General features: G+C 71.8%; 44 protein-coding genes and 4 tRNA genes (1 of these 48 only partly in view). 26 read left to right on the top strand and 22 right to left on the bottom strand.

Annotation, left to right across the window (positions count from 1 at the left end):
- Window positions 1-444, bottom strand: the 5' portion of a protein-coding gene (locus AC3YNX_RS02315; RefSeq protein ID WP_489994480.1) for a hypothetical protein. 159 nt of this gene lie to the left of the window's left edge; 444 of the gene's 603 nt are visible here — the first part of the coding sequence; it begins with the start codon at window positions 442-444; its stop codon lies off the left edge, out of view.
- A gap of 159 nt (window positions 445-603) precedes the next feature.
- Between AC3YNX_RS02315 and AC3YNX_RS02310 the strand changes: the two genes are divergently transcribed.
- On the top strand, window positions 604-2,250 hold the full coding sequence (locus tag AC3YNX_RS02310) for a zinc metalloprotease HtpX (RefSeq protein ID WP_489994479.1): 1,647 nt from the start codon (window positions 604-606) through the stop codon (window positions 2,248-2,250).
- A 27-nt stretch (window positions 2,251-2,277) separates the two neighbouring features.
- Here the strand turns inward: AC3YNX_RS02310 and AC3YNX_RS02305 are convergent, their stop codons facing one another.
- From AC3YNX_RS02305 to AC3YNX_RS02295, 3 genes are all read right to left on the bottom strand, one after another.
- Complete coding sequence (locus AC3YNX_RS02305) at window positions 2,278-4,401, bottom strand: oxidoreductase (RefSeq protein WP_489994478.1); 2,124 nt, start codon at window positions 4,399-4,401, stop codon at window positions 2,278-2,280.
- Between the two features lie 71 nt (window positions 4,402-4,472).
- Window positions 4,473-5,117, bottom strand: coding sequence for a response regulator (locus AC3YNX_RS02300; RefSeq protein ID WP_127784137.1), 645 nt, complete (start codon window positions 5,115-5,117; stop codon window positions 4,473-4,475).
- Window positions 5,069-6,418, bottom strand: a complete 1,350-nt coding sequence (locus AC3YNX_RS02295) for a sensor histidine kinase (protein ID WP_489994477.1) — start codon at window positions 6,416-6,418, stop codon at window positions 5,069-5,071. Before AC3YNX_RS02295 ends, AC3YNX_RS02300 begins: the two co-directional genes overlap by 49 nt.
- A 167-nt stretch (window positions 6,419-6,585) precedes the next feature.
- On the opposite strand from AC3YNX_RS02295, the gene AC3YNX_RS02290 reads away from it, so the two are divergent.
- Window positions 6,586-8,787, top strand: coding sequence for an MMPL family transporter (locus tag AC3YNX_RS02290; RefSeq protein ID WP_489994476.1), 2,202 nt, complete (start codon window positions 6,586-6,588; stop codon window positions 8,785-8,787).
- Window positions 8,788-8,803: 16 nt separating this feature from the next.
- Here AC3YNX_RS02290 and AC3YNX_RS02285 read toward each other — a convergent pair whose 3' ends face one another.
- The 4 genes from AC3YNX_RS02285 to AC3YNX_RS02270 are packed head-to-tail and all read right to left on the bottom strand — an operon-like array spanning window position 8,804 to window position 13,975.
- Window positions 8,804-10,222 carry an amidase gene (locus tag AC3YNX_RS02285; RefSeq protein ID WP_127784134.1) on the bottom strand — a complete coding sequence of 473 codons (1,419 nt, stop codon included), beginning with the start codon at window positions 10,220-10,222 and terminating at the stop codon, window positions 8,804-8,806.
- Window positions 10,223-10,281: 59 nt separating this feature from the next.
- The gene (locus AC3YNX_RS02280; RefSeq protein ID WP_489994475.1) at window positions 10,282-11,673 is read right to left on the bottom strand and encodes a YlbE family protein; all 1,392 of its coding nucleotides are present in this window, start codon (window positions 11,671-11,673) and stop codon (window positions 10,282-10,284) included.
- The gene (locus AC3YNX_RS02275; protein ID WP_489981985.1) at window positions 11,673-13,139 is read right to left on the bottom strand and encodes an AllF/FdrA family protein; all 1,467 of its coding nucleotides are present in this window, start codon (window positions 13,137-13,139) and stop codon (window positions 11,673-11,675) included. The genes AC3YNX_RS02280 and AC3YNX_RS02275 overlap by 1 nt, the downstream gene beginning before the upstream one ends.
- A complete protein-coding gene (locus AC3YNX_RS02270) occupies window positions 13,136-13,975 on the bottom strand; it encodes an oxamate carbamoyltransferase subunit AllH family protein (RefSeq protein WP_489994474.1) in 840 nt (279 codons plus the stop codon). Before AC3YNX_RS02270 ends, AC3YNX_RS02275 begins: the two co-directional genes overlap by 4 nt.
- A 38-nt stretch (window positions 13,976-14,013) precedes the next feature.
- Between AC3YNX_RS02270 and AC3YNX_RS02265 the strand changes: the two genes are divergently transcribed.
- From AC3YNX_RS02265 to AC3YNX_RS02235, 7 genes are all read left to right on the top strand, one after another.
- Window positions 14,014-15,732 (top strand): PucR family transcriptional regulator, encoded by a 1,719-nt coding sequence (locus AC3YNX_RS02265; protein ID WP_489994473.1) that lies wholly within the window; start codon window positions 14,014-14,016, stop codon window positions 15,730-15,732.
- Window positions 15,733-15,991: 259 nt separating this feature from the next.
- Window positions 15,992-17,455: a uracil-xanthine permease family protein gene (locus tag AC3YNX_RS02260; protein WP_489994472.1), complete on the top strand. Its 1,464-nt coding sequence runs from the start codon at window positions 15,992-15,994 to the stop codon at window positions 17,453-17,455.
- A complete protein-coding gene (locus AC3YNX_RS02255; protein WP_489981982.1) occupies window positions 17,452-18,315 on the top strand; it encodes an FAD binding domain-containing protein in 864 nt (287 codons plus the stop codon). Before AC3YNX_RS02260 ends, AC3YNX_RS02255 begins: the two co-directional genes overlap by 4 nt.
- The gene (locus tag AC3YNX_RS02250; RefSeq protein ID WP_489994471.1) at window positions 18,312-18,806 is read left to right on the top strand and encodes a (2Fe-2S)-binding protein; all 495 of its coding nucleotides are present in this window, start codon (window positions 18,312-18,314) and stop codon (window positions 18,804-18,806) included. Before AC3YNX_RS02255 ends, AC3YNX_RS02250 begins: the two co-directional genes overlap by 4 nt.
- 8 nt (window positions 18,807-18,814) lie before the next feature.
- A complete protein-coding gene (gene cutA / locus AC3YNX_RS02245) occupies window positions 18,815-21,190 on the top strand; it encodes an aerobic carbon-monoxide dehydrogenase large subunit (RefSeq protein WP_489994966.1) in 2,376 nt (791 codons plus the stop codon).
- On the top strand, window positions 21,187-21,858 hold the full coding sequence (locus AC3YNX_RS02240) for an SRPBCC family protein (protein WP_489994470.1): 672 nt from the start codon (window positions 21,187-21,189) through the stop codon (window positions 21,856-21,858). The genes cutA and AC3YNX_RS02240 overlap by 4 nt, the downstream gene beginning before the upstream one ends.
- Before the next feature lie 32 nt (window positions 21,859-21,890).
- Window positions 21,891-22,742, top strand: coding sequence for an SDR family oxidoreductase (locus AC3YNX_RS02235; protein WP_489994469.1), 852 nt, complete (start codon window positions 21,891-21,893; stop codon window positions 22,740-22,742).
- A 40-nt stretch (window positions 22,743-22,782) separates the two neighbouring features.
- Here the strand turns inward: AC3YNX_RS02235 and AC3YNX_RS02230 are convergent, their stop codons facing one another.
- The 5 genes from AC3YNX_RS02230 to AC3YNX_RS02210 form a co-directional block, all read right to left on the bottom strand.
- Window positions 22,783-23,247, bottom strand: coding sequence for a nucleoside deaminase (locus tag AC3YNX_RS02230; protein ID WP_489981979.1), 465 nt, complete (start codon window positions 23,245-23,247; stop codon window positions 22,783-22,785).
- A 68-nt stretch (window positions 23,248-23,315) separates the two neighbouring features.
- Window positions 23,316-24,215 (bottom strand): ABC transporter permease, encoded by a 900-nt coding sequence (locus AC3YNX_RS02225; protein ID WP_489981978.1) that lies wholly within the window; start codon window positions 24,213-24,215, stop codon window positions 23,316-23,318.
- Entirely contained in the window at window positions 24,212-25,309 is a 1,098-nt protein-coding gene (locus AC3YNX_RS02220; RefSeq protein WP_489994468.1) for an ABC transporter permease, read from the bottom strand. The genes AC3YNX_RS02225 and AC3YNX_RS02220 overlap by 4 nt, the downstream gene beginning before the upstream one ends.
- On the bottom strand, window positions 25,306-26,964 hold the full coding sequence (locus AC3YNX_RS02215) for an ABC transporter ATP-binding protein (protein ID WP_489994467.1): 1,659 nt from the start codon (window positions 26,962-26,964) through the stop codon (window positions 25,306-25,308). Before AC3YNX_RS02215 ends, AC3YNX_RS02220 begins: the two co-directional genes overlap by 4 nt.
- The gene (locus AC3YNX_RS02210; protein ID WP_489994466.1) at window positions 26,961-28,049 is read right to left on the bottom strand and encodes a BMP family protein; all 1,089 of its coding nucleotides are present in this window, start codon (window positions 28,047-28,049) and stop codon (window positions 26,961-26,963) included. The genes AC3YNX_RS02215 and AC3YNX_RS02210 overlap by 4 nt, the downstream gene beginning before the upstream one ends.
- Before the next feature lie 336 nt (window positions 28,050-28,385).
- Between AC3YNX_RS02210 and AC3YNX_RS02205 the strand changes: the two genes are divergently transcribed.
- The 6 genes from AC3YNX_RS02205 to bar all read left to right on the top strand — a co-directional run bounded on the left by AC3YNX_RS02205 (window position 28,386) and on the right by bar (window position 37,266).
- Window positions 28,386-30,482, top strand: coding sequence for a hydantoinase/oxoprolinase family protein (locus AC3YNX_RS02205; protein ID WP_127784120.1), 2,097 nt, complete (start codon window positions 28,386-28,388; stop codon window positions 30,480-30,482).
- The gene (locus tag AC3YNX_RS02200) at window positions 30,479-32,392 is read left to right on the top strand and encodes a hydantoinase B/oxoprolinase family protein (RefSeq protein ID WP_489994465.1); all 1,914 of its coding nucleotides are present in this window, start codon (window positions 30,479-30,481) and stop codon (window positions 32,390-32,392) included. The genes AC3YNX_RS02205 and AC3YNX_RS02200 overlap by 4 nt, the downstream gene beginning before the upstream one ends.
- Complete coding sequence (locus AC3YNX_RS02195; RefSeq protein ID WP_489994464.1) at window positions 32,392-33,588, top strand: CaiB/BaiF CoA transferase family protein; 1,197 nt, start codon at window positions 32,392-32,394, stop codon at window positions 33,586-33,588. Before AC3YNX_RS02200 ends, AC3YNX_RS02195 begins: the two co-directional genes overlap by 1 nt.
- On the top strand, window positions 33,585-35,087 hold the full coding sequence (locus AC3YNX_RS02190) for a carboxyl transferase domain-containing protein (protein ID WP_489981972.1): 1,503 nt from the start codon (window positions 33,585-33,587) through the stop codon (window positions 35,085-35,087). The genes AC3YNX_RS02195 and AC3YNX_RS02190 overlap by 4 nt, the downstream gene beginning before the upstream one ends.
- A 71-nt stretch (window positions 35,088-35,158) precedes the next feature.
- A complete protein-coding gene (locus AC3YNX_RS02185; RefSeq protein WP_489994463.1) occupies window positions 35,159-36,088 on the top strand; it encodes a carbamate kinase in 930 nt (309 codons plus the stop codon).
- Between the two features lie 68 nt (window positions 36,089-36,156).
- On the top strand, window positions 36,157-37,266 hold the full coding sequence (gene bar / locus AC3YNX_RS02180) for a barbiturase (protein ID WP_489994462.1): 1,110 nt from the start codon (window positions 36,157-36,159) through the stop codon (window positions 37,264-37,266).
- A 140-nt stretch (window positions 37,267-37,406) separates the two neighbouring features.
- Here bar and AC3YNX_RS02175 read toward each other — a convergent pair whose 3' ends face one another.
- Complete coding sequence (locus AC3YNX_RS02175; RefSeq protein ID WP_489994461.1) at window positions 37,407-38,000, bottom strand: DJ-1/PfpI family protein; 594 nt, start codon at window positions 37,998-38,000, stop codon at window positions 37,407-37,409.
- 97 nt (window positions 38,001-38,097) lie between these two features.
- On the opposite strand from AC3YNX_RS02175, the gene AC3YNX_RS02170 reads away from it, so the two are divergent.
- On the top strand, window positions 38,098-39,117 hold the full coding sequence (locus tag AC3YNX_RS02170; protein WP_489994460.1) for a zinc-dependent alcohol dehydrogenase family protein: 1,020 nt from the start codon (window positions 38,098-38,100) through the stop codon (window positions 39,115-39,117).
- 117 nt (window positions 39,118-39,234) lie between these two features.
- Here AC3YNX_RS02170 and AC3YNX_RS02165 read toward each other — a convergent pair whose 3' ends face one another.
- From AC3YNX_RS02165 to pcaDC, 5 genes are all read right to left on the bottom strand, one after another.
- The gene (locus tag AC3YNX_RS02165) at window positions 39,235-42,543 is read right to left on the bottom strand and encodes a DEAD/DEAH box helicase (RefSeq protein WP_489994459.1); all 3,309 of its coding nucleotides are present in this window, start codon (window positions 42,541-42,543) and stop codon (window positions 39,235-39,237) included.
- On the bottom strand, window positions 42,540-43,346 hold the full coding sequence (locus AC3YNX_RS02160) for a hypothetical protein (protein WP_489994458.1): 807 nt from the start codon (window positions 43,344-43,346) through the stop codon (window positions 42,540-42,542). The genes AC3YNX_RS02165 and AC3YNX_RS02160 overlap by 4 nt, the downstream gene beginning before the upstream one ends.
- Window positions 43,347-43,542: 196 nt before the next feature.
- Window positions 43,543-43,615 (bottom strand) — tRNA-Lys (locus AC3YNX_RS02155).
- A gap of 92 nt (window positions 43,616-43,707) precedes the next feature.
- Window positions 43,708-45,057: an NlpC/P60 family protein gene (locus tag AC3YNX_RS02150; RefSeq protein WP_489994457.1), complete on the bottom strand. Its 1,350-nt coding sequence runs from the start codon at window positions 45,055-45,057 to the stop codon at window positions 43,708-43,710.
- A gap of 102 nt (window positions 45,058-45,159) precedes the next feature.
- The gene (gene pcaDC, locus AC3YNX_RS02145) at window positions 45,160-46,308 is read right to left on the bottom strand and encodes a bifunctional 3-oxoadipate enol-lactonase/4-carboxymuconolactone decarboxylase PcaDC (RefSeq protein WP_489981965.1); all 1,149 of its coding nucleotides are present in this window, start codon (window positions 46,306-46,308) and stop codon (window positions 45,160-45,162) included.
- Between the two features lie 209 nt (window positions 46,309-46,517).
- Between pcaDC and AC3YNX_RS02140 the strand changes: the two genes are divergently transcribed.
- Together AC3YNX_RS02140 and AC3YNX_RS02135 are read left to right on the top strand one after the other, a co-directional pair.
- On the top strand, window positions 46,518-46,946 hold the full coding sequence (locus AC3YNX_RS02140) for an Hsp20/alpha crystallin family protein (RefSeq protein WP_489994456.1): 429 nt from the start codon (window positions 46,518-46,520) through the stop codon (window positions 46,944-46,946).
- Window positions 46,947-47,441: 495 nt separating this feature from the next.
- Window positions 47,442-48,236 carry an SIR2 family NAD-dependent protein deacylase gene (locus AC3YNX_RS02135; protein WP_489994455.1) on the top strand — a complete coding sequence of 265 codons (795 nt, stop codon included), beginning with the start codon at window positions 47,442-47,444 and terminating at the stop codon, window positions 48,234-48,236.
- Between the two features lie 68 nt (window positions 48,237-48,304).
- On the opposite strand, the gene AC3YNX_RS02130 is transcribed toward AC3YNX_RS02135, so the two are convergent.
- The gene (locus tag AC3YNX_RS02130; RefSeq protein ID WP_489994454.1) at window positions 48,305-49,696 is read right to left on the bottom strand and encodes a dihydrolipoyl dehydrogenase family protein; all 1,392 of its coding nucleotides are present in this window, start codon (window positions 49,694-49,696) and stop codon (window positions 48,305-48,307) included.
- Window positions 49,697-49,887: 191 nt separating this feature from the next.
- On the opposite strand from AC3YNX_RS02130, the gene AC3YNX_RS02125 reads away from it, so the two are divergent.
- The 4 genes from AC3YNX_RS02125 (at window position 49,888) to AC3YNX_RS02110 (ending at window position 51,012) form a co-directional block, all read left to right on the top strand.
- Window positions 49,888-49,960 (top strand) — tRNA-Glu (locus tag AC3YNX_RS02125).
- Window positions 49,961-50,011: 51 nt separating this feature from the next.
- Window positions 50,012-50,088: transfer RNA gene (locus tag AC3YNX_RS02120), tRNA-Asp, on the top strand.
- 27 nt (window positions 50,089-50,115) lie between these two features.
- Window positions 50,116-50,192: transfer RNA gene (locus AC3YNX_RS02115), tRNA-Phe, on the top strand.
- A 274-nt stretch (window positions 50,193-50,466) separates the two neighbouring features.
- The gene (locus AC3YNX_RS02110) at window positions 50,467-51,012 is read left to right on the top strand and encodes a PASTA domain-containing protein (protein ID WP_489994453.1); all 546 of its coding nucleotides are present in this window, start codon (window positions 50,467-50,469) and stop codon (window positions 51,010-51,012) included.
- A gap of 67 nt (window positions 51,013-51,079) precedes the next feature.
- On the opposite strand, the gene AC3YNX_RS02105 is transcribed toward AC3YNX_RS02110, so the two are convergent.
- Window positions 51,080-52,219, bottom strand: coding sequence for a serine hydrolase domain-containing protein (locus tag AC3YNX_RS02105; protein WP_489994452.1), 1,140 nt, complete (start codon window positions 52,217-52,219; stop codon window positions 51,080-51,082).
- Window positions 52,220-52,407: 188 nt separating this feature from the next.
- On the opposite strand from AC3YNX_RS02105, the gene AC3YNX_RS02100 reads away from it, so the two are divergent.
- Window positions 52,408-53,286, top strand: coding sequence for a DUF4190 domain-containing protein (locus AC3YNX_RS02100; protein WP_127784108.1), 879 nt, complete (start codon window positions 52,408-52,410; stop codon window positions 53,284-53,286).
- A 39-nt stretch (window positions 53,287-53,325) separates the two neighbouring features.
- Here the strand turns inward: AC3YNX_RS02100 and AC3YNX_RS02095 are convergent, their stop codons facing one another.
- Window positions 53,326-53,805 (bottom strand): universal stress protein, encoded by a 480-nt coding sequence (locus AC3YNX_RS02095; RefSeq protein WP_127784107.1) that lies wholly within the window; start codon window positions 53,803-53,805, stop codon window positions 53,326-53,328.
- 119 nt (window positions 53,806-53,924) lie between these two features.
- Between AC3YNX_RS02095 and AC3YNX_RS02090 the strand changes: the two genes are divergently transcribed.
- The 3 genes from AC3YNX_RS02090 to AC3YNX_RS02080 all read left to right on the top strand — a co-directional run bounded on the left by AC3YNX_RS02090 (window position 53,925) and on the right by AC3YNX_RS02080 (window position 57,603).
- Entirely contained in the window at window positions 53,925-55,991 is a 2,067-nt protein-coding gene (locus AC3YNX_RS02090) for an ABC transporter ATP-binding protein (RefSeq protein WP_489994451.1), read from the top strand.
- Window positions 55,988-56,770 (top strand): energy-coupling factor transporter transmembrane component T family protein, encoded by a 783-nt coding sequence (locus tag AC3YNX_RS02085; protein WP_489994450.1) that lies wholly within the window; start codon window positions 55,988-55,990, stop codon window positions 56,768-56,770. The genes AC3YNX_RS02090 and AC3YNX_RS02085 overlap by 4 nt, the downstream gene beginning before the upstream one ends.
- 170 nt (window positions 56,771-56,940) lie before the next feature.
- A complete protein-coding gene (locus tag AC3YNX_RS02080; RefSeq protein ID WP_241249950.1) occupies window positions 56,941-57,603 on the top strand; it encodes a VIT1/CCC1 transporter family protein in 663 nt (220 codons plus the stop codon).
- The last annotated feature ends 68 nt before the right edge of the window (window positions 57,604-57,671 follow it).

Genomic DNA, 57,671 nt, shown 5'->3' with positions numbered 1-57,671 from the left:
GGTGCTGTGCACCCGGACTCGTCCGGAGCGGTCGGTGCCGGTTGCGGCGTCCGCCGGCGCGCTGGTGCTGGCTCCGTCGAGCTCGGCGCGGGCCGCGGACAGCGTCTGCTCCAGCGTGTCCGCCAGCGACTGGGTGGGCGCTGCCCGGTCAGCGGGCGGGTCTGCCGTGCCGGCCTGCTCGAGCGAGCGGGTCAGCATGGCCAGCTGGGCGCCGGCGGTGAGCGCACCGGCGAGCTCCTCGGCCGGGATGCGCTGCTCCCAGCTGCGCGAGATCTGCGCCGACTGGGGCAGGCCGTCGGTGGCCAGGGAGATCGTCACCTCAGCCTCGCCCTGGGCGGCACGCAGGCCGTCGGCGGTCTCGGCGAGTGACGCCTGCAGTGCGGTGAGCGACGTCTGGAGCTCGGACTGGGTGGCGCGCAGGCGCTCCAGCAAGTCGTGCGGCATGGGCTCTCCCGAGGGGGCGGGGTCTGTGTGTCACCGTCTGTGACGGGCTGCGCGCGCAGACGGTTCCCGCTTCTCGTTGACCCGCTTGGCCTTTCGCGCCGATGGCGCAGCGGATAGCGTCGCCGTGACGGCCCGTGGGGGCCACGACGGGGGATCGTGATGACGGGAGTCGTGCTGCGCCGATCGCTGGGGGCGCTCAGCCTGCTCGGGCTGCTGCTGGTGACCGGCGGCACCGTGCTGGTGCTGCTGGGGGTTCCGGTGTGGGTGCCGCTGGTCCTGGCGGCGGTGCTCGTTGCCGGCCAGTGGGCGCTCTCGCCGTTCCTGGTGCAGTGGCTGGTGCAGGCCAACGAGGTGCACCACGACGCCGACGGCTACCACACCGACCACGTGCTGGGGGAGATCGTGGCGCGCCGCTGCGCCGAGGCGGGAGTGCGGCCGGTGCGGCTGGGCATCGTCGAGGACGGCACCCCCAACGCGTTCACCTTCGGCCACACCCGCCGCAACGCCCGCATCTGGGTCACCCGCGGACTGCTGGAGCGCCTGGACGAGCGCGAGCTGGACGCGGTGGTCAGCCACGAGGTGGGCCACGTCAAGCACAACGACGTGGTGGTGATGGCGATCGCCTCGGCCGTGCCGGTGCTGCTCTACTACGTGCACCTGGCACTGCGCGAGAGCCGCGACCAGAACGCCGCCCTGCCGGCCGTCGCCGCCTACGTGGGCTACCTGCTGTCGCAGCTGGCGGTGCTCGGGCTCTCCCGGGCCCGCGAGCTCAGCGCCGACCACTGGAGCTGCCAGGTCACCGGGGACGGCGACGCCCTGTGCAGCGCGCTGGTCAAGATCGCCTACGGCATGGGGCAGGCGGACCGCGAGCGACAGGTGTGGGCGCGCCGGCTGCTCGACAACGGCGACCGGGCGGACAAGAAGGAGGCCCGCGCCGACCTGGCCAAGCAGCGCCGGGTGCGGTCGGTGGGGATGCTCGGCATCGCCGACCCCGAGCAGGGTGCCTCGGCGCTGGCGGCCACGGAACAGGGCCTGGACCCGACCGAGGTCGTCGGGGCGATGCGCTGGGAGACTTGCAACCCGTGGGGGCGGTTCAACCAGGTGCTGTCCACCCACCCGCTGGTGGTGCGCCGCATCGCCGCGCTGGAGACCAGCGGCCTGCCCGGGGCACCGACGCGGTGGGGCGCCAGCGACGTGGAGGCCTCCTGCGCGACGGGCGAGCTGACCCGGGCCCGGCGGCGCTTCGCCGTGGAGCTGGTGGTGCGGTTCGCGCCGTGGCTCGCCGGCCTGGGGCTGCTGCTGGGCTGGGTGCAGGAGAGCGCGCCGCTGCTGGCTCAGTCGGCCACCGCACTGGGGCTGACGCTGCTGCTGCAGACGGCGCTCGCGCACCCGGTGTCCGGGACGGAGCCGGTGGACCGGGTGGCGTCGCTGCTGGGGCGGCTGGACGCGAGCCCGGTGGCCGGGATGGCCGTGAGCATCCGTGGCCGGGTGATCGGCCGGGGCGCGCCAGGCTACGTGCTCTCCCCCGACCTGGTGGTGCAGGACGACAGCGGCTTCGTGGCGGTGCGCTACCGGCAGCCGTGGCCGTTCGCTCGCAGCCTGTTCGGGGTGCTGCGGGCGGAGACCTTCCTCGGCCAGGAGGTGCTGGTGCGCGGCTGGTACCGCCGCACCCCCGCGCCCGTGCTGGAGCTGCGCGACCTGGTGCCGGCGCACGGCAGCACCGTGCGCAGCGTCCGGTGGGTGGCGCTGTACGTGGGCAGCGTGCTGCTCACGGTGGCCGGCGCCTGGGCGTGGCTGTTGACCTGAGCCGCGGCCGCTCGGGAGCGGGCTGGCTCAGATCTTGCCGGCGGTCGCCCAGGCGGAGTGGATGGCGCCCTGGATGTAGCCGACGGAACCGGCGTCACCCACCACGTGCACCTCGATGCCGCGGGCGGTGAGCTCGGCCTCCAGGGGCGCGCCGGCGGAGACGTTCGAGGCCACGACCACCAGGTCGGCCGGCGCCGAGGCGGTCTGGTCGCCGACGCGGTAGCGGACCTGGTCGCTGGTGATCTCGGTGACCTCCGCCTCGCGCACGATCGTCACGCCGTGCTCGCCCGCCCGGCGCACCGCGGTCCAGCGCCGCGGCATGGCCATCGGCAGACCGATGTGCTTGCCGGCCTCGAGCACGGTGACGTTGCGGCCGCGCTCGGCGAGGAACTCCGCCAGCTCGATGCCCACCAGCGAGCCGCCGATGACCGTGACGTTTCTGCCCATCGGCAGGAACCGCTTGGTCACCTCGCGGATGAGGTCGGGGTTGCGGGTGATGCGGCTGGCCCGGCCGAGGAAGCCGAAGGCCTTGAGCAGCGGACCGGTCTTCCCGGCGTCGCCGTTGCCCGTCATCAGCGCTCGGAGGGTGTCGCCGGTGTGCACGTGCGGCAGGGTGGAGCCCGGCACCGCGGGCACGCCGCGGTGGGCACCGGTGGCCAGCACCACCACGCTGGGCTTGAGCTCGGCGATGGAGCTGGCGGTGGCCTTGTGGTTGAGCTGCACCACCACGCCGAGCCGCTCCAGCTCGTGGCGCTGCCAGTCCAGCAGCGGGCCGTTGGCCGGGGTGGTCAGCTGGGAGAACCACGCGGAGCCGCCCAGCCGGTCGCCGGCGTCGAGCAGGGTGACGCGGTGGCCGCGCTCGCGGGCCACCCGCGCGCTCTCCATGCCGCCGGGTCCACCCCCGACCACGACGACGTGCCGGGGAGAGGGGATGGACAAGAAGGTGGACGCCGACTCGTTGCTCAGGGCGGGGTTGACCGCGCACACCGGGGTGCCGTCCCAGAAGTTCTGCTCCACGCACACGTAGCAGTTGATGCACGGGCGCACCGACTTGCGGTTGCCCGCCCGCAGCTTGTTCACCAGGTCGGGGTCGGCCAGCAGCTGACGGCCCATGGCCACGAAGTCGGTCTCCCCGGCGGCGATCATCTCCTCGCCGACCTCGGGCAGCACCCGTCCGACGGCGATGACCGGGATGGACACCGCGGCCTTCACCTGGCGGGCGAAGTCGCGGTAGGCACCGACCTTGTCCGGCAGGGGGCCCTCGGTGAAGTCGCGGAAGGAGTTGCGGGCCCAGCCGGTGACGTGGATGGCGTGCGCGCCGGCCTGCTCGAACAGCTGGGCGGCCTGCACGGCCTCGGCGGTGGTGAGCGAGCCCTCCTCGCCGAACTCCTTGCCGGCCACGCGCACCAGCACGGCGAGGCGCTCACCGACCATGTCCACCACGGCCTCGATCACCTTGCAGGCGAGCTTGGCGCGGTTCTGCAGCGAGCCGCCCCACTCGTCGGTGCGGCGGTTGTCGGCGCGGGAGAGGAACCCGCCCAGCAGGTAGCCGTGCGCCACGTGGATCTCCACGGCGTCGCCACCGGCCTCCATCACCCGGCGGGCGGCCTGCGCGAACTGGTCGATCACCCAGACGATGTCTTCCTCGGTTGCCTCCTTGTACGTGGGCTGGTTGCCCCCGGCCACGGCGGCCATCATGGTCAGCTCCTCGCGGGTGTTGTCCCGCAGCGCGGACATGTCCCGGGGCTCCTGCGGCGTGGACGCCACCAGCATCGGCCGGCCGTCGAGGGTGTCGATGCGGGCGATGCGGCTGTGGTGGGTCATCTGCACGCACAGCAGCGAGCCGGCCGCGTGCACCCCGTCGGCCAGCATCTTCAGGCCGGGGATGAACCGGTCCTCCGAGAGCCCGGGCTCCTTGCGGCTGGTGGCGCCCTGGGGGTAGGCCACGGCGGAGGCGCCGGTGATGATCATGGCGGTGCCCCCGGCGGCGCGGGCGGCGAAGTGCTCCACGTCGTGGGCGACGATGGCGCCGTCGTCGCAGAGGTTCATGTCCATCGCGGGCAGGATCACCCGGTTGGCCAGCTCCACCGGACCGATCCGGCCTGCGGAGAGGAGGTGGGTGAAGTCAGGCTCGGTACGGCGCACAGGCATTGCTAGAGGCTAACGAGCGCGAACTTCGTGGTGCGACCGGTCCCGTCCACCGGGACTGGACCAGACCGCGGTCATCCCTGCAGGTAGGCGAGCACCGCGAGCACCCGGCGGTTGTCGTCGCCGCTCAGGTACAGCTCGAGCTTGTCGAAGATGTTGGCGCTGTGCTTGCCGACGGCCTTCTCGGTGATGAACAGCCGCCCGGCGATGGCCGCGTTGGACCGGCCCTCGGCGATCAGGGCGAGCACCTCCCGCTCCCGCGCGGTGAGCCGGCCCAGCGGGTGGCTGTCCCGAGCCCGCGACAGCAGCGCGGCCACCACCTCCGGGTCGAGCACGGTGCCGCCGCCGGCCACGGTGCGCACGGCCTCGACGAAGGCGCTCACGTCGGCCACCCGGTCCTTGAGCAGGTAGCCCACCGCCCCTTCGCCAGTGGCCAGCAGCTCGCGGGCGTAGAGCTGCTCGACGTACTGCGAGAGCACCAGCACGGGCAGGCCGGGGCGGGCCTTGCGGGCCTCGATCGCCACCCGCAGGCCGTCGTCGGTGAACGTGGGTGGCATGCGGACGTCGACCACTGCCACGTCCGCCGCACCCTCGGCCAGCGCCGCCGCCAGCGCGGGAGCACTGTCCACCGCAGCCACCACGTCGAACCCGGAGGCCACCAGCAGCCGTGTCAGTCCGTCCCGGAGGAGGGCGTGGTCCTCGGCGATGACAACGCGCACGGCAGCTCCATGGTCACGGCGGTCGGGCCGCCTGCGGGACTCTGCACGTCCATCGTGCCGTCGAAGGCAGACAGACGCCGAGCGACTCCCGCCAGGCCGCCGCCGGCAGCGACCCGCGCCCCGCCGCGCCCGTCGTCGACCACCACCGCCCGCAGCCGGGCGCCGTCGTGGCTGAGCGTCACCGAGGCACGGGTGGCGCCGCTGTGCTTGCCCAGGTTGGCCAGGCACTCGGCCACGCCGAAGTACACCGCCGACTCCACCGGGGCCGGCGGGCGCGCGGGCAGCGCCACGAACACCGAGACCGGGGTGGCCATGTCCAGGGCGAGGGCCTCCACGGCACCGGCCAGGCCCCGGTCGGCCAGCACCGGCGGGTGGATGCCGCGCACCACCGAGCGCAGGTCGCCGAGCGCCGAGACGGTGGCGCCGCGGGCCTCGGCGACGAGCCGCGCGGCGGCGGCCGGGTCGGTGTCCCACAGCTGCTCGGCGATGCCCAGGTTCATCCCCAGCGAGACCAGCCGGGCCTGGGCGCCGTCGTGCAGGTCGCGCTCGATGCGGCGCAGCTCGGAGGCGGAGTGGTCGATGCTCTCGGCGCGCGTCTGCGACACCTGGGCCACCCGCCGCTGCAGCTGGGCCCGGGAGGGCGAGAGCAGGGCGTCGTCCAGCTGGGCGCGCCAGCGCACCAGCACCGGCAGCAGGTACCACCACGCCGGCCCGGCCACCAGCAGGAAGCTCCACTCCAGGAAGGCCTTGACCTGCGAGTCGATGCGCACCACGCCGTAGTTGGTCTCGAAGACACCGTCGGGGGTGACGGCGTAGAGGAACGGGGCGACCAGGTAGAACACCACGGCCAGCGGCAGCGCCAGGGCGATCCAGGCGAGCGCCCAGCCCAGGGTGGTGCTCACCCAGGTCCACAGGTAGTCGCGCCAGCGTGCCGGGTCGCGCGCCCAGGTGCGCAGCAGCGCCCACGGGTGTGACCTCGGTGCGGTGAGGTAGTCGGGGGTCTCCACGGGCCGCCCCAGCACGGCGCCGGCGAGGCGGCGGTGCAGCTGGGCCAGCTGCCGGTTCTGCGGCACGAACACCAGCAGCAGCACGAGGCCGACGCCCACCACCGCGAGCCCGAGCGCCGTGCTGAGCACCACCAGCAGCACCAGGGCCGGCACGGCCAGGAGCACGTAGGCCAGCGCCAGCAGGCTCAGTCGCAGCCGCCAGGTGACGCCGCCGCCCGGAGTCGGCCGGCCGCCGGTGCCCCGGGCGGGCGCACGCGCCGCGTCGGGGGTCGGCGGGGGATCGAGGTCGGTCACCGGTTCATCGTCACCCGGCTGGCCCACCGGGAACAGGGGCCTGGGCCCCCCTTCGCCTCGGGGTCTGGCCCCCGTGTCAGCGCACCCCGCACGCCGCAGGCTTTGACACCACGGAAGCACAAGTCAGGCAGAGCAAGAACAGGGCCAGGACAGGGGAGGCAGGAACCATGAGGGGCAACGCCAGCAGAGACAGGTCAGCCAGGCGCCCGTCGGTCACCGCGATCACTCGGTGGTGCATCAGCCACCCCTGGCGGACGATCGCCGGCTGGCTCGTCGTGGTGCTGGCCGCGATCACCACCGCCGCGCTGGTGCCCACCCAGACCGCCACCGACGCCGCCACCGTGGTCGGCGAGTCGGGTCGGGCCGCGGAGCTCGTCCGAGACGCCGGGCTGCAGCAGCCGGAGGTCGAGACGCTGCTGCTCACCGCACGCGCGGGCACCCTGGACCCCGCCCAGGCGCAGGAGGCCGCGGCGGAGCTGCGACAGGCCCTGGTGGGCGGGACCGGCATCGCGACGGTGGGCGAGGCGGAGTGGTCGGCGGACCGCGGTGCGCTGCTGCTGCCGGTCACCCTGCTCGGTGACGAGGCCGGGGCGGACGACCACGTCCAGACGGTGCTGACCGCCGGTGAGCAGGCCCAGGCCCGCCACCCAGCGCTCACGATCGAGCAGGTCGGCTCGGCGTCGCTCGACGCCGCGGTCAACGAGCGCGTGGGGGAGGACCTGGGCTCGGGCGAGGCGCTGGGGCTGCCCATCACCTTCGGCATCCTGCTGGTGGCCTTCGGCGCGGTGGTCGCCGCCGGCATCCCGGTGCTGCTGGCCTTCAGCGCGGTGCTGCTCACGCTGGGCCTGTACGCGCCGCTGTCCCACCTGGTCCCGGACGCCGGCAGCGTCGCCAACGTGGTGCTGCTGATCGGGATGGCGGTGGGGGTGGACTACGCGCTGTTCTTCCTCAAGCGCCAGCGGGACGAGCGACGCCGGGGGCGCACCAGCACGGAGGCGATCGAGGTCGCCGCAGCCACCGCAGGACAGGCCATCGTCGTCTCCGGCGCCGCGGTGGTGGTGGCGATGTCGGGCTTGTTGGTCACCCGGGACGCGGTGTTCACCGGGCTGGGAGTCGGCACGATCCTGGTGGTGGTGGTGTCGGTGCTGACCTCGGTCACCGTGCTGCCGGCGCTGCTGGTCAAGCTCGGTGGCGCGGTGGACCGGCCGCGGGTGCCGCTGCTGTGGCGGCTCACCGACCGGATGGGCTCCGGCGCGCTGAGCGGGCGGATGCTGCGACCGGTGCTGGCCCGCCCCCGCACTGCGGCTGCCGCTGCGTTCCTCGTGCTGCTGGCGCTGGCCGCACCAGTGCTGGGGATGCGGGTGCACGAAGCCACGCTGCAGACGCTGCCCCAGGACCTGCCCGCCGTGCAGGCGGCTCAGCACCTGCAGCAGCGGTTCCCCGTCGAGGGGCCGCGCATCGAGGTGGTGCTGCACGGCGAGGACGCCAGCGCGCTGCGGGGGACGCTGGCCGAGGTGGCCGCAGCCGCGGCGCAGGACGGGCTGGGGACACCCACCGAGGACGTCCGCACGAGCGGGGACGGGCGCACGGGCGTGCTCACGCTGACCGCGCCGGGCGCCGCGGGCGCAGCAGGGAACGAGGCCGCGGTCCGGACGCTGCGCACAGACGTGCTGCCGCACGCGGTGGGCACGGACTGGGCCGTGGGCGGGGACTGGGCCGTGGGCGGAGACGTGGCCGAGGGCATCGACCGTCGCGACGCCATGTCCGGCAGCCTGCCGTGGGTGGTCGCGTTCGTGCTGGTGCTCACCATGGCGATGGTCGGGGTGACGTTCCGCAGCCGCACGCTGGCGGCGCTGACGACCGTGCTCAACCTGCTGTCGGTGGGGGCGGCGTTCGGGGTGCTGACGCTGGTGTTCACCCACTCGTGGGCAGACGGGCTGCTGGGCTACACCTCCACCGGAGCCATCGTGGACTGGGTGCCGCTGTTCTGCTTCGTGGTGCTGGTGGGCCTGTCGATGGACTACCACGTGTTCGTGCTGAGCCGCCTGCGCGAGGCGCTGCGGGCGGGCGTGCCCTACCGGGCCGCGGTGGCCGACAGCGTGCGAGGCACGGCCTCGGTGGTGACCAGCGCGGCGCTGGTGATGGTGTCGATCTTCGCGGTGTTCGCCACGCTCAGCATGGTGGAGATGAAGCAGATGGGGGTGGGGCTCGCGGTGGCGATCCTGGTGGACGCGACGGTCGTGCGCCTGGTGCTGCTGCCCGCGCTGCTGCTGCTCCTGCAGCCGCGGCTGCAGGGTCTGGGCGGGGTTCGCCCGGACGCCGGTGCGGCGTCGGCGGAGCCGTCGGTGGTGGCTCAGCCCGCAGGCTGAGCCACCACCGCAGGGCTCACGGGGTGAGCGTCGGCCGCCGCCGGCCCACCCCGGTGGCCTGCTCGAAGGCGTGGCCGACCTCGAGCACCCGACGGTCCGCCCGGGGTGCACCGATGACCTGCAGCCCCACCGGCAGCCCGTCGTCGGTGAACCCGGCCGGCACGGACAGCGCGGGGACGCCGGCCGCGCTGATCATGGAGCACGACCGCATCCACCCCAGGTAGCTGTCCTGCTGCACCCCGTCGACCTGCGCCGGATACTCGGTGTCCACGTCGAAGGGCACCACCTGGGTGGTGGGGGCCAGCAGCACGTCGTAGCTGTCGAAGAACTCCACCATGCGGTGGTGCAGCCGGGTGTGCAGCGTCTCCGCACGGGCCACGTCCTGGCCGGTGAGCTTGCGGCCCTGCTCCACGTTCCAGGCGATGGCCGCCTTGACCTGGTCCGGGTGGCGCGTGACGACGTCGCCGAAGGACGCGACGAACAGCCACGCCCGCAGCACGGAGAACACCTCGTCGGCGTCGTCGAGGTCCGGGCAGGCCTCGTCCACGTGGGCGCCGAGGCTCTCGAACACCTGCGGGACCGGGGCCAGCGCCGCGCGCACCTCGGGGTCGACCGGCATGCGGCCGCCGAAGTCGGGGGCCCACGCCACGCGCAGGCCGGTGAGCTCCGTGGGCATCGGGGCGGCGAAGCCCGCACCGGCCTCGGTGAGCGAGATGGGCACCCGCGGGTCCGGACCGGCCAGGGCGGACAGGCCCAGCGCCACGTCGCCCACGGTGCGGCCCATCGGGCCCTGCACGCTGAGCGTGGACCACCCCATCTGGGTGGGGTGGCTGGGCACACGCCCCGGGGTGGGGCGCAGACCGACCACGTTGCAGAACGCGGCCGGGTTGCGCAGCGACCCGCCCATGTCGCTGCCCTCGGCCAGGGCGACCATGCCCGAGGCCAGCGCGGCGGCGGCGCCACCGCTGGAGCCGCCGGCGCTCACGTCCAGGCGGTAGGGGTTGCGGGTGGCCCCGAACACCGTGTTGTAGGTGTGCGAGCCGGCCGCGAACTCCGGCACGTTGGTCTTGCCCACCCGGACCGCGCCCGCCTCGCGCAGCCGCGCCACCACCAGCTCGTCCTGCTCCGGCACGAAGTCACGGTGCAGGGGCGAGCCCCAGGTGGTGCGCATCCCGCCGGTGACGTGGGTGTCCTTGTGCGCCACCGGCAGGCCGTGCAGCGGACCGGTGGACTCGCCGCGGGCCGTGGCGGCGTCGGCGGCGTCGGCCTGCGCCCGCGCCCCCTCCACGTCGAGGGTGACGATGGCGTTGACCTGCGGGTTGGTCCGGTCGATGCGGTCGAGGTGGGCGTCCAGCAGCTCCCGAGCCGAGAGGTCCCGGCGACGAAGCATCGCCGCCAGCTCGGTGGCGGGGGTGAAGCACAGGTCGTCGGACATGGGTGGTCCTCCAGGTCGGGGTGAGGGTGGCGGGCGGGCGAGGCGCAGGGCCGCCCGCGTCAGGCCGTGCGGCGGGCGAGCTCGGCCAGCGCGGCGGGGAAGATCTCCGCCGGTGGGGTGACCAGGCCGGCGCCCACCTGGCCGGTGCCGGCGACCTTGCCGGCCATGCCGGTGTTGATCTGCGGCAGGATGCCGGTGCGCACCACCTTGGTGACGTCGATGCCGGCCGGGGTGCCCCGGAAGTCCAGCACCGGCACCGAGTACATGTTGTGCTCGGCCAGGGTGATCTCGTACATCCGACGGGTGTTGGCCAGCGCGTCGGACACCGTGCCGCCGACGAAGCGGACGATGGCCGGTGCCGCCGCCATCGCGAAGCCACCGAGGCCGGCGGTCTCGGTGATGGCGGAGTCACCGATGTCGGGGTTGGCGTCCTCCGGGCCGTAGTCGCCGAGGAAGAGGCCCTCGGGCACCTGCGCGGGGCCGGTGAACCACTGGTCGCCGGTGCCGGAGACCTGGATGCCGAAGTCGGTGCCGTTGCGCGCCATGGCCACCACCATGGTGGAGCCGGGGATGTCCCGGGCGGCGTCCAGCGCCAGCTTGCAGGCGGGCATGGCCAGGTTGAGGAAGAAGTGGTCGTTGCCGGCGACAAAGCGGGCGGCCTCGGCCAGGTCGGCGGAGGGGAAGCCGGACTCGATGATCGCCGGCATCAGCTCGCGCAGCAGCATCAGCGTGCCGGCCCGGTTGCGGTTGTGGGCCTCGTCGCCCATCTGCACCATCTGCGCCAGGATCGAGGTCACGTCGATGGGGCCGTGCGCCCGGATCGCGGTCTGCAGCACCGGCCCGAGCACGGCGGACATCCAGCGCAGCCGGGTGATGACCTCCTCGGAGTAGGCGCCGTAGCGCAGCACCTTGCCCAGCCCCTCGTTCAGCGAGCAGTAGGTGCGGCGCCCGGTGGCGGGGTCCTCGATGACGAAGACCCACATGGAGGCCGACACCACGCCGGCCATCGGGCCCACCGCGTCGTGGTGGTGGCAGGGGTCCAGGGTGATCTCGCCGCGCTGGAGCAGCCCCGCCGCGTCCTCGGGGTCGGTGACCAGGTTCTCGAACAGGGCCGCACCCATCAGCGCACCCCGCATCGGACCGGAGGCGCGCCCCCAGTCGATCGGGGGGCCGGCGTGCAGCAGGTCGTGGGGGCCGAGGCCGAGCGCCTCGGCGGCGGGAACCACGTCGACCACCATGGCGCGGACGGCCAGCATGCGCTGCACCGCCAGGGCGTTGGCCTCCACGCGCCGGGCGTCAGCGAGCACGGCGTCCAGGTCGTCGGTGGTCGCGGCCATCGGCGGCGCCCAGTCGACGCGCGTGACGCGCGCGGCCTGGCTCTGGGCGGCATCAGCGAACAGGTCGACCCCGGCGGTGATCAGCTGGGGGTCTCGGCGCAGGAGCTCGGTCATCATCGGCTCGCAATCAGGTCGCACGCGAACCGGGCGGCTTGCGCGTTGGAGGTGAACACGTGCGCCCCGGCATCGTTGAGGGCACGGGCTTGGGCGGTGAGGTTCTGCGGGTCACCCTTGGCGCCGACCAGCGAGAGCACGACGGAGACGTCGCCGCTCTCCCGGGCCGCGGCGATCGCCGGGGCCAGCTCGGCGGCCGGGTCGGGGTGGGCGCCGTGGCCGAGCACCACGTCCATCAGGATGACGGCGGTGTCCGGGTCGAGGGCTTCCTTGGCCAGGCGCTCCAGGCGCAGCGACGGGTCGATCATCGGGTGCGGGCGCCCGGCGGTCAGCTCGTCGTCGCCGAAGTCGATCATCGCGTGCCCGGTGGCCGGGGTGCGGGGATCGAGTCGCCACTCCGGGCGCAGCGGGATGTTCGAGGCGATCTCGCCGAAGCGCTCGCTGGCGATGACCATGGCCTCGTCGCAGAGCGTGCCGCCGGCGAAGAGCCCACGCAGGGCGCCAGTGCGCGGCTGCGCCTGCGGGCCCGCCCAGTGCTGCCACTCCGGCACCGCGGCGCCGACCGCCCGCAGGGCATCCTCGGTGGCCGCGGTCAGGTCGGGGCGGCCGGCCCCGAGCAGCGCCAGCTGCACCGGCGTGGAGAGCGTGGCGGCGAAGGCGGCCAGCTCCTCGGCGACCTCGGGGGCGGGCGGCTTGGAGACCAGCACGATGAGCTCGGTGGCGGGGTCCTCGTCCAGGGCCACCAGCGCGGCGCGGGTGGAGCGCCCACCGACTGCGGTGGACAGGTCGCGACCCCCGACCCCGAGCGCGGCGGTCACGCCGGTGCCCGCGGCGTCGAGCAGGCACAGGATCTGCTGGGCGCCGGTGCCGGAGGCGGCGACGAGGCCGACCGGTCCGGGCTCCACGGTGTGGGCGAAGCCGAGGCCGATCCCGCCGACCACGGCGGTGCCGCAGTCGGGGCCGAGCACCAGCAGGCCCCGGGCGGCCGCAGCCTCCTTGAGCTGGACCTCCTGCTCCACGCTGACGTTGTCGGAGAAGATCATCACGTCGCAGCCGGCGTCCAGGGCGTCCATCGCCTCCACGAAGGCGTGCTGGCCGGGCAGCGAGATGAGCACCAGCGCCGGGCCGGTGCTGCGCGCGGCGGCGGACACCGTGCGCGGGGGCATCTCGGCGAAGGAGCCACCCGAGGCGGTCGGGCGGGCGGCCAGGGCCTCGGTGACCACCGAGAGCACCTGCGCCAGCGCGGCGTCGTCACGGGCGCGCACGGCGACGAACAGGTCGTTCGGGCCGATGCCGTCGGGCTCCTCGAAGCCCATGCCGCGCAGCAGGTCGAGGTTGAGCTCGGTGGCCATCGCCACCAGCACCCCCTCGGCGCCGTCGGTGTCGCCGGCTTTTCGGCTGACTTGCATCAGCGTGACCGAGTCCGCGTACGCGCCTGGTCGTGCCTCGACGTGGTGCACAGTCACCGGTGGCCTCCATGGGGGATAGACAGAACAGGGTGGTGCCGGCCGGCACGCTCGCCGGCGAGCAGGACGCCCCAGGCCAGGGCCGCACCGGAGGTGTGGCCGACCTGGAGCAGTCGGGTGAGGACAGGGGTCAGCTCGGCAGGGGAGTGGGTGAGCGCGGCGACCAGCTCGACCAGCTCGGCCACGGCCTCGTGCTGTGCGGCGTGCCGCAGCAGCTGGGCCGACAGGGCGCTGGTGGCCTGGCCCGAGCGCGCGGCCACCGAGCGCCGCAGCTCCTCGACCGGCAGGCCGAACGCGCCGGCGCCCACCAGGTACCCGGCGAGCACGTCGTCACCGCTGGGGGTCAGTCCCGGCCCGCGGCCGAGCAGCCCGGCCACGGCCGCGGCGGTGGCGCCCTTCGTGAGCTCCGCCAGCCGGTGGGGCTCCAGGCCGATCTCGCGGCCGGCGAGCAGGGCCCGCAGCTCGGTCAGCGCACCCGGTCGGGGTGCACCTGGGCGGACCCGCAGCGGCGACCACTGCCGTGCGGCCACCACCGTCACCGCGCCGTCCGGGCCGAGCCACTCGATGCAGCCCTCGCCCACCACCACGCCCTGGTGCTCGCGCAGCGCGCGGGCCGGAGCGAGGCTGGCCAGCGGAAGCTCGGCCGTGGTGGTGGCCAGCACCAGCCCGCAGGGCAGGCGCACGGCGTCGTGGCTGAGCACCGCGAACACGGTGGAGCCCGGTCCAGTGGTGGCGAAGTACAGCGCAGCGTCCACCGCCCCGAGCCACTGCGCAGGTTGCAGCGGTCCCGCGGTCACCGCACGGATGGCCGTGCTCGAGGCGCCAGGGATATGCATGATGCCTGGACGCTAACCCCCCCGAGTACGGTCACCCCATGGAAGACGTTGCCAACATTGTGGACTCACAGGCACAGGATCTGCCAGCACGTCTCGGGGCTGCCCTGGCGGTCCACGAGCTGATCTCCCTGCCCAGCCTGGCCGGCTCGACGCTGGTCAGCGGGGCCAGCGGGCTGCACCGCAACGTGCGTGGCGTCAACGTCATCGAGGTGCCGGACATCCTGCCGTGGGTGAAGCCGGACGTGCTGCTGCTGACCACCGGGTTCCCCATCCGCTTCGGCGACACCGCGCAGCCGTTCGACCCGCGGGCCCTGGTGGACCTGGTCGAGGGCCTCGTGCGCTGCGGCGCGGCCGCACTCGGGGTCAAGGCGGGCCGCTACCTCGACGAGCTGCCCCGGGCGATGATCGACGCCGCCGAGCGGCTGAGCTTCCCGTTGTTCCTCATCCCCCGTGACGTGGGGTTCGACGAGGTGATGTCGGAGGTGTTCATGCACCTGATCGACCGGCAGTCGATGACGCTGGACGTCGCCGACCGCACGCACCGGGCCCTGACCACGATCGTGCTGGAGGGCGGTGACCTGCCGCAGATCGCCGACGAGGTGTCGGCGCTGTTCGAGGCTGCGGTGCTCATCTGCTCCCCCGACGGCCGGGTGCAGACCACGGCAGGAGGGCTGGCCGACCGGGACGCGCTGGAGGCCCTGCCGCTGTTCGACCCCTCCGGGCGGCTGCGCACCGAGCGGCTGCGCCACGGCCTGCAGGAGAGTCCGGGCGAGCTGCCCGGTCAGATCGCGGTGGCCCCGGTGATCGCCGGGGGCACCGACCACGGCCTGATCGTCGCCTACGCCCCCGCCGGCGGCCTGGGCGCGGTCACGGTGCAGGCGCTGGAGCGGGCCGCGACCGTGGTGGCGCTGGCCGTCACCAAGCGGCTCGCCGTGTCCGCCGTGGAGTCGAAGTTCCGCGGCGACTACCTGCGGGAGGTGCTCGCCGGCACCGCCGGGTCGCCGGAGCAGGTGGCGGAGCACTGCGCGCAGCTGGACTGGGACGTCCGTCGCAGCATGGTGGTGGTGGTGGCCCAGCTCGACCCCGAGGAGGAGACCACGGGGGACGCGCCGTCCTCACCGCCGGCCTCGGCCCGGCAGCCGCAGGAGCGCCTCACCGCCGCGTGGCAGCAGGTGGTCCGCCGCCGGGACCGGGCCGCTCCGGTGGTGGGGTTCAGCCACGAGGTGGTGGCCCTGATCCCGGTCCGGGCGGACAACGCCGTGGACGTCCTCGACGACCTGGTCGCGGCGGTCACCGGCGACCGCGGTGGTGGCCGGCACCTCTTCAGCACCGGGGTCAGCCGGGTGATCAGCTCGGTCGCCGACCTCCCGGACGCCTACGAGCAGGCCCGCAAGGCCGTGCTGGTGGGCCGCCGGATGCGGGGCAACGGGGCGCTGGCGCACTTCGACAACCTGGGGGTGCACCGGCTGCTCTCCCTGGTCAGCGACAGCGCCGAGCTGCACACCTTCGCCAGCGAGGTGCTCGGCTCCCTCGCCGCGGACACCGACGAGGCCAGGGACCTGCGCCAGACCCTGCAGGCGCTGCTGGACACCAACTGCAACGTCGCCGAGACGGCACGGGTCCTGCACTTCCACTACAACACGCTGCGGTACCGCATCGGCAAGCTCGAGGGCATCGTCGGCCGGTTCACCGCCGACGCGAACCTGCGCCTGGACCTTGCGCTGGCGCTGCGCGTGGTGGAGATGCGCGGCCTGTAGCCGACCGACCAGCGGAGACCCGCTCAGTGGTCACTCTGTGTGACATCTTCGTCATCAACGAGCAACATGCGTGGCCCCCTGCGGAAACAACCAGCGGCGATTCTGGCTCTCCTCGCAACTACCGACGGTGTCCGCGGGCTTCGTCAAGATCTGCCCATGATCGAGGCTGTCGGCCGCCATAACGTCCTGAGTGAGCGCGATCACAGGCGGCGGTTGACGTTGCGATGTGGGTAGATCGGCAACCGAAAGGACGGCTCAGATGTCCGCAGTGGGATGGAAGCTGGTTTACGGGGGCAAGACCCCACCGCCAGGCGAGGTGGTTCGTCCCGACGAGCGGCTGTCGTGGCCCCGCACCGTGGGGCTGGGCACCCAGCACGTGGTGGCCATGTTCGGCGCCACCTTCGTGTTCCCGGTGGTCATGGGCCTGAACCCGAACCTCGCGATCCTGATGTCCGGGGTCGCGACGATCCTGTTCCTGCTCATCGTGAAGGGCAAGATCCCCTCCTACCTGGGCACCTCGGCGTCCTTCGTGGCTGCGGTCGCGGCGATCCGCGCCCAGGGCGGGAACTCCCGGGAGGTCACCGGGTCCATCCTGGTCGCCGGCCTGCTGATCGTGGTGATCGGCGTGATCGTGCACTTCGCCGGCGGGGGCGTGGTGCAGAAGGTGCTGCCACCGGCGGTCAGCGGGGCCGTCGTCATGCTCATCGGCTTCAACCTCGCACCCGTGGTCGCCAGCGTGTACTGGCCGCAGGACCAGTGGATCGGCTTCATCGTCATGGTCTTCCTGGTGATCGCGACCGTGATCTTCCGCGGCTTCTGGTCCCGGATCGCCATCTTCCTGGGCCTCGTCCTGGGCTACGCCCTCTCCTGGGTGTTCGACCGCGTCTTCGGGGTGATCCACTCGATCACCCCGACCAGCGACACCCCGGTGGACCACTACCGCATCGACTGGTCGAGCGTGCGCAGCGCCGACTGGATCGGCTTCCCGCAGAAGTCGCTGTTCGCCGCCGACGGGTCGGAGACGGTCGCCGGCTGGCACGCGCCGAGCTTCAACATGACCTTCATCCTGCTGGTGCTGCCGGCCGTCATCGCGCTGGTCGCAGAGAACGCCGGCCACGTGAAGGCGGTCAGCGAGATGACCGGCGAGAACCTCGACCGCTACCTCGGCCGCGCCTTCATCGGTGACGGCGTCGGCACCGCGCTGGCCAGCGCCGTCGGCGGGTCGCCGACCACCACCTACGCCGAGAACATCGGCGTGATGGCGGCGACCAGGGTGTACTCCACCGCGGCCTACTGGGTGGCGGCCGCCGTCGCCGTGCTGCTCGGCTTCTGCCCCAAGTTCGGGGCCGTGGTCAGCGCCACGCCTGGTGGCGTGCTCGGGGGGATCACGGTGGTGCTCTACGGGATGATCGGCCTGCTCGGCGCCAAGATCTGGGTGGAGAACCGCGTCGACTTCGCGAACCCGGTGAACCTCATCCCGCTCGCCGCGGGCCTCGTCGCCGGCATCGGCGGAGTGGCGCTGGACTTCACCGACAGCTTCTCGATCAGCGGCATCGCCCTGGGCTCCATCATCGTGCTGGTCTTCTACCACTGCGTCCGCCCGTTCGCGCCGGCCCACCTGCGGGAAGGGCTGCAGGAGCCGAACCGCATCCCCGAAGGCCGTGCCCCCGACGCCGTAGTCGTGCCCGGCACCGCCGAAACCCAAGGAGACGATCGTCGTTGAAACCGTCCACATTCGGGTACTCCCGGCCGGAGTCTCTCGAGGAGGCACTGACCACCCTCGACTCGCTGGGCACTGACGGAAAGGTGCTCGCCGGCGGCCAGTCGCTGCTGCCGATCATGTCGATGCGCCTGGCTGCCCCGCAGCACCTCGTGGACATCAACCGCCTGGCCGAGCTGGCCTACGTGCGGGTGGCGGACGGGCAGGTGCGGGTGGGGGCCCTCGCCCGGCACGCCGCGGTGCTGCGGGACCCCGACGCCGCCGCGGCTCAGCCGTTGCTCGGCCAGGGGCTGCAGATGGTCGCCCACGCCACCATCCGCAACCGGGGCACGACGGTGGGCAGCATCGTGCACGCCGACCCCTCCGGGGAGATGACCGCAGTGCTGGCCCTGCTCGGGGGCACGGTGCGGGTGGCCACCGCCGCCGGTGAGCGGGAGGTGGCCGCCGAGGACTTCTTCCTGGGCCCGATGGAGTCGGCGGTGGCCCCCGGTGAGCTCGCGGTGGAGGCCAGCTTCCCGGTGCTCGACCCGGCGGCCGGCACCGCGTTCGTCGAGGTGGCCCGACGCCACGGCGACTACGCCGTCTGCGGCGTCGCCGCCCACGTCCAGCTGGGGCCGGACGGCGCCATCAGCTCCGCCCGCGCGGCGTACCTGTCGGTGTCGGCCACCCCGGTGGTCCTCGACCTCAGCGAGGCCTGTGGCGCCGACGGCAGCGGCGACGTGGCCGGCTTCGTCGGCGACAACCTCGACCCCGACCCGGACATCCACGCGACAGCGGACTACCGGCGACAGCTCGCCGTCGTGCTCACCAGGCGCGCACTCGCCCAGGCGCACACGGCGGCACGTGAAAGGAACGCGGCATGACTGAAGAGCTCCACGACGTACGAATCACGGTCAACGGGACCACCCACGAGGTGCGAGTCCCGGCGCGCCGGCTGCTGTCGGACTGCCTCCGCCAGGACCTGGGGCTGACCGGCACCCACGTGGGCTGCGAGCACGGCGTGTGCGGTGCGTGCACCGTGCTGTTCGACGGTGCCCCCACCCGGGCCTGCCTGATGTTCGCCGTCTCCGCCGACGGTGGCGAGGTGACCACCGTCGAGGGGCTCGCCGAGCCCGACGGCACCCTCTCCCCGGTGCAGCAGGCGTTCTCCGACTGCCACGGCCTGCAGTGCGGCTTCTGCACCCCCGGCTTCCTCACCACCATCACCGCGGGGCTGCGGGAGAACCCCGACCCCGACGACGAGCAGGCGCGCGAGCTCATCGGCGGCAACCTGTGCCGCTGCACCGGCTACCAGAACATCGTGGCCGCGGTGCACTGCGCCGCGAAGCTGCAGCGAGAGCGGGCGACCTCGTGACCACCAAGATGTTCGGCGAGCCCATCGCCCGGGTGGAGGACGACCGCCTGGTCCGCGGCGACGGCGCCTACCTCGACGACCTCGGCAACGACGCCCTCGCCGTGGCCTTCGTGCGCAGCCCGCACGCGCACGCGGAGGTCCTCGACGTGGACGTCTCCGGTGCGCTGGAGATCGACGGGCTGGTGGCCGTCTACACCTACGAGGACCTGCCCGACCGCGTCGCCGAGCCGATGCCGCTGCTCATCCCGCACCCCTCGCTGACCCACGGGCGCACCCAGTACGCCCTGGCACGCGACGAGGTCAACCACGTGGGCGAGCCGGTGGTGATGGTGGTGGCCACCGACCGCTACGTCGCCGAGGACGCCGTCGAGCGCATCGTCGTCAGCTACCGGCCGCTCAAGCCCGTGGTGGGGATCGAGGCGGCCCGCGAGGCCACTCACCTGGTGCACGAGGACGTGCCGGGCAACGTCGCCGCCAGCTGCGTGCAGAACGTGGGCGACGTGGACACCGCGATCGCCGGGGCGGCGCACACCCTGGAGCTGGACCTGTCCATCGAGCGCTCCGCCGCCACCCCGATGGAGGGCCGCGGCGTGCTCGCCCGCTGGGACACCCAGGCCGGGCGCCTGCGGATGTGGACCTCCACGCAGACCTCCACCGGGGTTCGCGCGGCGGTGGCCGCCAAGCTCCGCCTCGCGCTGGCCGACGTGGACGTGATCACCCCGGACACCGGCGGCGGCTTCGGCGTCAAGATCATGCACCCGTGGCCGGAGGAGGTGCTGGTGCCGTGGGCGGCCAAGGTGCTGGGGCAGCCGGTGAAGTTCACCGAGGACCGGCGCGAGCACTTCGTGGCCAGCGCCCACGAGCGGGCGCAGCTGCACCACGTGCGGGTCGGCTTCGACGACGACGGTCGCATCCTCGGGCTGGACGTCCGGTTCTGGCACGACCACGGCGCGTACATCCCCTACGGCGTGATCGTCCCGCACAACACCTCCACCCAGCTGCTGGGCCCGTACAAGCCCGGCGCCTACCGGGTGACGTTCGACTCCCTCTACACCAACACCCTCATCGTGATCCCCTACCGCGGCGCAGGCCGGCCGCAGGGGGTGTTCGTCATGGAGCGCACGATGGACGCCATCGCCGCCGAGCTCGGCCTGGACCGCACCGTGGTGCGCGAGCGCAACTTCATCCAGCCGGAGGAGATGCCCTACGACCACCAGATGACCTTCCAGGACGGTCGGCCGCTGATCTACGACTCGGGCGACTACCCCACCCTGCTGGCCAAGGCCAAGGAGCTGGTGGGCTGGGACGACTTCACCGCCTACCGTGACGCCGCCCGCGCCGAGGGGCGCACCGTGGGGATCGGCATCGGGTGCTACGTGGAGGGCACCGGTGCGGGGCCGTACGAGGGCGGGCACGTGGTCATCGAGCCCTCCGGCAAGGTGAAGGTGGCCACCGGGCTGACCTCCCAGGGCCAGGGGCACCAGACGGCGTTCGCCCAGATCGTCGCCGACGAGCTGGGCGTGGCGGTCTCCGACGTCGAGGTGGTCACCGGCGACACCCGCCGCATGGGCTACGCGGTCGGCACCTTCGCCTCCCGTGCGGCGGTGATGAGCGGCTCGGCCATCGCGCTGGCCACCCGGGTGGTGCGGGACAAGGCGCTCACGCTCGCCGCCGAGGCGCTGGAGGTGGACGCGTCGGACCTGGAGATCGTGGACGGGACGGTTCGCGTGGTCGGTGCTCCGGGCACCGGTGTCTCGCTCGCCACCATCGCCGTGCTGTCCAACCCGTTGCGCTACGCCTTCGACGAGTCCTCGGCGCTGGCCACCCAGTTCGCGGTCGGCGACACCAGCAAGCCGCCGGTGGCCGACGGGGAGGAGCCGGGCCTGGAGGGCCGGTCGTTCTTCTCGCCGATGCAGTCCACCTTCGCCGCCGGCATCCACGCGGTGGTGGTGGAGACCGACCCGGACACCGCCGAGATCACCATCCTGCGGTACTGCGTGGTGCACGACTGCGGCAACCTGATCAACCCCCGGATCGTCGAGGGCCAGATCCACGGCGGGGTGGCCCAGGGAGTGGGCGGCGCGCTGTACGAGCGGATGGCCTACGACGACTCCGGCCAGCTGCAGAACGCGTCCTTCATGGACTTCCTGATGCCCTACGTCACCGAGGTCCCCAAGAAGATCGAGATCGACCACCTGGTGACTCCGTCACCGCTGAACCCGCTGGGCATCAAGGGCGCCGGAGAGGCTGGGGTCATTCCCACCTCTGCCGCGATCGCCTCGGCCATCGAGGACGCCGAGGGCTTCCCGATCACCGCGATGCCCATCTCGCCGAGCGAGCTCTTCGAGCTTCGCCGCACCCACTCAGAGGAGAGCACACGATGAAGGTCAGTGGAAAAGCCCAGCTGCACGCCCCGGTCGACAAGGTCTGGGACGCGCTGAACGACCCGGCCGTCCTGGTGCGCACCATTCCCGGCTGTGAGCGCCTAGAGGCCACCGGCAAGGACGAGTACGCGATGGTGGTCACCGCCGGGGTCGCCTCGATCAAGGGCACCTACACCGGCGAGGTGACGCTGTGCGAGCAGGAGGAGCCGAGCTCGTTCCTGATGAAGGCGTCCGGGGCCGGCGGTCCCGGCACGGTCAGCGCCGAGGTGCGGGTGAAGCTGGCCGACGGCGGCGACGGCACCACCCAGCTGACCTACGACGCCGACGCCGTCATCGGCGGTGCGGTGGCGGGCGTGGGCCAGCGCATGCTCATCGGCGTCACCAAGAAGATGGCCGGTGAGTTCTTCAAGGCCGTCGACGACGTGATCACCGGCAAGAGTGCCGCTCCGGTCGCTGCCCCGGTGGCTGTGCCGGCGGGTGCCGCCGCGACCACGGATGCCGGTGCCCCGGTGCCCCAGCCCGGGGTGTTCACCGCACCCAGCAGCCCCAGCACGGCCGGTGGCCTGCCCGGGTTGGCCGGTGACGGCCTGCTGCCCGGCGCGGTGCTCGGCGCGGTCCTCACCCTGGTGGGAGTGCTGGTCGGCGGTCTGCTCGGCCGACGGCGCTGACCCGCTCGGCGGCCGCCCCGTCCACCGTGGTGGTGAGCGGGGCGGCCGGCAAGACCGGCCTGGCGGTGACCCGAGCCTGCACGGCCCGCGGGCTCGCCGTCACCGCGCTGGTGCGGCGGGCGGAGCAACGACCGGCAGCGCTGGCCGCCGGGGCAGCTCGAGCGGTGGTGGTGGACCTTGGCGACCCGGCGCGCGTGCGGGCGGCGCTGGACGGCCACCACGCGATGTACCACGTCGCCCCCAACATGCACCCGGACGAGGTGGGGCTGACCCGCATCGCGGTGACGGCGGCGCAGCAGTGCGGCGCCCGCCGGTTCGTGCTGCACAGCGTGCTCGCGCCCTACCTGCCGGACATGCCGCACCACCTGCGCAAGGCCGACAGCGAGCGGGTGCTGCGCGGCAGCGGGCTGGACTGGACGATCCTGCAGCCGGCCAGCTACGCGCAGAACGTGGCGGTGGAGCTGGTGCGCCGCACCGGGGTGCTCACCGTGCCCTACCGCACCACGGCGCCGTTCACCCCGGTGAACCTGGCCGACGTGGCCGAGGCCGCCGCAGTGGTGCTCACCGAGGCGGGCCACACCCACGCCAGCTACGAGCTGTGCGGTCCGGCCGTGCTGGACACCGTGGCGATGGCCGCGTGCCTGAGCGCGGTGCTCGGCCGGGACGTGCAGGCCCGTGCACAGTCCGCCGAGGACTGGTCGGCCACCGTGCCCGAGCTCGATGCCAGGACCCGCCAGGACCTGCTGGCGATGTTCGACTACTACGACCGGCACGGCCTGGTGGGCAACCCGCGGGTGCTGGCCGGGCTGCTGGGGCGGGCACCCACGACGTTCGGCGAGGCTCTCGCGGCCAGCCCAACCAGCCCCGCTCTGGCGCGCGGCTAGCTCGTGCCCGGCCGGCCCCGCCGGGCCGGCCGGCTGGCCGTCAGCCCTGCTCGCCGATGTCCTCGTGCCACAGCTGCGGCTGGTCGGCGATGAAGGCCGCCATCATCTCGGTGCACTCGGCGTCGTCGAGCACCACCACCTGCACCCCGCGCGAGCGCAGCAGGTCCTCGCCCCCGGTGAAGTTGCTGTTCTCCCCGATGACCACCCGCGGGATGCCGTAGAGCAGGATCGCGCCGGTGCACATGTCGCACGGGGACAGCGTGGTGACCATGGTGGCGCCGGCGTAGACCGATGCCGGCAGCCGTCCGATGTTCTCCAGGCAGTCGGTCTCGCCGTGCCGGATGGCGCTGTTGTCCTGCACCCGCCGGTTGTGGCCGACCCCGAGGATCTCGCCGTCGTGGGCGAGAGCGGCGCCGATCGGGATGCCACCCTCGGCCAGGCTCGTGCGGGCCGCCGCCAGGGCGTGGGCGAGCAGGGCCTCGTCGGTCAGGGTCGGGTCAGTCATGGTGCATCCGTTCGCAAAAGGGGTCGGGCGCAGTGGGGTCGGGCGCAGAGGAGTCAGGCGCAGCGGAGTCAGGCACGGCGGTAGGCCTTGAGGTAGGAGGCGGGGTAGCGGACCTTGCGGCCCCAGACGAAGAGGGCGGCGATCACGGCCAGGTAGGGCAGCGCCAGCATCAGCTCACGGGGGATCTGGCTGAACGTGGCGGTGATGGCCAGCTGCAGCTGCAGCGCGTCGGTCACCGCGAAGATGAGTGCACCCCCGAGGGCCGGCCACACCCGCCACTTGGCGAAGATCACCAGCGCGATGCACACCCAGCCCCGGCCGTTGATGATGTCCAGGGTGAAGCTGCCGAGCACGGCCAGGGTGAGGAAGGCGCCGCCGATGGCCATGAAGGCGCTGCCGACCACCAGCGCCGCGTAGCGCGTGCGCGTCACCGAGATTCCGGCCACCTCGGCGGCCTCGAAGTTCTCCCCCACCGCCCGCAGGCGGTAGCCCACGCCGGTCGAGCGCAGCACCCACCAGGCCCCAGGGGCCAGCACCAGGAACGCCAGGTAGGTGAGCCAGTGCTGGTTGAGCACCTGCACGTCGGCCAGCAGCACCTCGAACTTGCGCTCCATGGTGGGGCGGTCGCCGGCGTAGAGCAGCCGGAAGGTGAACTCGCAGGCCGCCACCAGCAGCAGGGTCAGGCCGATGCCGGAGACGTGCTGGTTGAGCCCCAGGGTGACGGTGAGCAGACCCATCAGCACCCCGGCGAGCATCCCGGCCACGATGGCCACGAGCAGCCCGAGCCACGGTGAGCCGGTGCGCACGGCCGTCAGGAAGCCGGCGAAGGCGCCCAGGTACATGGTGCCCTCGATGCCCAGGTTCAGGATGCCGGTGCGCTCCACCACCAGCTCGCCCACGCCCGCCCAGACCAGCGGGGTGGCGATGGTGAGCATCGCGCCGATGAGGGCGAGGACGTTGATGCTCATGCGGGTACCTCCTCGGGCGCGCTCGACCGTGATCGCCGGCGGGTGTGGGTGCGCAGCTGGACGCGGTAGCGGCGCCACATCATCGCCGAGAGCACGACCAGCAGCAGCAGGGCGCTGAACACGCGGCCGAGCTGGGCGGGCACCTGCAGCACCAGCGAGACGTTCTCCGCGCCCACGGTGATGTCGGCGAGCAGGCCGGCGACGAGCAGCACGCCCACCGCGCTCAGCCCGGCGAGGGTGGCGATGATGACGCCGGTGTAGCCGTAGCTGTTGCTGATGCCCGCCGTCAGCTGGTGCTGCACGCCCATCACCTGGGAGGCGCCGCCCAGGCCGGCGACACCGCCGGAGACCAGCGCGCACCGCCACTGCAGGCGGCCCACGGCGATGCCGCTGAACGCGGCTGCCTGCGGTGCCTGGCCGGCGGCCCTGATGCGCACCCCGGTCGCCGTCCGCGACATCACCAGCCAGGTGAGGACGACCGCCACGAGGGCCACGGCGAATCCCCAGTGCACCCGGGTGCCGGGAAGCAGCGCCGGCAGGTCGTAGCCGTGGCCGATCCGGTCGGAGTCGGTGAAGCCACTGCTGGAGTTGCGCCAGGGCCCGACCAGCAGGCCCTGCACCACGAGCAGGGCCACCGGGTTGAGCAGCAGCGTGGTGACCACCTCGTCGATGTTGGCGCGCCGCTTGAGCCACGCGGGCAGGGTCGCCCACAGCACGCCGCCCAGGGCTCCGGCGAGGAAGCCGAGCGGAAGGGCCAGCGGGGCAGGCAGGTCGGGCAGGCCCAGGCCGATGGCCGTGGTGCCGATGGCGCCGGCCAGGAACTGCCCCTCCGCGCCGATGTTCCAGTAGCCGGCACGGAAGGCGATGGCCACCGCCAGCCCGGTGAACAGCAGCGGGGTGGCCGTGAGCAGCACCTCGTAGAGGTTTGCCGTGGAGCTCAGCGGGGTGAACAGGTACCGCTCGAACGCCGCCGGCGGGTTGGCGCCGGCGAGGCGGATGGGGATGGCGGTGAGGGCGACGGTGACGAGGATGGCCAAAGCCACCGCGGCAGGGGCCACCCAGCGCGGCTCGTGGCCACGCAGGACCATTCTCATGACGTCGTTCCCACGTCGCTTCGCTCGCTCATGACGGCCACTGCCTCGCCGGCCATCATCAGGCCCAGTCGCTCGGGGGTGGCGTCGGCGCCGGAGAGCTCGCCGACGACCTGGCCGCGGAAGAGCACCGCGATCCGGTCGCAGAGGCTGGTGATCTCGTCCAGGTCCTCGGAGATCACCACCACGCCGGCGCCGGAGCTGCGCAGCTGCTGCAGCTGGGTGTGCACGTACCGGTAGGCGCCCACGTCCAGCCCCCGGGTGGGCTGGGCCACCACGAGGACCCGGGGCCGGCGGGCCAGCGCACGGGCCAGCAGGACCTTCTGCACGTTGCCGCCGGAGAGCGTGCCGATGGCGTCGCCCGGCTTGGCCCGGATGGCGAACCGCTCGATCATCTCCTCGGCGTGCGCCCGCACCGCGGAGCGGTCGAGCAGCCCGCGGCGGGTGTAGGCGGCGAGGTCCTCCAGCACCAGGTTGTCGGCGACGCTCATGGTGGGCGCCACGCTGCCCTTGCGGTCCTCGGTGAGCCGCCCGAGCCCGGCAGCCAGGCGAGCGCCGCTGCCCAGCCGCGTCACGTCGGTGCCGGCCACGCAAATCGTGCCCTGCGACGGTGCCTGCACCGCGCACAGCACGTCCATCAGCTCGGTCTGCCCGTTGCCGGAGATGCCCGCGATGCCCACGATCTCCCCGGGGCGCACCACCAGGTCCACCCCGTCGAGCACCGTGCGACCGCCCCGCTGCGCCGACAGCCCGCTCAGCTGGAGCACCGGCTCCGCCTCGGCGGACCCGGCCGGGGGCACGGGCGCGGCCGGGGTGGGCTCGGCGGGTGCGGTCGGTGTGGTCTCGGTGGGCAGGCCCACCGCCGTGGCCGCCTCCGTCGACGGCGGCGGTGCGTCGTCGGCGATGCCCATCATCAGGGCGGCCAGGGTGGTCACGTCCACGTCGGCGGTCCGCCGGGTGGCCACCAGCCGACCCTTGCGCAGCACCACCACCCGGTCGGAGATCTCCGCCACCTCGCGCAGCTTGTGCGAGACGAACAGCACCCCGAGGCCGGCGGCGCGCAGCCGCTCCACGGTGCTGAACAGCGCCCGCACGTCCTGCGGCACCAGCACCGCGGTGGGCTCGTCCAGGATCAGCACCCGGCAGTCGTGGAAGAGGGCCTTGACGATCTCCACGCGCTGGCGCTCGCCGATGGACAGCGTGGACACCAGCGCGTCCGGGTTCAGCGACACCCCGATCCGCTCCATCGCCGCCACCACGCGGCGCCGGGCCGCGCGCAGGTCCACCCGGCCGAGACCGATGCCGGACAGGGCCACGTTCTCGGTGACCGTCATGGTCTCCACCAGGGAGAACTCCTGCGTCACCATCCCGATCCCGGCAGCCATGGCGTCCCGGGGCGAGCTGATGGCCAGCTCCCGGCCGCCCATCCAGATGGTCCCGGAGTCCGCTCGCACCAGCCCGTAGACGATCTTCATCAGGGTGGACTTTCCCGCGCCGTTCTCCCCGAGCATGGCGACCACCTCGCCGGCGGCCACCGACAGCGTCACGCCGTCGTTGGCCACCAGGTCGCCGTAGCGCTTGCCGATCTCGCGCAGCTCGATGAGGGGTTCGCCGGGGCCGGCCTCGCGGTGGGGTGCACGCGCTGCCGGTGCGCTCACTCGCCCGCGACCACGATGGAGCCGGCCGGTGCGCTCTCGTCCACCGGCGTGACGAACGCCCCGCTCTTGATCTCCTGCTCCTTGGCGGCCACCTGCTTGGCCAGCGCGTCGGGGATGCCCCCGACCACGTCGGTGTTCAGGGGGGCCAGTGCGCTGCCGCCCACGTTCATGAAGGAGAACTTGCCGAGGTCGACGGCCTCGGGCCCGCCGGTGGCCTGCTTGATCACGGCCTCCACGGTGGGGCTGACGTTCCAGATCAGCGACGTCGCCACGTGCTTGGGCCCGTCCGCGGACTGGTCGGTCATCATGCCGACGACCGGGATGTTCGCCTCCTTGGCGGCGGCGATCACGCCGTCACGCTCGGCGAAGAGGACGTCGGCACCGGCGGCGATCTGGGCCTGGGCCGACTGCTTGGCCGCCGCCGGGTCGAAGAAGGTGTTGATGAAGGACACCTTCACCGTGGCCTGGGAGTTGGTGGCCTTGATGCCCTGCACGAAGGCGTTGACGATCCGGTTGACCTCGGGGATGGGCATGGCCCCGACCACCCCGATGGTGTTGGTCTTGGTGAGGCCTCCGGCCAGCATTCCGGCCAGGTAGGCGGGGTCCTGCATCCAGTTGTCGAAGACGCTCATGTTCGGTGCGACGGGCTTGCCCCCGGACCCGAAGACGAACGGGATGGTCGGGAACTCCGCGGCCACCTTCCGCACGGCCTCCTCGGCCGCGAACGCGTCACCCATGATGGCGGCGGGCTTCTCGGTGCGCGCGATGTCGCGCAGGGAGCGCTCCAGCGAGTCCGAGGTCTTCAGGTTGTCCACGTGCTTGTAGCGGATCTTGCCCTCGTCGGCGGCCTTGGTGAGCGCGGTGTGGATCGCGCCGTCCCAGGGCTCCTCCAGCGGCGTCGCGAAGATTCCGTAGACCAGCGGCGCCGCCGCGTCCCCGGAGCCGCCTCCACCGGTGGACTCCGCACCGGTCGTCCCCCCGCAGGCGGTCAGCAGCAGCAGGGCGCAGCCGGCGGCGACGGCGCCGAGGTGGCGGCGCAGCCGCCGGCGGGGGCGGGCGGGCGGACGGGCGAGGTGGGTCGTCATCGAAGCCTCCAGGGGCGACAAGGGGACGTGCGCGGGGATCGACGACGGGCGGCCACAGTGGACGGTGCACCCGGTCGCGGGCAGCGCTGCGGTGCTGAGCGGTAGGGGAAGTGGCCAGAGACGGCGTCTCGAACTACGCGACATTCGACCAACGCCCGACGGGGGTGTCAATGGACGTGCGGCCCGCCGCCTGGGGGTTTACCGGTCTGTCTCGCAGACTTAACTCGGAGTCGCCGCTGGTCGGTCGGCCGCACCGGAGCGCTGCTAAAACCCGTGCCGCACCCTCGGCAACTATTGCCAGCGACTTTGGCGAGTAGTGCCAGTTGACTCGCACCCATGACGCCTCCCCACATCCGCATCGGCATCGACACCGGTGGCACGTTCACCGACGTCGTGGCCTTCGACGAGACCACCGGCCAGCTCACCACCACCAAGACGCCCTCCACCCCGGCCGACCCCGCGGAGGGGTTCATCGCCGGCGTGCACAAGGTCCTCGACCTCCTCGGCAAGGGTGGCGACGCCCTCGCCGCCGTCAGCCACGGCACGACCGTCGCGACCAACCAGCTGCTCGAGGGCAAGGTGGAGGAGCTCGGCTTCATCACCACCGAGGGCTACGAGTTCGTGCTGGAGATCGCCCGGCAGTCGGTGCCCGACGGCTACGGCAACTCCTACTTCTGGGTCAAGCCGGACCGGATCGTGCCCGCCCACCTGGTCAAGACCATCGGTGGCCGCCTGGACCACACCGGTGCCGAGCTGCGTCCCTTCGACGAGGAGCGGGCCGTCGAGGTCGCCCGCTGGTTCCGCGACCGGGGCATCGACACCCTCGGCGTGTGCTTCCTGCACTCCTACGCCAACCCCGAGCACGAGGAGCGGATGCGCGAGGTGATCGCGCGCGAGCACCCCAAGGCGGTCGTGTCGATCTCCTCGCAGGTGCTGCGCGAGTACCGCGAGTACGAGCGCTCCATGACCACGCTGGTCGACGCCGCGGTCAAGCCCAAGGTGTCCGCCTACGTCCGCTCGATCGCCGAGCGGCTGAACAGCTTCGCCGGCCGCGACACCCCCATGCCGTTCTACGTGATGAAGTCCAACGGTGGCGTGCTCTCCGCCGAGGAGGTCGTGCACCAGCCGATCACCACGGTGCTCAGCGGCCCGGCGGCCGGGGCGCTCGGCGCCGCGCTGATCGCCCGCAACGCCGGCTTCGACCAGGTCCTCACCTGCGACGGCGGCGGCACCTCCACCGACGTGTCCGTGGTGCTCGAGGGCGAGCCCACGCTCACCACCGAGGGCAGCGTCGGGGTCTACCCGTCCAAGATCCCGATGATCGACGTGGTCACCGTGGGCGCCGGCGGCGGGTCCGTCGCCTGGGTCTCGCCCGAGGGCGCGCTCAAGGTCGGCCCGATGTCGGCCGGCGCCGACCCGGGTCCGCTCTGCTACGGCAAGGGCGGCCGCGAGGTCACCATCACCGACGCCCACGTGGTGCTCGGCCGGATCCCCCCGCACCTGCTCGGCGGCGAGGTGCCCCTGGACACCGAGGCCGCCCGCGCCGGGCTCACCGAGCTGGCCACCGAGCTCGGCCTGACCCCGGAGGCCTGCGCCACCGGCATCCTGGAGATCTCCGCCTGGAACCAGGCGAACGCGGTCCGCCAGATCACCGTCAAGCGGGGCCTGGACGTTCGTGACTTCACCCTGGCCACCTTCGGCGGCTCCGGCTCGCTGCTGCTGTGCCGGCTGATCGACATCCTCGGCCTGCGCGGCGTGCTGGTCCCGCCCAACCCGGGCAACGTCTCGGCCTTCGGCCTGCTCACCGTGGACGTGAAGAACGACTACGTGCGCACCGCCATCCGCCGCCACGACGACCTCGAGCCGGCAGCGGTGGAGGCGATCTTCGCCGAGCTGCAGGGCCAGGCGAGCACCGCGCTCACCGGGCAGGGCTTCCCGGCCGCCGAGCACCGCTACGACCGGACCGCGGACCTGCGCTACTTCGGGCAGGCCTTCGAGGTGCGGGTGCCGGTGCCGGCCGGCGTGCTCGACGCAGACGTGGCCGAGGCCGTGGCCGGCGCCTTCCACGACGCCCACCGCGCGCTGTACGGCTACGACTTCCGCGGCGACGACACCCAGGCCGTGGAGTGGGTGAACCTGCGGGTGTCGGGCATCGGCCCGATCCGCCGCCCGGACCTGGCCGAGCTGGCCGCCGGCGACGGCAACCCGGAGCGCGCCCGCACCGCCACCCGGGCGGTGTGCTTCGACGGCGACACCGGCTACGTCGACGCCGCCGTCTACTGGCGTGCTGACCTCGCCCCCGGCGACGTGCTCCACGGGCCCTCGATCATCGAGGAGTTCGGCTCCACCGTGCCCGTGCACCCGGGCTTCACCGCGCGGGTTGACCGCTTCGGCAACCTGCTCGTCACCACCACCGCGGAGGTTTCGGCATGAAGACTCAGACCCTAGGTGGCTCCACCGTGGTCGACCCGGTGCTGCAGGAGATCGTCGCCGGCAGCCTCGCCTCGATCGAGATGGAGGTGGAGACCGCCATCGGTCGCACCTCCCGCTCCCCGATGATCCGCGACGCGCACGACTACCGCGCCGGCATCCACGACCGCCTGCTGCGCAAGCTCACCGGCCGGTCCTACAGCGCGCTGGTGCAGCCCATCGCCCGGGACTTCCCGCTGGAGACCATGCGTCCGGGTGACGTGTTCTTCCACAACGACGTGTACCAGTCCGAGGGCGGCATCGGGCACCTGCCCGACCTCTGCGTCACCGTGCCGGTCTTCCACGACGACGGCAACGGCCCCGAGGTGGTCGCCTTCGTGCAGGCCTTCGGCCACCACGACGACATCGGCGGCGGCGTGCCGGGCTCCATGCCCAGCCACGCCACCAGCGTGTTCGAGGAGGGCCTGATGGTCCCCCCGATCAAGCTGTGGGACGCCGGCGTGCCCAACCGGGCGGCGCTGTCGATCATGACCCGCAACTCCCGGATGCCCGACTCGCTGGCCGCCGACCTCGACGCGGAGTGCTCGGCCTGCCTGATGGGCTCGCGCCGGCTCACCGAGCTGTTCACCCGCTACGGCCGGGAGACCATCGAGGCCTGCTTCGACGCCATCGTCTCCGGCACCACCGAGACCTACCGCCGCGAGATCCTCTCCAAGATCCCCACCGGTTCCTGGACGTGGGAGGACTACGCCGAGCACGACGGCGTGGACGACCCCAAGCTGCACACCCAGCGGATCACCCTGACCAAGGTCGGCGAGGACGAGCCCGAGGGCCCCAAGCTCATCATCGACTTCACCGGCACCGCGCCGCAGGCCAAGGGCCCGATCAACCACTGCGGTGACTACGCCGACGGCAACTTCCTCAAGAAGTGGCTGGCCCCGGTGCTGCGCAACCTGGCCGACACCCCCGAGCGGATGGCCGAGCTCGACGTCAACGAGGGCGTGGTCGACCTCATCGACATGCGCTTCCCGCCGCCGGGCACGCTGGTCACGCCGATCTTCCCCGCCCCGACCAACGCCCGGACGTTCGTGATCCTGCGACTGCTCGGCGTGCTGTCCGGCGTGGTGGCCAAGGCCGTGGACGGCCGCATGCCGGCCGACCAGGAGACCATCCGCTACACCGGGGTGTACGGCAACGACGACAACGGCGAGCCCTACCTCATGCGGGAGGTGCTCGGCGGCGGCTCCGGCGGGCGCTACTACGCCGACGGCGAGGACACCATCCACGTGGTGCCCGACTCCCGGAACCTGCCCTCGGAGTTCACCGAGGCCCGCTTCCCGTTCATCGTGGAGCGCCTCGGCCTGGCCAAGGACTCCGGCGGCGCCGGCCAGTTCCGCGGTGGCCTCGGCTACGAGAAGCTCATCCGGATGCGCAAGGACGCGCACTTCATGTCCATCGCCGACCGCTCCATCCTGGCCTGCTGGGGTGTCAAGGGCGGCAAGGCCGGCGAGTCCTTCTCGGTGACCATCGACCCCGGTGGCCCGAACGAGCGGGTGGTGGACGCCCTGGCTGACGCCGAGTTCGTGCCCGCCGGCGGGCTCATCCGCATCCGCACCACCGGTGGTGGCGGCTGGGGTGACCCGCTCGACCGCGACGTCGACCACGTCGTGCGGGACGTGCTGTGGGGCAAGGTCTCCGTGGAGGCCGCCCGCGCCGACTACGGCGTGGTGATCACTGGTGACGCCGACGCGCCCGAGGCGGACGTCGCGGCCACCGAGGCGCTGCGCGCCGAGCTGCGGGGCGCCCGCACCGGCGACGAGGCCTTCTTCGACCGCGGCCCCGGCTACGCCCAGCTCTCCGGCGGCGCCGACTCGGCGGAGTACGACTTCCTCGACGGCGGGGCGGTGGCCTGATGACGGGACCACTGTCCGACATCCTGGTCGTCGACCTCTCCCGCGCCCTGGCCGGGCCACACGCCGCGATGATGCTGGGTGACCTGGGTGCCCGGGTCATCAAGGTGGAGTCGCCGGGCAGCGGGGACGACACCCGCAGCTGGGGCCCGCCCTTCGTGGACGGCTCGGACGGGGAGCGCCACTCCACGTACTTCCTGTCCTGCAACCGCAACAAGGAGTCCATCGCGCTGGACCTCAAGAGCGACGACGGTCGCGCCACGCTCACCGCGCTCATCGCCCGGGCCGACGTGCTGGTGGAGAACTTCCGCCCCGGCGTGCTCGACCGGCTGGGGTTCAGCGTGGAGCAGCTCGCCGAGCTGAACCCGCGGCTGGTGGTCCTGTCGATCACCGGCTTCGGCCACGACGGCCCCGAGGGCACCCGGCCGGGGTATGACCAGATCGCCCAGGGCGAGGCCGGGCTGATGTCGCTCACCGGCCCGTCCGCGGCCGAGCCCACCCGGGTGGGCGTGCCCATCGGTGACCTGCTGGCCGGCATGAACGGGGCCTACGGGGTGGTCGCGGCGCTGCACGCCCGCACCACCACGGGGCGCGGCCGGGTGGTGCGCACCAGCCTGCTCGCGTCCATCGTGGGCGTGCACGCCTTCCAGGGCACCCGCTTCACCGTGGCCGGGGAGGTCCCGCAGCCCACGGGGGGCCACCACCCGTCCATCTGCCCCTACGGCCTCTTCCACGCCGCCGACGGCTTCGTGCAGATCGCCGTGGGCAGCGAGGGGCTGTGGCGGCGGTTCGCCCCGGAGTTCGGCCTGGACCGGCCGGAGTGGGCCACCAACCCCGAGCGGGTGGGTGACCGCGACGCGGTGATCGCCGCGGTGGACGCGGCCTTCAGCACGCTGCCCAGCGCCGAGCTGCTGGCTCGCCTGGACGAGCTGGGGGTGCCCGCGGGCAAGGTGCGCAACCTCGAGGAGGTCTACACCTGGGAGCAGACCCGCTCGCAGGGGCTGCTGGTGGAGGTGGACCACGCGGCGCTGGGTCCCATCACCCTGCCCGGGCCGCCGCTGCGCTTCCAGGAGATCTCCGACAAGCCGGCGGGCGTGGACGCGTCGGAGACCACGGTGCGCACCACGCACACGGCCCCCCCGACCCTGGACCAGCACGGCGCGGAGATCCGCGCCTGGCTCGAGCAGTCGGCGCCGTGAGCCGGCTCGGGGCGGTGGAGCTGCTGGAGCTGGTGGTCGATCCGGACAGCTTCCAGCGCTGGGACACCGAGCCGCTGCCGCCCCGGGGCGTGCACGGCGAGCCGGAGCAGAGCTACCACGACGAGCTGGCCGCGGCGCGGGAGCGCTCCGGGGTGGACGAGTCGGTGATCACCGGCGAGGCGGCCATCGAGGGTCGCCGCGTCGCGATCATCATGTGCGAGTTCCGCTTCCTCGCCGGCTCCATCGGGGTGGCCGCCGCCGAGCGGCTCACCCTGGGCATCGAGCGGGCGACCGCCGAGGGGCTGCCGCTGCTGGCGGTACCGGCCTCCGGTGGCACCCGCATGCAGGAGGGCACCGTCGCCTTCCTGCAGATGGTGAAGATCTCGGCGGCCATCGCGGCGCACAAGGCCGCCGGGCTGGCCTACGTGGTCTACCTGCGTCACCCCACCACCGGCGGGGTGATGGCCTCGTGGGGCTCCCTCGGCCACGTCACCGCGGCCGAGCCGGGCGCCCTGCTCGGGTTCCTGGGCCCACGGGTGTACCAGGCGCTCTACGGCGAGGAGTTCCCCCCGGACGTGCAGACCGCGGAGAACCTGGCCGCCCGGGGGCTCATCGACGCCGTGGTGGCGCCGGCGGAGCTGCGCCGGATCGCCGCCGACGCGCTGGCCGTGCTCTGCGCCCCGCGGGAGGCCCCTCCGGCGGTGCCCAACCTGCCGCTGGAGCAGCTGCCGGACGTGCCGGCCTGGGAGTCCATCCAGCGCTCGCGCAACCCGGCCCGGCCCGGGGTGCGGGCCCTGCTGAAGGTCGCCGCCAACACGGTGACTCCCCTGCAGGGCACGGGTGCGGGGGAGCAGGAGCCCGGGCTGCTGCTGGCCCTGGCGAAGTTCGGCCCGGCCGCCTGCGTGGTGCTCGGCCAGGACCGCAAGTTCGCCGACCAGCCGCTGGGCCCGGCGGGTCTGCGCGAGGCGCGCCGGGGCATGCGCCTGGCCGCCGGGCTGGGCCTGCCCCTGGTCACCGTGATCGACACGGCCGGCGCGGCGCTGAGCAAGGACGCCGAGGAGGGTGGCCTGGCCGGGGAGATCGCTCGCTGCCTGGTGGAGCTGACCACCCTCGCCGCGCCCACCATCTGCCTGCTGCTCGGTGAGGGAGCGGGCGGGGGAGCGCTGGCGCTGCTGCCGGCTGACCGGGTGCTCTGCGCGCAGCACGCGTGGCTCTCGCCGCTGCCCCCGGAAGGGGCCTCGGCCATCCGGTTCCACACCACCGAGCGGGCGGACGAGATGGCGGCCGCCCAGGGGGTGCGCAGCCTGGACCTGCTCCGCAACGGCATCGTGGACCGCATCGTGGCCGAGCACCCCGACGCCGCGGACGAGCCGGCGGAGTTCCTGAGCCGGCTCGGTGGGGTGCTGGAGCACGAGCTGGCGATGTTGCTGACCCGCACTCCGACGGACCTGCGCACCGCCAGGCTGGACCGCTACCGGCGGCTGGGCGTGGCAACGTGACCAAGGACTGTGATTGTTTGGGCAACCATTGCCGATGCCCTGGGCAACGGTCCGTGGCTAGCGTGGCCAAGGTGAGAGTACTGATTGCGCTGGGCGGCAACGCCATGACCGCGCCCGACGGCCGTGCCGACCCGGACGACCAGCGGGCGGCCGTGGTCTCGGCCATGGCCGCGGTGGCCGACCTGGTGGCCGACGGTGCCGAGGTGGTGCTCACGCACGGCAACGGTCCGCAGGTGGGCAACCTCCTGGTGAAGAACGAGATCGCCGCCGCGGTGGTGCCGCCGGTGCCGCTGGACTGGTGTGGGGCGCAGACCCAGGCCACCATCGGCGTGCTGGTGCTCAACGCGCTGGACCAGGCCCTGGCCCAGCGCGAGTGCTCGGCGCGCTCGGCGGTGCTGGTCTCGCGCACCCTGGTCTCCGGCGACGACCCGCACTTCGCCAAGCCCAGCAAGCCCGTCGGGCGCTACCTGCCCGCCACCGAGGCCAAGCTGATGATCGACCACGGCCAGACCTGGGAGGACCGCGGTGAGCGAGGCTGGCGCCGCATGGTGGCCTCGCCCGAGCCGCTGGAGTGCCTCGAGGCGCCGGCCGTCACCGCGCTGCTCGACGCCGGCTACGTCGTGGTCTGCGCGGGCGGGGGCGGCGTGCCCGTCGTCCGCGGCGCCGACGGAGCGCTCGGTGGCGTGGAGGCCGTGATCGACAAGGACCTGACCGCCGCGGTGCTCGCCGACCAGCTCGACGTGGACGTGCTCGTCATCGCCACCGACGTCGACGCCGCGATCATCGGCTGGGGCACGCCCGACGCGCGTCCCATCGGTGCCATCAACGTCGTCGAGCTGCGGGACCTGGCCGCGGCCGGGCACTTCGCCGGCGGCAGCATGGGCCCCAAGGTCGACGCGGCCTGCCGCTTCGCCGAGGCAGGCGGGCGGGCAGTCATCACCTCCCTGCACAACATCGCCGGTGCGCTGGCGGGGACCGCAGGAACGATCGTGACCCCCTGACCCCGTCCGCTCCACTCACCAACGCCACACCCATCAACGCCACATCCACCAACTCGGAGGAGAGCTCAGTGCCTGAAGCAATTGAGGTCCGCAAGGTTCCGCTGCACAACGTCTCGGACGCGAGCGAGCTGGCCAAGCTCATCGACGACGGCGTCCTGGAGGCCGACCGCGTGATCGCGGTGATCGGCAAGACCGAGGGCAACGGTGGCGTCAACGACTACACCCGCATCATCGCCGACCGCGCCTTCCGCGAGGTCATCTCCGCCAAGGGCACGCGCAGCGCGGCCGAGGTGGGCGACATCCCCATCGTCTGGTCCGGCGGCACCGACGGCGTGATCAGCCCGCACGCCACCATCTTCGCCACGGTCCCGGCGGAGAAGGCCCCGCAGACCGACGAGCCGCGCCTGACCGTGGGCGTGGCGATGAGCGAGGAGCTGCTGCCCGAGGACATCGGCCGCACCGCGATGATCACCAAGGTCGCCGCCGCCGTGAAGGACGCGATGGCCCAGGCCGGCATCACCGACCCCGCCGACGTGCACTACGTGCAGACCAAGACCCCGCTGCTGACCATCCACACCATCCGCGACGCCAAGAGCCGCGGCAAGACGGTGTGGACCGAGCAGACCCACGAGTCGATGGACCTGTCCAACGGTGGCACGGCCCTGGGCATCGCCGTCGCGCTCGGCGAGATCGACATGCCGACCGACGAGGACGTCATGCACAACCGCGAGCTGTACTCCGCGGTGGCGTCGTGCTCCTCGGGCGTGGAGCTCGACCGCGCGCAGATCGTCGTGGTGGGCAACGCCCGCGGCGTCGGTGGGCGCTACCGCGTCGGCCACAGCGTGATGAAGGATGCGCTGGACTCCGACGGCATCTGGGACGCCATCCGCAACGCCGGCCTGGAGCTGCCCGAGCGGCCGCGCACCAGCGACCTCGACGGCAAGCTGGTCAACGTCTTCCTCAAGTGCGAGGCGAGCCAGGACGGCACCGTGCGCGGCCGTCGCAACGCGATGCTGGACGACTCCGACGTGCACTGGCACCGCCAGATCAAGGCGTGCGTCGGTGGCGTGACCGCGGCGGTCACCGGTGACCCCGCCGTGTTCGTCTCCGTCTCCGCGGCCCACCAGGGCCCCGAGGGCGGCGGCCCGGTCGCGGCCATCGTCGACATGGGCGCGTAACCAGCCAGTCCACCCCAGCGGCCGGTCTCTCCTGCACGGAGAGGCCGGCCGCTGGCGTGTGCGGTGCCACCGGGGCTCGGCGTTCAGCGGCAGAGCTCCGGGGCGGCTTCACCCGGCGCCGGTAACCACTCCGGCGACGCTCAGGACCCCCAGCCCCACTCCATCTCGGCGACCACGTCGTCGTGGATCCGCGCCCCGGCGAGCTCGCGGACGACCCGCAGCGACAGGTCGATGCCGGCGGAGACCCCGGCGGAGGTCCACAGCCGGTCCGCGCTGCGCACGAACCGCGGCCCGCGCTCGACCTGCACGGTCGGGTCGAGGTCGGCAAGCTCGGCGTACGCCGTGTGGTGCGTGGTCGCCCGCCGCCGGTGCAGCAGGCCGGCGGAGGCCAGCACGAGCGACCCGGTGCAGACGGAGAGCAGCATCTCGACCTCGGCCGCCCGGTCGCGCAGCCAGGCCATCAGCCGGTCGTCGGACTGGAGCTTGCGGGCACCGGCGCCGCCGGGCACCACCAGCAGGTCGGCGGGCGGGCAGTCGTCCAAGCCGTGGTCGGGTTGCACCGTGAAGCCACCGCGTCCGGTAGCGACCGCGCCGGTGAGTCCGACCGAGATCACCGAGAACTCGGCGGGGTCGCTCAGCTCGCCGGCCACGTTGAAGACCTCGTAGGGCCCGGCGTGGTCGAGGACCTCCATGTCGTTGAAGGCCAGGATTGCCACGGTGCGCGTGCTCGTCACCGCGCCATCATGACCGTCCGGGCCCCGCTGACGTCTGCGGGGCACCACCGGCGGGCGTTCAATGGGGCGAGAGCCCGCGAGAGTGAGGAGTGGCCACATGCGCGGAGTCGTGATGCACGCCCCCGGTGACGTCCGAGTCGAGGAGCGCGAGGACCCCCGGATCATCGAGCCGACCGATGCGATCATCCGGGTCACCGCGACCTGTGTGTGCGGGTCGGACCTGTGGCCCTACCGCGGCATCGAGTCGGTCGAGGACGCCCCCATGGGACACGAGTACGTCGGCGTGGTGGAGGAGATCGGGCCGGAGGTGCGCACGGTGCAGGTGGGCGACTTCGTGGTCGGCTCCTTCTTCGCCTCCGACAACACCTGCGAGATCTGCCGGGCGGGTTACCAGTCGCACTGCGTGCAGCGGGTGGGCATGGGTGGTATCGGGACGCAGGCCGAGCTGGCCCGCATCCCGCTCGCCGACGGCACCCTGGTCGCCACCCCGGACCAGCCCGACCCCGAGCTGGTCCCGTCCCTGCTGGCCGCCTCCGACGTGCTGGGCACCGGCTGGTTCGCCGCCGACGCCGCCGCGGCGGGGCCGGGCAAGACGGTGGTGGTGGTCGGCGACGGCGCGGTGGGGCTGCTCGGTGTGCTCGCCGCCCGGCAGCTGGGGGCGGAGCACATCATCGCCATGTCCCGCCATGCCGACCGGCAGGCGCTGGCCAGGGACTTCGGTGCCACCACCATCGTGGAGGAGCGCGGCGACGACGGGGTGGCCAGGATCAAGGAGCTGACCGACGGGCTCGGTGCGCACAGCGTGATCGAGGCGGTGGGCACCCAGGAGTCGATGATGCAGGCCATTCGCTCCACCCGGGCCGGCGGGCACGTCGGCTACGTCGGGGTGTCGCACGACGTGGCGCTGCCCGGCCAGGAGCTCTTCTTCTCCGGGGTGCACCTGCACGGCGGCCCGGCCCCGGTGCGCCGCTACCTGCCCCAGCTGATCCAGCTGATCTGGGACCGCAAGATCGACCCCGGCAAGGTCTTCGACCTCACCCTGCCGCTGGACCAGGCCGCCGAGGGCTACCGGGCGATGGACGAGCGCCGGGCCATCAAGTCGCTGCTCACACCCTGAGCTCGGCTGTCGCGGTGAGACCCGTCAGCGCATCGCGGATCCGAAGCCGTTCAAGTCACTGATTTCCTGGTTTCAAGTGATTACAAGCCAACGGGATGCTTCGGAACAGCGTATCGCTCACCCAAATGGCGATGGAGCCGCATGGGCGGAAGTCCTGTGCTCAGTCGATTCTCCTGGACCGCCTGCATCTCCCGACAGGACTTGCCAAAGCTCGCGTAAGTCCGATCCGCCTAACGAGGATCCACGCGGCACGTGCCTTCCCCAGTCGGAGTCGGACAGCCCGGCCAGGAACTTTCGTGCGTGCGACGGACGCAACTGCGTCGACGGATGGTTCTGTGCGAATTCAACGCCTAGAGAGTTTGCGGCTGTTCTCGGCACCGAACTCATGCGCATGACGACACCCGCTTCCGTATTAACTCCGTGGTACAGCATTGCCCCGAGAAGGTTGATGTTGCGCAGGTCTGATTCGGACACAGAATCAAAGTCAATTCCGCTTGTGGGTAATTTGGACAGCGCCGTCAGCCCCCACGTTCCTGCCGTGGCAAGGTTGCGGTAAATGGCCTTCGTCGCCTCCGTCAGTGCTGCCGTGGAGTTCGCGGCGTCACTGAAATAGCGTTCAGCGATCGACTTGATCGATACGCCTTCAACCCAGTCACTGGCGATCTTTGCGGCCCGGTCACCAATGCCCGAACCGATGCCACTAAGTTCCTCGATACTGCCGCGAATTTGCGGAAGCTGGAGCATGACCCTCATAAGGTCGGGAAGCGCACTGTTCGAAACGTCGCCAAAGAGGCTGCCCGGCTGCCAGTCGCTGACGCCAAGGGTGGAGTCCATTTCGCGCATTCCGCGCATCGCGGAGCGAATCCCCTCCGGTGTGAATCCGGTGCTGTCCGCGAGAGTCGCAGTCTCAACGTTCTGGGCAAGCTCCGCGGCATACGAGCGTGTGGCTTCAAGAAGCCTGAATCCCTTTTGTCGCTGCGCCGGAGTGGATTCGGCCATCGAGGAGTAACCAAAGGTGTTCCGAAGGAGTAACTCCGTCTCGGAAAGCACCGCATCGAGGTTCTTCTTCTGAGCGAACAAGTGGGCTACGTAACTTCGGAAATCGGCCCACTGATCGTTATAGATTGCGCGTTCAAGGTGGAGAAGGCGGCCAGCATCTTCAAGCTCGTCCAGCAGAACTACTAGTTGGGAAACCAAGTTGCCAGCCTGGTCTGAGACGAACTTCCACAGCGCTTCGCGGTCGCCGTCTTTGCAGGAGATTCCGACGACCCCGACGCTATCCTGGTCGACGCGACCAGCGCGGCCGGCCAAATTCCAGAATTCGCGTGGGCTCATAGGTCGACTTATCTGGCCATTGGGAAGGTTGCGGCTAGCGAGAAAGATTGAGGACACTGGGAAGTTTAGACCCTGAGATAGGCCGGTGGTGGCCACGAGAATACGGATCTTTCCTTGCTCCGCCAACCACTCCATTAGAGCCCGAGTTTCGTCCGACAGGCCAGCGTGGTGAACGCCGACCCGGCGTGACAGGAGCTTGATTAATTCATAGTTCTCACTGACCTCCGCCGCCAGGAATCTTTGCACCAGGGAAATGGCCGGGTCGTGTACCTCTGGAAGTTCCTCGGAGAGTTCGCGCGCGACCTTCCATACGCTGTCTATGCGTGAGCAGATCACGATAGCTGTCCCGCGTGCTGAGAGTGTTAGAGCGGAGGCGCCAGCCAAAAGTCCGAGGTTGTTCTTAATTGTGGAGTAGGTCCGATCAAGTTGCGGTCCGCTCCCTATCTGGTACGCGCCTGAGACGTGCATAGATGAGCCACTAGTAAGGAGTGGCTCGAAGTTGAGCCTCCAGTCGCGCCCTCTCCCGCCAGATGGCGCAACTGCGGACACCAGCCCAATGAGCCGATCGTTGGGCTGCCATGGGGTAGAAGCCAGGCTGATGCTCTTCCCTGTCCTAGGGGCCAGCCAGCGAGCTAGATCATCGCCGTTCGGTACATAGGGCATCAACAACAGGAAGTTGGCCTGCGGACAGTCACGTTTAACGGTGGCTAGAAGAAGTTCAATACGAATCCCGCGATCTGCGCTCTCAATGTTGTGCGCCTCGTCCAGCACCAGGAGAGCAAGCGGTCGGTCGATAGCCGCATTGCGGATTGTCAGGTGGAGCTTCTCCGGTGTCGCAACGAGGACATCGAATGATGCATCGCTAAGCATGCCCGCCTCGACCTCGTCAATTTCGACCGCAGATGTCAGTTCCTCCACGCGGATGCCACTAGGTCCGAGGTCGCGCCGAAGGCGGCGAGTGATTTGAGAAACCAATGCACGAGTCGGCGCCACGTAAGCGACCCACCCATGATCTTGTTTGAACTGGCTAATGGCTTGCACAATCTTGAACTCAGCGAGAATTGTCTTTCCTGCGCTCGTGGGAAGATCCACGACGACAGCAGCACTTGCTGGGTCAAGGAGCCCTTGTTCCTGTATGGCAACTCGTTGCGGGGGCAGCATCTCGAACATGGACCGGTTGCGGGTAGCTGTGGAGACGACGTTTCGGATCTCGGGCCCGATCCTCGTTACGGACCACAACGAACCCGCTACCATCCGTTGGGTCATTGCGCGCTGCCATTGGAGAACAACAACAAATGCGGGATCGGCGGACTGTTGAGCCGCCGAGATTGCTCGGTCGAAGTGAAAGTCGAGTTGTGAAGTGACGTCCGCCGGCTCGCCTTGCATAAGGTACAAGGCAACCACCTCGGACAACCTCGCCCAATGATATAGGGCCACCAAGCGCCATCCTGCGGCATGAAGGTTCTCGGTGCGAACCTGGGATTTGAAGAGCGTCTCTTCATTTTCTTGCTGCTCGGCTCGCAATCTCGTGACAATCTCCGCCACCCCTTCCAGGTCGGCCCAACCGTCTTTGCGAAGAAGCCGCGTCCACACTTGCGCAAGATCACTCAGAACGCGGGAGTCCCATGAGCCTGATGAATGGAAGGTCGCGGGGGTGACCTCTCGTTCCCGCATCCACGAACGGAACTCAGCCCAACGATCGGAGCAGTACGCGAGCGCTCCGAGCTGAAGTACCTGACGAACCAGATCTTCAAGAGACTCGGTCTTTAGGGGAAGGGATCGAAGTAGACCGAACGCTTCATGTGCTGCGGCTTCCGCAAGCTCTGCGCCCGAGCCGGCTGGCGAGGTCGACGCTCTCGCAAGTTCATCGATCCGCTCGCTCGCAGCGATTTCATATGCCAGCGCGACGTCCTGAATTAACATGTGGACATCTTGGGCTGGCTGCGTCTTCCGTCTTAGTTGCGCTCCGAGGTTTGTGTCGATATGAAGCGCCGATGCGGCGTCATGTGCCGCCGCAACCTTCTCTTCGCCGACGGCCTCGATAGCCCAATGGGATTTGAGACGTATGAGAGACTCCCGAGATACGGTCATGCTCCCGTCTCCACTGCGACCGCGGCATCGGCGATTTTCGCGAGCAACTCGGCGGGCAAATAGATTGCCAATAGTTCCATGGTCGTGGGCGCCGTCAGAAGTGCCGATAGGCGAACGGCCTGCGCCTCTAGGTCGGTCCGCTTCGGTTCGGCCAGATGGATGAGCACCCCATAGATCGCGACGTCAAGTTTGTTAGCCATATATGCCTTGAAGGCTGAACGGAAAGTCTCGAACCAAGGCCTTCCCATCCCGTTCAAATGGAGGTATCGGATCGCCCATTCGCTGCGATCATCGCCAGCATTTAGCCCCGAGAGTTGCGCATGAAGGCCGTGGCTACGGCTCGTCAGGACGGTCGGTGGCCACGCCTGTTGATGGCTGGTCTTCACTTCCGCGAAGGCGAACCTAATGCGATCGCCAGTATGGAATCCAATTAGGTCGGCGCCGCCGCTGCTACTATTGGGATTTCTCGTGGATCGGCTGTCAGGCCACGGGAAGGTGCAGCCGTGGTCCTCGGAGAGGTGAACCTCGGCCATCGCTTCGCCGACTCGCCACTCATCAAAAGACTCGGGTGCGGCCAGAATCCTGTCTAGGGTTGCGCTGCCAAAGTCCGCCTCAACTAGGTCCGCGACGGCTTCGCGAGCTTCTTTTGTACCGTTTTCGTCCCGGAGGATCGACCGCACACTGGCGGCGATGGCGTTCGCTTGCTGCTCATCGACTGAGTGACCGGACGCGGGAACGGCGCAGTGGCTGATTACATACGCTACCGAGCCGATCATCTGCATCGCCTCTTTTGCATGGGTCATGCGAAGATCGGGGTGTACTCCGCTACCTTGAACCCTAATGGAATCCACTGTGCCGCAGGGGATGCCGCGTCGGAAAGGGCGCAGTTCGCTGGGCGAACTGCGCCTTGCTTGCCTGCAGGCCGGCGGTAGGGGTAACCGCGACCTCCAGTTGGGGTGCTCGAACCGCGAATGAAGTTGTTTCGGCAAGACCACTGAGTGGGCCCCGTCGGGCTCGAACCGACGACCTGCGGATTAAAAGTCCGTAGCTCTACCAACTGAGCTAGAGGCCCGAGACGTCCAGCCCAGCAGGGCCGATCGCCCTGGGAAGCCTAGCGAAGCCCACCGCCGCGCTGCAGGTGCGGGTTCAGGTCAGCCGCACTGCTCAGGTCATCCGCACGGCGTAGGGCACCAAACCGTCGGTGCGCACGTTCGACACCGTCACGAACTTGCCCGACTCGGGCGCCTCGATCATCTTGCCCGCCCCGATGTACAGCGCCACGTGGTGGATGCCGGACGGGCCGTAGAAGACCATGTCGCCGGGCTGCATCTCCGCCAGCGGCACCTGCCGGCCCGACTGGTACTGGTAGCCGGAGTAGTGCGGCAGCTGGATGCCCACCGCGGCAAAGGCGTACATCATCAGCCCGGAGCAGTCGAAGCCCACCTTGGCGTAGTCGCCGAAGGTGTCGGCCACCCCGCCGTCGCGGATGCCCACCGTGGGGCCGGTGTAGCTACCGCCGCCCCAGGAGTACGGCTGGCCCAGCTGGGTGGCGGCCCGGCGGATCACGGCCTGCGCCGCCGGGGTGGCCGGCACGGCCTCCAGCGAGCCGTTGATGCTGGCGATCGCGTGCCGGGCCTGCTCGGCCGCCTGGCGGTCGGCGGCGGCCTGCTGGGCGCGGCGCTGGGCGTCCCACTGCTCGAAGCTGGCCCGCTGCCGCTGCAGGCCGTTGGCGGTGTCCGCCGCCACCTGCAGGTCGTACTGCGCCCGCGCCGCCTGGCTCTCCAGCTGCTTGGCCCGCGCCAGCTGGCTGGCCTGGGCCTTGCTGGCCTGCTGCATGGCGGCGTCGGCGGTCTGCTTGGCCCTGCCGGCATCGGCCGCGGCGGTGTCGGCCTGGGCCTTGCTGACCACCGCTCGCGCGTCGGCGTCGGCGGTGGACTGCCGCGCGGCGTCCAGGCCCTTCATCACCTCGAGCTGGCTGCCGCCCACGGCGTTGAGCAGGGCCACCCGGTCGAGCAGCTCGTCGGGGCTGTTGGCCGCCATGTAGGCGCTGAACGAGCTGATGGTGCTGCCCTGCTGGAAGCTGCCCAGGGCGAATCGAGCGGCCCTGGCGTTGGCGTCGTCCAGGGACGCCTTGGCCAGCAGCACCGACAGCCCGGACACGGTGGCCGCGGTGGCCGCCGACGTGGCTGCCTGCTGGGCGGCGGTGTGGTCCACCAGCGCCTTGTTGGCGGTCTCCATCGTCAGCGCCAGCTGGTTGTGCAGCTCCACCAGCTGGGTCTGCGCGGAGGTCAGCTGTCCCGCCAGGCGAGTGAGCTCGTCGGCCTTGCGCTGCGCGGCCTCGGCGGCCTCGTTGAGCTGGCCGTCGCCCGGGTTGGGCGGCGGCGTGGGGTCGGGCTGGGCGGCGGCGGGGGTGGCCACGCCCACCAGCACCAGCAGGGACGCGAGCAGGGCGAGGACCGCTTGGGGCGCGCGGCGACGGGGAGCGTCAATCCGCCCAGAATGGAGCCAAGGCACTAAGTACGCTCCTCATCGGACTGTGAGCGGGCTCACGGTGTTACGGCTACTTTCGCACTTCCGCTGCGCCGGCGCCACACCGGTACGCACAGGCACCGTGGATCAGCCGGCAGTAGCGGTGATCACATTCTGTGCTACCGCGAAGGCGCGGTTGCCACGGGGCAGTCCGGCGTAGACGGCCGTCTGCAGCAGCACCTCGGCAATCTCCTCCGAGGACAGCCCGTTGCGCAGCGCCGCCCGCACGTGCACGGCCAGCTCCTGCTCGCTGCCCAGCGCGGTGAGCGCGGCCAGGGTGACGGCCGAGCGGGTGGCCCGGCTCAGGCCCGGGCGGTGCCAGACGTCGCCCCAGGCCACCCGGGTGAGGAAGTCCTGGAACGGCGCGCTGAACTCCGTGGTGGCCTCCATCGCGGAGTCCACCTGGGCAGCGCCCAGCACCTCGCGCCGCACCCGCAGCCCCACCGCGTGCGCCTGGGCCCGGCCGGCGTGCTCGCCGACCAGCTGGTCCAGCAGCAGCTGGGTGACCGCGCCGGCCTGCTCCACGCTGCACAGGTGCGCGGCGCGGGTCAGCACGTGCAGGTGCGCGTCGGCCACCCCGTCGGCGATGGTCTCCAGGTGCGACGGCGGCGTCGCGTGGTCGTCCGCCCCGGCCACCACCAGGGTGCGGGCGGTGATCCGGCCGAGGTCGGCGCGCCCGTCCCAGCCGGCGATCGCCTCGGCGCAGCCGGCGTAGCCCTGCGGATCGGTCGCGCCGACCATCGCCACGTAGCGCCGCACCAGCGCGGGGTCGCGCTGGGCCAGCTCGGGAGTGAACCACCGCTGCACCACGGTGGGGGCCAGCTCCGCGCAGCCCGACTGGCGCACCGTCGCCGCCCGCTGGCGCCAGGCCTGCGGCTCGTCGAAGTGCGCGGAGGTGCTGAGCAGGCTCAGGGTGTGCACTCGCTCGGGGGAGTGCGCGGCGATCCACTGCGCCACCATCCCGCCCAGCGAGAGCCCCACCAGGTGGGCGCGGGGCAGCTCCAGGCGGTCCAGCAGCGCCAGCACGTCACCCCCCAGCTCGGCCATCGTGTACGGGCCCTCCGGGGCGGGCGAGGCGCCGTTGCCGCGCAGCTCCACCCGCAGCACGCGCAGGTGCTCGGCCAGCGGCCCCAGCTGGGGGTCCCACACGGTGCGGTCGGTGCCCAGCGACCCCAGCAGCACCACCACCGGGGCGTCGGCGCGGCCGGTCACGTCGTGGGCCAGGTCCACGGTCACGGCTTCTCCCTCCTGCCGGGCAAGCGCTGGGCCGGGTCATCGCCCCGGTGCTGGCGAAGGTAGGCCGCAAGGCTGCTCGCCGCGCGGCGGAGGGGGAGCGGTACCCCCTTGCCTAGCCGCTGACGCCAGTGCTATAAAAAACCTGCGCCGGGTGATGCAGATAACTTGCACACCGGAACCGAGAACCGGACACTGGAGGTGGAGGCAAGATGCTGATGCGAACCGATCCGTTCCGCGAGCTCGACCGCCTGACGCAGCAGGTGATGGGCACCGCTGCCCGTCCGACGGCGATGCCGATGGACGCCTGGCGGGAGGGGGACTCCTTCGTCGTGGAGTTCGACCTCCCTGGCGTGCAGGCCGACTCGATCGACTTGGACGTGGAGCGCAACACCTTGACGGTGCACGCGCAGCGCCCGGCTCGAGGCTCCGACCGGGAGATGGTGGCTGCTGAACGCCCGCGGGGGGTCTTCAGCCGTCAGCTCTTCCTGGGCGACACCCTCGACACCGACCGCATCGAGGCGGTCTACCGGGACGGGGTGCTGCGCCTGACCATCCCGGTCGCGGAGAAGGCCAAGCCGCGCAAGATCCAGGTGATCAGCCCGGACCAGGGCGAGGCCAAGCAGCTCACCAACGCCTGAGCTCGCTGGCTCACCCACCCGGACACGGACGCAGGAGTCCCGATGCACACCCGAGCAACGATGATCGACCAGCTGTACCGAGCGCCCGAGCACTCCGGTGCCGTCCTGGCCGCGCAGAGACTGTCCGGCCAGCGGGACACCACGATGAGCGCTCAGTGCAGGCAGCGGTCTCCGCCTCGAGCGGGGGAGCTGCGACCCCAGCAGTGACGTGCCGCGTCACTGCAGCCAGAGCAAGTCGATGACGAGGACGGTGATGTGACGACAGACGACGTTGACAACGACGATGGCTGCCCACTCGCCCGCGTGTATCGCATCCCCTTGTGGCGCTGAGCATGCCGCTTCGACGGCCTAGCGCACTGCCTTCACTCGGCACATGAGTAGGCGGGCTGGTGCCCAGCCATCAACACCTCCAGCGGCCCCGGTGGTCTCGGCCACCGGGGCCCTCGTGCGTGTGCCCACCACCGGCGCGCGAGCGACGCCTGGGACACTTGAGCCATGCAAGCGATGCCTGGGTACGACGCTCCGGGCCTGGTCGAGCTGCTGCGCACCAGCAGGCGCGCGGTGGCCTTCACCGGAGCCGGAATCTCCACCGAATCCGGGATCCCGGACTTCCGCTCACCCGGCGGGGTGTGGACCCGCTACGACCCCAGCGAGTACACCTTCGACCGCTACGTCTCCTCCGCGCAGGTGCGGGCCAACAGCTGGGCCATGCGGCGGGAGTTTTTCGCCCACAACGCCCAGCCCAACGCCGCCCACCGTGCGCTGGCCCAGCTGCAGGACGCCGGGCACGCCGTCGGGGTCGTCACCCAGAACATCGACGGGCTGCACCAGCTGGCCGGCAGCAGCCCGGTGGTGGAGGTGCACGGGACGGCTCGCGACGTGATGTGCATCGGCCTCGCCCCGCGCGACGGCACGCCGGACGGCTGCGGGTTCACCGCGCCGTACACGTGGGGCGAGGAGCAGGTGGACGCCGGCGACCCGGACCCGCACTGCCCCCTCTGCGGCGGCCTGGTGAAGTCGGCCACCGTCTCCTTCGGGCAGATGCTCTTCCCCGACGTGGTGCAGCAAGCGGTGGAGCTGGTGTGCTCGGCTGACCTGGTGATCGCGGTGGGCTCCTCGCTGCAGGTGTTCCCGGCCGCGGACCTGCCGGTGCAGGGGGTGAAGGCCGGCGCGGCGCTGGTGATCGTCAACGACGAGCCGACCCCGCTGGACGGCATCGCCGACCTGGTGGTGCGCGGGCGGGCCGCCGAGGTGCTCGGGCCCGCCGTGGCGGAGGCGCTGGCGGGGTAACGGCGGCTGGGTGGTTGGTAGCGGCTGGAGACGGCGACGGGGCCGGTAGGGCGTACTTGCAGACGCCCCTACAGGCCGTAGGCCTCCAGCAGGCGCAGCCACACCTCGCTGACCGTGGGGTAGGACGGCACGGCGTGCCACAGCCGGTGCATCGGCACCTCGCCCACGATCGCGATGGTCGCGGCGTGCAGAATCTCCGCCACCCCCGGACCCACGAACGTCAGCCCCAGCAGCACCTGGCGCTCGCGGTCCACCACCATCACCGCCTTGCCCGTGTACCCGTCGGCGTACAGCGAGGACCCGCCCACCGCGATGTCGATCTCCACCACGTCGTGGGCGATGCCGGCCCGCTCGGTCTCCTGGGCGGTCCTGCCCACGTAGGCCACCTCGGGGTCGGTGAACACCACCTGCGGCACCGCGGCGTGGTCGGCGGTGGCGGCGTAGCGGCTCCACGGCGCGGCGTCCACCGTCCCCTTGGCCCGGGCGGCGATCACGTCGCCCACCACGCGGGCGTCGTACTTGCCCTGGTGGGTGAGCGGTGCGCGGCCGGTGACGTCGCCGCAGGCGTAGAGCCAGTCGCCGTCCACGCCCTTCACCTGCCCGCTGTCGTCCACGTGCAGGGTCTCACCCGGGGTAAGGCCCACCGTCTCCACGCCGACGTCGTCGGTGGCCGGGCGTCGTCCGGTGGCCACCAACAGCTGCTCGGCCCGTAGCTCGCTGTCGTCGTCGAGGTGGAGCAGCAGACCGTCGTCGTCGCGGTGCACCCGCGTGAGGTTCACCCCGAACCGCAGGTCCACGCCGTCGGCCGCCAGTCCGGCGCGCACCAGGTCCGAGGCCGCCGGCTCCACCTTGGGCAGCACCCGGTCACCGCGCACCAGCATGGTCACCGCCGAGCCGAGCCGGGCGTAGGCCTGGGCCAGCTCGCAGCCCACCACCCCGCTGCCCAGCACCACCAGGCTCTCCGGCACCGCCTGGGCCGAGGTCGCCTCCCGCGAGCCCCAGTGCTCGGTGTCCGCCAGGCCGTCGATGGGTGGCTCGGCCGGCACGCTGCCGGGGGCCAGCACCACGGCCTGGGTGGCGGTGAGCCGGCGGCCGTCGTCCAGCTGCACCTCCTTGGGCCCGGTGAGCCGCGCGGTGCCGCGGACGACGGTGATGCCGGCGCCCTCGGCCCACTCCTGCTGGCTGGCGTCGTCCCAGTCGTGGGTGAACTGGTTGCGCCGGGCCAGCACCGCGGCCGGGTCGAACGAGGCGGTCACCCCGGGCAGGGCCCGCGCGTCGTGCACCGCCTGCGGGGTGCGGATGAGGGCCTTGCTGGGCATGCACGCCCAGTAGGAGCACTCCCCGCCGATCAGCTGCGCCTCCACCATCGCCACCGACAGCCCGCCCTGCACGGCGCGCCCCGCGGCGTTCTCCCCGATGGCCCCGGCGCCCACCACGATGACGTCAAAAGTGTCGCTCATGTCACCCAGCGCACCCGATCGGCGGGCGCGCGGCAAGTTCGGGGCCAAGCCACCTGCGCAAACGCTCGCCAGCAGGCCGCTGACCACCCGGTTTGGGAACCACGCCAAAGGTGTCCTATGCTTCCTCCGCTCCCCAACGGAAAGCTGGACGGTGGAAATCACCGCTGGTGGCCCAGCCGGGAAACCAGTGCGCCCCCTTCGTTTAGCGGCCTAGGACACCGCCCTTTCAAGGCGGCAGCGCGGGTTCGAATCCCGTAGGGGGTACGGCAGTACACTCTCGATGAGCACGGTAGGTTGTACAAGCACCACAAGCATGGCCCTGTAGCGCAGTTGGTTAGCGCGCCGCCCTGTCACGGCGGAGGTCGCGGGTTCGAGTCCCGTCAGGGTCGCCAGGCGTTCGGATGACTCCGGTCGCATCCGGCCAGGTAGCTCAGTTGGTACGAGCATCCGCCTGAAAAGCGGAGGGTCGCCGGTTCGATCCCGGCCCTGGCCACCACGTCCTTCTTTCTTCCGAGCCGCAGCGTCAGCGGTTCTCACCGGTTGGCCTCACGTCGCTTCGATGTGTGAGTACCCCGCAGCTGCCCGCACTGATTCCCGTGTGCGTAGAGTCCCGCCGCAGCGTCAGTCCGTGATGTGACTGAGTCGACGTCCGGGGGGACAAGATGAGTAATCCACAAGGGCCGCAGTGGGGATCGCTTCCAGGTCAGCACCCGAACGCTGAGCCAGCGCCGGCTCGGTCTCGGAAGAAGTGGCCATGGGCCGTCGGCGGCGTGATCGTGGTGCTCATCGTTGCTGGAGCACTCGGAGGCACGGAAACCGACACGAGCGAGACGGCCAGCACTGCCGTGCCGACTGTCGGCAGCTCGGCACCGCCTCCCACGGCCACGACGACGAACGCGCCGACAACGACGGCCCCGGCTCCACCGCCGGTGACGACGACGGAGGTCCCGGCACCGGTGACGACGGTGGCTGTACCGCCGGTTGAAAGCACCGTGCCCGCGCCACCGCCGGTCGCCACGACGATGCCCGCGCCGCCAGTGGCGACCACGGTGGTCGCGGCGCCGCCTCCGCCTGCGGGGCCTGTCCGGGTACCCATGCCCAACGTTGTCTGCAAGAACCTCCAAGTTGCCCAGAACGAGATTCAGGCAGCAGGCGTCTTCCTCTCTCGCAGCAACGACGCCACTGGGGCAGGAAGACTGCAGCTTGTCGACTACAACTGGATCGTCGTGGGTCAGACACCGGCGCCCGGCGTCTCCATCGGAGAGGGCGATGCGGTCCTGTCCGTGGTCAAGACCACTGAGCCGAACGCGTGTTGACCGACCGAGGGGCCAGCGCCCGGGGGCTCGGGGGCCCCGGGAGTACTGAGGCTGCCTAGCCGAGCGGTCACACCGCCGCGAACGCCGCCGAGACGTACTGGGCGCTGCGGTCGGATCCCAGCAGCCCCGCACCCATCTTGTTCATCACGTAGGACACCACCATCCGGCGCTCGGTGTCGATGACGACCTGCGACCCGCCCCAGCCGCCCCAGAAGCAGATGCCCTTCTCGTCCGGCACGAAGGGCACCGACGTCGGGTGCGGCAGGGCGAAGCCGATGCCGAAGCGCAGCGGCGTCTGCAGCACCAGGTCGGTGCCGTCGGACTGCTGGTCGAAGATCAGCTTGATGGTGGCGGGGGAGAGCAGCCGCACCCCGTCCACCTCGCCGCCGCAGGCGATCACCGACTGGATGCGCGCCAGCGCACGGGCGTTGCCGTGGCCGTTGGCGCCGCCGATCTCCGCCGCGCGCCACGCGTCGGTCCAGCTGGCGCGGGCGTCGGCCACCGGCCCGGTGAACGTCCGGATCATCACGCTGCTGGGGTCGATGGTGCTGTAGTCCAGGCCCAGCGGCGGTGGGGGCACCACGTCGGAGACCCGGCCGAGCTCGCTCGCCGGCAGGCCGATGTGCAGGTCGGCGCCCAGCGGGCCGGTGATCTCGGTGGCCACGAACTGACCCAGCGACTGTCCCGTCACGCGCCGCACCACCTCACCGACGAGGTGGCCGTAGTTCAGCGCGTGGTAGCCGGAGGCGGTGCCCGGCTCCCACCACGGCGCCTGTGCAGCCAGGCGGGCCGCGGCCGCCTCGGCGTCGTACATCTCCTCGATGGCGAACGGCGCGTCCCACCCAGAGACGCCGGAGGTGTGCGAGAGCAGGTGGCGCACCTGCACGTCCTGCTTGCCGTTGGCGGCGAACTCCGGCCAGTACCGCGCCACGGGGGAGTAGACGTCCAGCTCGCCCCGCTCGACCAGCACCAGGGCGGCCAGGGCGGTCACCGTCTTGGTCGACGACCACACGTTGGTGATGGTGTCGCGCTCCCACGGCACGGTCTGCTCGGTGTCCGACCAGCCGCCCCACAGGTCCACCACCGGTTCGCCGTCGATGGTCACCGCCAGGCACGCGCCCAGCTCAGCCCCCGAGGTGACGTTGTCCTGCAAAGCTGAGCGCAGCCCGGCGAACCGGTCGTCGCAGAATCCGTGGATCTCGAGCATCGCTGCCTCCCGTATCTAGTGACCTGAGTCACTGTAGCGAGGGGGCGGGGGTGCGGCTCACGGTGCTGCCGCCGGGTGTTCGGTTGTGCCCCAACGCCCTCGCGGCCCAGCGGGGCTCTAGGCTGGCGCGGCGGTGCTGACTCAGGTGTCTACGAGGGGCTGGGCGGTCCGCGAACCCGGGGGGCTTGATGAACGACGACCGTGATCCGCGCCTGGACGACCGCCAGTCGGACGACCACCGAGAAGCCGAGCACCAGGGGGATGAATCCGGCCGCTACCGGCCCGACCCGTACGGCTCGTCGGTGGTTCTACTGCCGCCGACCAACGGCATGGCGATCGCGTCGCTGGTGCTCAGCCTGGTAGCGGGCACGGGTGCACCCTTCGCCGTGATCTTCGGCCACGTCGCTCGCCGGCAGATCCGACGGACCGGTGAGCGCGGCGAGGGCATGGCGCTGGCCGGGCTGATCATCGGCTACCTGGAGCTGGCGGTCCTGGCCGTGGCCATTGCCGTGCTGCTGGTGGTTCTCGCGCCGTTCGCCAGCGACGACACCTCGTCGGCATACCAGCAGTACTCCAGTGCAACCGGCGGGGCCGCACCCAGCTACGCCGCCCAGCCCAGGTACTCCGCACCTTCGGACGCCACGACCACCTACGCGCCACCGCCGACGAGCCGACGGGTCCTCACCAGCACGGCGGCGCCGACGAGCACTGCCCCCTCGACGAGCACTGCCCCCTCGACCGGGGAGCCCACGCTGGCCGGGGCGGACCGACAGGGCTTCGCCGAGCGGGGAGCGCGGTGCAACGCCTCCGACCCAGCCGTGGCCATCGGCTACACCCCGAGCTCGGAGGTGGTCGTGTGCCTCACCGGGGCGGGCCGCTACTACTACAAGGGGATGCGCCTGCGGGACCTGTCCGCCATCGAGATCGACGATCCCGTCCCCTCTGGAGACGGGTTCGTCGCCGACAACGGTGGCGGTCGCTACGTGCTGTCCTCCTCGGCGCTCACTATCTACCAGGGCTCAGAGCTGGTCGGCACCGAGCCCATGCTCGGCTACTGGGCGGCCTGAGGGTCTGACCTGCTACCGCGACTCGTATGGGCACTCAGGTCACGGACGGGGCGGGGGCGGGGTGGTTCCGTGCACCACCATCACCGGGCAGGTGGCGTGCTCGGCGCAGGCGGCGCTGACCGAGCCGAGCAGCATGCCGCTGAACCCGCCCCGGCCGCGGCTGCCCACCACCAGCACCTGGGCCTCGCCGCTCAGCTCCAGCAGCACCTCGACGGTGTTGCCCTCGCGCACCGTGACGGTCAGGCCGGGGAAGGTGGGCGTGCCGAACACCTTCTGCACCGTCTCCACCACGAGTCGGTGTGCGTCGGCCGCGGGGTCCCACCCCAGGGTGATCTCCGGTCGGCTGATGCCGGCCCAGCCGTAGGTGGAGGGCGCCCGCCACACCGCCACTGCCTCCACCCCGGCACCGGTGGTGTCGGCCAGGAAGCGGGCCCACCGCAGGGCCTGCTCCGACGGCGCTGATCCGTCGATGCCCACGACGACGCGCGGCGAGGCGGGAGTGGTGCGTGGTGTGGTCAACGAGGCTCCTGTGGTCGACGGGGTGGTCTCGATTCTGCGCCGCGGCGGGCTCCGTGGACAGGACTGCGGAACGGCCGGGGCTCAGTTGGCTGTAAGGCGGCGATGGCAGACTTGGCGACGTGTTGGAATCCCGGTCCCACCCGAGGCAACCGCGAGGCGCGCTGCAGCCGGTGGAGCTGGCCACCGCCGGCGTGATGGCGGCCATGACGGCTGGGCTCGGAGTGCTGGCCACGGTGATCCCGGCGGCCAGCGCGCTCACCTTCGTCGGCGCCGTCCCGATGGGCCTGGTGGCCTACCGCCACCGCCTCCGTGCGCTGCTGGGCGCCTCCGTCGCCGCCACCGTGGTCGCCTTCGCGCTGGCGGGCACGGGCGCACTGGCCGGGGTGTGGGCAGGTGTGCTGCTGGGCGGACTCGTCGGCGACGTCCGCCGTCGCGGTCGCGGTGGGTTCACCGCCGCCCTCTACGTCCTCCTCGCGGTGCCGGTGCTGGGCGTGCTGGTGGACCTGCTGCTGCTGCTGTTCAGCCAGACCAGGCAGCTGGTGCTGGACTCGGTGGCCAACAGCGTGCACGGGGCGATGGAGATGCTGGCCGGGTTCGCCCCGTTCGCCGACCTCGCCGCCGACGTCGACGCTCGCACCCAGACGATGATCGACTACTGGTGGCTCACCGTGCCCGCCGTCGTCGGGGTGAGCCTGGCGTTCGGAACCTGGGTCACCTGGTCGCTGCTGGGCGCGGTGGTGCACCGGATGGAGCTGGCCGCGGCGCCCGACCCGCTGCAGGGTCCGGCCACCGGACAGCAGCCCGGCGACGACACGGTGGCACCGGTACCGGTGTCGCTGGAGCGCGTCGGGTTCACCTACCCCGGCACCGAGCGCGCCGTGCTCACCGACGTCGACCTGACCGTCCGCCCGGGTGAGCTGGTGGCCGTGGTCGGCGCCAACGGCTCGGGCAAGTCCACCCTGCTGCGCCTGCTGGCGGGCCGCGCGCCCAGCCACGGCGCCGTGCTGCGGCCGGGCAGCAGCGGGCTGGGCGCCCACGGCGGCACCGCGATGATCCTGCAGCGCCCGGAGAGCCAGATCCTGGGCGTGCGGGTGGCCGACGACGTGGTGTGGGGCCTGCCGGAGGGCACCGCGGTGGACGTCGACGGGTTGCTGCGCACGGTGGGCCTGGCGGGCATGGGCGACCGCGACACCAGCACCCTCTCCGGCGGGGAGCTGCAACGACTCGCCGTGGCCGCCGCGCTGGCCCGCCGGCCCGCGCTGCTGCTCTCCGACGAGTCCACCGCCATGGTCGACGCCGAGGGCCGGCAGCAGCTGGTGGCGCTGCTCGGCGAGCTCGCCCACAGCCACGGCATCGCCGTCGTGCACGTCACCCACCGCGCCGCCGACACGGTGGGCGCCGACCACGTGGTGCACCTGGTGCAGGGCCGGGTGGTGGACGCCCCCGCCGCCTGGCTCAGCGAGGGAGCCCGCCCCGCGCTGACGCCCGCGCCGCCGGCCACCGGCCGGCCCCTGCTGCAGCTGCACGGCGTCAGTCACACCTACGACGTCAGCTCCCCCTGGGCGCAGCGTGGGCTGGCGGAGGTCGACCTCACCGTGCGCGAGGGCGAGGGGGTGCTGGTGGTCGGCGGCAACGGCTCCGGCAAGTCCACCCTGGCCTGGGTGCTCGCCGGGCTGGTGCAGCCCACCGCCGGGCAGTGCCTGCTCGACGGGCGGCCGGTGCACGAGCAGGTCGGCGCGGTCGCCCTGGCGTTCCAGCACGCCCGGCTGCAGGTGCTGCGCCCGACCGTGGGTGCCGACGTCGCTGCCGCCACGGGCACCGAGAGCCACCCCGACTGGTCCGCCGTGGGCGAGGCGCTGGCTGCGGTGGGCCTGGACCCGCTGCTCACCGCCCGACCGGTGGACCAGCTCAGCGGGGGGCAGCTGCGGCGGGTCGCGCTGGCCGGCCTGCTCGCCAACCGCCCCCGGGTCCTCGTCCTGGACGAGCCGCTGGCCGGCCTGGACGTGCCCAGCCAGCGCGGCCTGGTGGAGCTGCTCGCCCGGCTGCGCCGCGAGGCGGGGCTCACCGTGGTGGTCATCTCCCACGACCTCGACGGCATGGAGGCGGTGTGCTCGCGCACCGTGCGGCTGCACCGCGGCCGGCTCAGCGACGAGCCCCGCCCGGTGCTCGGGGAGGCCCGGCGATGAGCTCACCCACGCTGCTGCGGCAGGTGCCCGGCAACACCGTGGTCCACCGGCTGTGGGCGGGCACCAAGCTGGTGTGCGTCGTCCTGATCGGCCTCACCCTCACCTTCGTGCCTTCCTGGCCGGCGCTCGGGGCCACCGCCGTGCTGCTGGCCGTGCTCATCGCGGTCGCCCGAGTTCCGCGCGCCGTGCTGCCGCACGTGCCGTGGTGGTTCTGGCTGGCACTGGGGCTGGGCGCGCTGCTGAACGTGCCCGCCGGCGGAACCCCGGAGGTGACGCTCGGGCCGGTCACCGTCGGTCTCGGCGCCCTGCTGATCTACGTGCGCGTCACCGTGCTGGCCTTCGTCCTGCTGGGGATCTCCCTGATGGTCGGGCTCACCACGCCCATGGGCGACATCGCCCCGGCGTTCGCCCGGCTGACCCGCCCGCTGAAGTGGTTGCGGCTGCCGGTGGAGGAGTGGGCGGTGACCGTGGGGCTGTGCCTGCGGGCGGTGCCGCTGTTCGCCGAGGAGTGGTCGGTGCTGCGGGCAGCCCAGCGGCTGCGCCCGGTGCCCGAGGGACGGCGCAGGCGGTCGCTGGACCAGCTGATGACGGAGGGGCTGGACATGCTCAGCGCGGCCATGGCGGTCTCGCTGCGCCGCGCCGCCGAGCTGGGCGATGCGGTGACCGCCCGCGGCGGCACCGGCCAGCTCACCGCGCGGAAGGCCCGCCTGGGGCTGCTCGACGTGGCAGCGCTGGTGGTCGTGGTCGTGTTCTGCGCCGCGGTGCTGGTGCTGGGCTAGCAGCCCGGTAAGCCTCGCCTTGCTGGTCGGGGCCCCGGCCGCTACCTACCGTGGACAGGGTGACTCCCGGGCCCTCGCGTGGCGCCGCCGGCGGTGCGTCCGCGCCGCGCGGGCGCAGCAGCCACGCGCACTCCGGCGAGCCGCACCGCCCCGGGCGGCTCTCCTCGCGGCTGAACTGGCTGCGGGCCGGCGTGCTGGGGGCCAACGACGGCATCGTCTCCACCGCGGGACTGGTGGTGGGTGTGGCCGGGGCGGCGACCAGCCGCGGCCCCCTCGTCGCCGCCGGCGTGGCCGGCCTGGTCTCCGGCGCGGTGTCCATGGCGCTGGGGGAGTACGTCTCGGTGAGCAGCCAGCGCGACACCGAGCGCTCCCTGCTGGACCGGGAGCGCCAGGAGCTGGCGGAGATGCCGCAGGCCGAGCTGGAGGAGCTGGCCGGGTTCTACCGGGCCAAGGGCATCAGCGACGAGACCGCCCACCGGGTGGCCAAGGAGCTCACCGCGCGCGACCCGCTGGGCGCGCACGCGGAGGTGGAGCTGGGCATCGACCCCGACGAGCTGGCCAACCCCTGGCACGCCGCGGGGGCGTCGGGCCTGTCGTTCACCCTCGGCGCGATCCTGCCCCTGCTGGCCATCGTGCTGCCGCCGGCGACCTGGCGCGTGCCGGTCACCGTGGTGGTGGTGCTGGTGGCCCTGGCGATCACCGGCTGGATCAGCGCCCGGCTGGGGGGCGCCCCTGCCGTGCCGGCGATGGTCCGCCTGGTGGTTGGTGGCGGGGCCGCCATGGGCATCACCTTCGCCGTTGGTGACCTGATCGGAGACACTGGGCTCGTGTGAGGACAGTCGCGCTCCGGCGTGGCCCGCGAGCTCTGCCAGGCTTCGGGCAGGTTCCCCCGATATCCTCG

It is taken from the genome of Rhodococcus sp. Z13_19A, assembly GCF_058133575.1.
This window is presented reverse-complemented; position numbering and strand designations above follow the sequence as displayed.

What these genes read in the sequence shown, in the direction of transcription:
- AC3YNX_RS02280 (WP_489994475.1), bottom strand. Translation starts at nt 11,673, where the DNA reads ATGACCGAGCTCCTGCGCCGAGACCCCCAGCTGATCACCGCCGGGGTC.
- AC3YNX_RS02140 (WP_489994456.1), top strand. Translation starts at nt 46,518, where the DNA reads ATGCTGATGCGAACCGATCCGTTCCGCGAGCTCGACCGCCTGACGCAG.
- AC3YNX_RS02305 (WP_489994478.1), bottom strand. Translation starts at nt 4,401, where the DNA reads ATGCCTGTGCGCCGTACCGAGCCTGACTTCACCCACCTCCTCTCCGCA.
- AC3YNX_RS02085 (WP_489994450.1), top strand. Translation starts at nt 55,988, where the DNA reads ATGAGCTCACCCACGCTGCTGCGGCAGGTGCCCGGCAACACCGTGGTC.
- AC3YNX_RS02265 (WP_489994473.1), top strand. Translation starts at nt 14,014, where the DNA reads ATGGAAGACGTTGCCAACATTGTGGACTCACAGGCACAGGATCTGCCA.
- AC3YNX_RS02210 (WP_489994466.1), bottom strand. Translation starts at nt 28,049, where the DNA reads ATGACGACCCACCTCGCCCGTCCGCCCGCCCGCCCCCGCCGGCGGCTG.
- AC3YNX_RS02135 (WP_489994455.1), top strand. Translation starts at nt 47,442, where the DNA reads ATGCAAGCGATGCCTGGGTACGACGCTCCGGGCCTGGTCGAGCTGCTG.
- AC3YNX_RS02200 (WP_489994465.1), top strand. Translation starts at nt 30,479, where the DNA reads ATGAAGACTCAGACCCTAGGTGGCTCCACCGTGGTCGACCCGGTGCTG.
- AC3YNX_RS02310 (WP_489994479.1), top strand. Translation starts at nt 604, where the DNA reads ATGACGGGAGTCGTGCTGCGCCGATCGCTGGGGGCGCTCAGCCTGCTC.
- AC3YNX_RS02250 (WP_489994471.1), top strand. Translation starts at nt 18,312, where the DNA reads ATGACTGAAGAGCTCCACGACGTACGAATCACGGTCAACGGGACCACC.
- AC3YNX_RS02100 (WP_127784108.1), top strand. Translation starts at nt 52,408, where the DNA reads ATGAACGACGACCGTGATCCGCGCCTGGACGACCGCCAGTCGGACGAC.
- AC3YNX_RS02290 (WP_489994476.1), top strand. Translation starts at nt 6,586, where the DNA reads ATGAGGGGCAACGCCAGCAGAGACAGGTCAGCCAGGCGCCCGTCGGTC.
- AC3YNX_RS02195 (WP_489994464.1), top strand. Translation starts at nt 32,392, where the DNA reads ATGACGGGACCACTGTCCGACATCCTGGTCGTCGACCTCTCCCGCGCC.
- AC3YNX_RS02105 (WP_489994452.1), bottom strand. Translation starts at nt 52,219, where the DNA reads ATGCTCGAGATCCACGGATTCTGCGACGACCGGTTCGCCGGGCTGCGC.
- AC3YNX_RS02160 (WP_489994458.1), bottom strand. Translation starts at nt 43,346, where the DNA reads ATGACCCATGCAAAAGAGGCGATGCAGATGATCGGCTCGGTAGCGTAT.
- cutA (WP_489994966.1), top strand. Translation starts at nt 18,815, where the DNA reads ATGTTCGGCGAGCCCATCGCCCGGGTGGAGGACGACCGCCTGGTCCGC.
- AC3YNX_RS02270 (WP_489994474.1), bottom strand. Translation starts at nt 13,975, where the DNA reads ATGCATATCCCTGGCGCCTCGAGCACGGCCATCCGTGCGGTGACCGCG.
- AC3YNX_RS02285 (WP_127784134.1), bottom strand. Translation starts at nt 10,222, where the DNA reads ATGTCCGACGACCTGTGCTTCACCCCCGCCACCGAGCTGGCGGCGATG.
- AC3YNX_RS02130 (WP_489994454.1), bottom strand. Translation starts at nt 49,696, where the DNA reads ATGAGCGACACTTTTGACGTCATCGTGGTGGGCGCCGGGGCCATCGGG.
- AC3YNX_RS02165 (WP_489994459.1), bottom strand. Translation starts at nt 42,543, where the DNA reads ATGACCGTATCTCGGGAGTCTCTCATACGTCTCAAATCCCATTGGGCT.
- AC3YNX_RS02205 (WP_127784120.1), top strand. Translation starts at nt 28,386, where the DNA reads ATGACGCCTCCCCACATCCGCATCGGCATCGACACCGGTGGCACGTTC.
- AC3YNX_RS02240 (WP_489994470.1), top strand. Translation starts at nt 21,187, where the DNA reads ATGAAGGTCAGTGGAAAAGCCCAGCTGCACGCCCCGGTCGACAAGGTC.
- AC3YNX_RS02220 (WP_489994468.1), bottom strand. Translation starts at nt 25,309, where the DNA reads ATGAGAATGGTCCTGCGTGGCCACGAGCCGCGCTGGGTGGCCCCTGCC.
- AC3YNX_RS02170 (WP_489994460.1), top strand. Translation starts at nt 38,098, where the DNA reads ATGCGCGGAGTCGTGATGCACGCCCCCGGTGACGTCCGAGTCGAGGAG.
- AC3YNX_RS02260 (WP_489994472.1), top strand. Translation starts at nt 15,992, where the DNA reads ATGTCCGCAGTGGGATGGAAGCTGGTTTACGGGGGCAAGACCCCACCG.
- AC3YNX_RS02230 (WP_489981979.1), bottom strand. Translation starts at nt 23,247, where the DNA reads ATGACTGACCCGACCCTGACCGACGAGGCCCTGCTCGCCCACGCCCTG.
- AC3YNX_RS02225 (WP_489981978.1), bottom strand. Translation starts at nt 24,215, where the DNA reads ATGAGCATCAACGTCCTCGCCCTCATCGGCGCGATGCTCACCATCGCC.